At 41.9% G+C, this 51,716-nt stretch carries 43 protein-coding genes, 2 pseudogenes and 1 CRISPR repeat array; of the genes and pseudogenes, 25 read left to right on the top strand and 20 right to left on the bottom strand.

Annotation, left to right across the window (positions count from 1 at the left end; translation table 11 throughout):
- Nucleotides 1-54 precede the first annotated feature (54 nt).
- Nucleotides 55-614: a CRISPR direct-repeat array (repeat unit 30 nt; unit sequence GTTTCAATTCTACCTTAGTTCAATTAAAAG).
- A gap of 219 nt (nt 615-833) precedes the next feature.
- From cas2 to cas6, 9 genes are all read right to left on the bottom strand, one after another.
- Nucleotides 834-1,094: a CRISPR-associated endonuclease Cas2 gene (gene cas2 / locus DD657_RS04855; protein ID WP_287048761.1), complete on the bottom strand. Its 261-nt coding sequence runs from the start codon at nt 1,092-1,094 to the stop codon at nt 834-836.
- Between the two features lies 1 nt (nt 1,095).
- Entirely contained in the window at nt 1,096-2,100 is a 1,005-nt protein-coding gene (cas1b, locus tag DD657_RS04860) for a type I-B CRISPR-associated endonuclease Cas1b (protein ID WP_287048762.1), read from the bottom strand.
- A 57-nt stretch (nt 2,101-2,157) separates the two neighbouring features.
- Nucleotides 2,158-2,667, bottom strand: coding sequence for a CRISPR-associated protein Cas4 (gene cas4 / locus DD657_RS04865; RefSeq protein ID WP_287048763.1), 510 nt, complete (start codon nt 2,665-2,667; stop codon nt 2,158-2,160).
- A gap of 4 nt (nt 2,668-2,671) precedes the next feature.
- The gene (gene cas3, locus DD657_RS04870) at nt 2,672-4,957 is read right to left on the bottom strand and encodes a CRISPR-associated helicase Cas3' (RefSeq protein ID WP_287048764.1); all 2,286 of its coding nucleotides are present in this window, start codon (nt 4,955-4,957) and stop codon (nt 2,672-2,674) included.
- Nucleotides 4,947-5,624 carry a type I-B CRISPR-associated protein Cas5b gene (gene cas5b / locus DD657_RS04875; RefSeq protein WP_287048765.1) on the bottom strand — a complete coding sequence of 226 codons (678 nt, stop codon included), beginning with the start codon at nt 5,622-5,624 and terminating at the stop codon, nt 4,947-4,949. Before cas5b ends, cas3 begins: the two co-directional genes overlap by 11 nt.
- Nucleotides 5,621-6,679, bottom strand: a complete 1,059-nt coding sequence (gene cas7i, locus DD657_RS04880; protein WP_287048766.1) for a type I-B CRISPR-associated protein Cas7/Cst2/DevR — start codon at nt 6,677-6,679, stop codon at nt 5,621-5,623. Before cas7i ends, cas5b begins: the two co-directional genes overlap by 4 nt.
- 10 nt (nt 6,680-6,689) lie before the next feature.
- Nucleotides 6,690-8,105 carry a hypothetical protein gene (locus DD657_RS04885; RefSeq protein WP_287048768.1) on the bottom strand — a complete coding sequence of 472 codons (1,416 nt, stop codon included), beginning with the start codon at nt 8,103-8,105 and terminating at the stop codon, nt 6,690-6,692.
- The gene (locus tag DD657_RS04890; RefSeq protein ID WP_287048770.1) at nt 8,102-8,317 is read right to left on the bottom strand and encodes a hypothetical protein; all 216 of its coding nucleotides are present in this window, start codon (nt 8,315-8,317) and stop codon (nt 8,102-8,104) included. Before DD657_RS04890 ends, DD657_RS04885 begins: the two co-directional genes overlap by 4 nt.
- A 366-nt stretch (nt 8,318-8,683) precedes the next feature.
- Nucleotides 8,684-9,487: a CRISPR-associated endoribonuclease Cas6 gene (gene cas6 / locus DD657_RS04895; protein ID WP_287048772.1), complete on the bottom strand. Its 804-nt coding sequence runs from the start codon at nt 9,485-9,487 to the stop codon at nt 8,684-8,686.
- Nucleotides 9,488-10,138: 651 nt separating this feature from the next.
- On the opposite strand from cas6, the gene eptA reads away from it, so the two are divergent.
- Nucleotides 10,139-11,677, top strand: coding sequence for a phosphoethanolamine--lipid A transferase EptA (gene eptA / locus DD657_RS04900; protein WP_287048774.1), 1,539 nt, complete (start codon nt 10,139-10,141; stop codon nt 11,675-11,677).
- 93 nt (nt 11,678-11,770) lie between these two features.
- Nucleotides 11,771-12,433: a phosphatase PAP2 family protein gene (locus DD657_RS04905; RefSeq protein ID WP_287048777.1), complete on the top strand. Its 663-nt coding sequence runs from the start codon at nt 11,771-11,773 to the stop codon at nt 12,431-12,433.
- Nucleotides 12,434-12,904: 471 nt separating this feature from the next.
- Here the strand turns inward: DD657_RS04905 and DD657_RS04910 are convergent, their stop codons facing one another.
- From DD657_RS04910 to DD657_RS04955, 10 genes are all read right to left on the bottom strand, one after another.
- Nucleotides 12,905-13,504 carry a DUF1287 domain-containing protein gene (locus tag DD657_RS04910; protein WP_287048779.1) on the bottom strand — a complete coding sequence of 200 codons (600 nt, stop codon included), beginning with the start codon at nt 13,502-13,504 and terminating at the stop codon, nt 12,905-12,907.
- A gap of 47 nt (nt 13,505-13,551) precedes the next feature.
- Nucleotides 13,552-13,974 carry a hypothetical protein gene (locus tag DD657_RS04915; RefSeq protein WP_287048782.1) on the bottom strand — a complete coding sequence of 141 codons (423 nt, stop codon included), beginning with the start codon at nt 13,972-13,974 and terminating at the stop codon, nt 13,552-13,554.
- A gap of 266 nt (nt 13,975-14,240) precedes the next feature.
- Nucleotides 14,241-15,824: an AsmA family protein gene (locus DD657_RS04920; protein ID WP_287048784.1), complete on the bottom strand. Its 1,584-nt coding sequence runs from the start codon at nt 15,822-15,824 to the stop codon at nt 14,241-14,243.
- A gap of 82 nt (nt 15,825-15,906) precedes the next feature.
- On the bottom strand, nt 15,907-16,905 hold the full coding sequence (locus DD657_RS04925) for a DUF362 domain-containing protein (RefSeq protein ID WP_021988537.1): 999 nt from the start codon (nt 16,903-16,905) through the stop codon (nt 15,907-15,909).
- 16 nt (nt 16,906-16,921) lie between these two features.
- Entirely contained in the window at nt 16,922-17,461 is a 540-nt protein-coding gene (locus DD657_RS04930) for a flavodoxin family protein (protein ID WP_287048786.1), read from the bottom strand.
- 332 nt (nt 17,462-17,793) lie between these two features.
- Nucleotides 17,794-18,306 (bottom strand): ECF transporter S component, encoded by a 513-nt coding sequence (locus tag DD657_RS04935; RefSeq protein ID WP_118773303.1) that lies wholly within the window; start codon nt 18,304-18,306, stop codon nt 17,794-17,796.
- A gap of 9 nt (nt 18,307-18,315) precedes the next feature.
- Nucleotides 18,316-18,771: a DUF1893 domain-containing protein gene (locus DD657_RS04940; RefSeq protein ID WP_502696215.1), complete on the bottom strand. Its 456-nt coding sequence runs from the start codon at nt 18,769-18,771 to the stop codon at nt 18,316-18,318.
- A gap of 12 nt (nt 18,772-18,783) precedes the next feature.
- Nucleotides 18,784-20,187 (bottom strand): aldo/keto reductase, encoded by a 1,404-nt coding sequence (locus DD657_RS04945; RefSeq protein ID WP_287048790.1) that lies wholly within the window; start codon nt 20,185-20,187, stop codon nt 18,784-18,786.
- Between the two features lie 11 nt (nt 20,188-20,198).
- Entirely contained in the window at nt 20,199-21,701 is a 1,503-nt protein-coding gene (locus DD657_RS04950; protein ID WP_287048791.1) for a 4Fe-4S binding protein, read from the bottom strand.
- 9 nt (nt 21,702-21,710) lie between these two features.
- Nucleotides 21,711-22,394, bottom strand: coding sequence for a flavodoxin (locus tag DD657_RS04955; RefSeq protein ID WP_021988531.1), 684 nt, complete (start codon nt 22,392-22,394; stop codon nt 21,711-21,713).
- Nucleotides 22,395-22,875: 481 nt separating this feature from the next.
- Between DD657_RS04955 and DD657_RS04960 the strand changes: the two genes are divergently transcribed.
- From DD657_RS04960 to DD657_RS04985, 6 genes are all read left to right on the top strand, one after another.
- Nucleotides 22,876-23,442, top strand: a complete 567-nt coding sequence (locus DD657_RS04960; protein WP_068689136.1) for a sugar O-acetyltransferase — start codon at nt 22,876-22,878, stop codon at nt 23,440-23,442.
- 313 nt (nt 23,443-23,755) lie between these two features.
- Nucleotides 23,756-25,540, top strand: coding sequence for a TonB-dependent receptor (locus DD657_RS04965; protein ID WP_502696216.1), 1,785 nt, complete (start codon nt 23,756-23,758; stop codon nt 25,538-25,540).
- A 115-nt stretch (nt 25,541-25,655) separates the two neighbouring features.
- Nucleotides 25,656-26,420, top strand: coding sequence for a DUF5131 family protein (locus DD657_RS04970; RefSeq protein WP_021988528.1), 765 nt, complete (start codon nt 25,656-25,658; stop codon nt 26,418-26,420).
- Between the two features lie 89 nt (nt 26,421-26,509).
- Nucleotides 26,510-26,959, top strand: coding sequence for a GNAT family N-acetyltransferase (locus DD657_RS04975; RefSeq protein ID WP_287048793.1), 450 nt, complete (start codon nt 26,510-26,512; stop codon nt 26,957-26,959).
- A gap of 2 nt (nt 26,960-26,961) precedes the next feature.
- Nucleotides 26,962-27,534, top strand: coding sequence for a DNA-3-methyladenine glycosylase I (locus DD657_RS04980; RefSeq protein ID WP_068692078.1), 573 nt, complete (start codon nt 26,962-26,964; stop codon nt 27,532-27,534).
- 257 nt (nt 27,535-27,791) lie between these two features.
- A complete protein-coding gene (locus DD657_RS04985) occupies nt 27,792-28,568 on the top strand; it encodes a class I SAM-dependent methyltransferase (protein WP_068689129.1) in 777 nt (258 codons plus the stop codon).
- Nucleotides 28,569-28,651: 83 nt separating this feature from the next.
- Here the strand turns inward: DD657_RS04985 and DD657_RS04990 are convergent, their stop codons facing one another.
- Nucleotides 28,652-29,434, bottom strand: a complete 783-nt coding sequence (locus tag DD657_RS04990) for a hypothetical protein (RefSeq protein ID WP_287048794.1) — start codon at nt 29,432-29,434, stop codon at nt 28,652-28,654.
- 981 nt (nt 29,435-30,415) lie between these two features.
- Between DD657_RS04990 and DD657_RS04995 the strand changes: the two genes are divergently transcribed.
- The 17 genes and pseudogenes from DD657_RS04995 to DD657_RS05080 form a co-directional block, all read left to right on the top strand.
- Nucleotides 30,416-30,742 (top strand): ArsR/SmtB family transcription factor, encoded by a 327-nt coding sequence (locus tag DD657_RS04995; protein WP_021988523.1) that lies wholly within the window; start codon nt 30,416-30,418, stop codon nt 30,740-30,742.
- A 148-nt stretch (nt 30,743-30,890) separates the two neighbouring features.
- Complete coding sequence (locus DD657_RS05000; RefSeq protein WP_021988522.1) at nt 30,891-31,325, top strand: nitrophenyl compound nitroreductase subunit ArsF family protein; 435 nt, start codon at nt 30,891-30,893, stop codon at nt 31,323-31,325.
- A gap of 4 nt (nt 31,326-31,329) precedes the next feature.
- Nucleotides 31,330-32,037: an aromatic aminobenezylarsenical efflux permease ArsG family transporter gene (locus DD657_RS05005; RefSeq protein WP_118773299.1), complete on the top strand. Its 708-nt coding sequence runs from the start codon at nt 31,330-31,332 to the stop codon at nt 32,035-32,037.
- Nucleotides 32,038-32,048: 11 nt separating this feature from the next.
- A complete protein-coding gene (locus DD657_RS05010) occupies nt 32,049-32,282 on the top strand; it encodes a thioredoxin family protein (protein ID WP_021988520.1) in 234 nt (77 codons plus the stop codon).
- A 10-nt stretch (nt 32,283-32,292) separates the two neighbouring features.
- The gene (locus DD657_RS05015; RefSeq protein ID WP_287048798.1) at nt 32,293-33,633 is read left to right on the top strand and encodes a permease; all 1,341 of its coding nucleotides are present in this window, start codon (nt 32,293-32,295) and stop codon (nt 33,631-33,633) included.
- A 1,180-nt stretch (nt 33,634-34,813) separates the two neighbouring features.
- A complete protein-coding gene (locus tag DD657_RS05025) occupies nt 34,814-35,557 on the top strand; it encodes a hypothetical protein (protein WP_287048800.1) in 744 nt (247 codons plus the stop codon).
- A 185-nt stretch (nt 35,558-35,742) separates the two neighbouring features.
- Nucleotides 35,743-36,870, top strand: coding sequence for a site-specific integrase (locus tag DD657_RS05030; RefSeq protein WP_287048802.1), 1,128 nt, complete (start codon nt 35,743-35,745; stop codon nt 36,868-36,870).
- A gap of 40 nt (nt 36,871-36,910) precedes the next feature.
- On the top strand, nt 36,911-38,317 hold the full coding sequence (locus DD657_RS05035) for an ATP-binding protein (protein ID WP_287048804.1): 1,407 nt from the start codon (nt 36,911-36,913) through the stop codon (nt 38,315-38,317).
- A 396-nt stretch (nt 38,318-38,713) separates the two neighbouring features.
- On the top strand, nt 38,714-38,866 hold the full coding sequence (locus DD657_RS05040) for a hypothetical protein (protein ID WP_287048806.1): 153 nt from the start codon (nt 38,714-38,716) through the stop codon (nt 38,864-38,866).
- An 89-nt stretch (nt 38,867-38,955) separates the two neighbouring features.
- Nucleotides 38,956-40,196: pseudogene (locus tag DD657_RS05045) on the top strand (primase-helicase family protein).
- A gap of 479 nt (nt 40,197-40,675) precedes the next feature.
- Nucleotides 40,676-41,695, top strand: a pseudogene (mobV, locus tag DD657_RS05050) (MobV family relaxase); the annotation flags it as partial.
- A 30-nt stretch (nt 41,696-41,725) separates the two neighbouring features.
- Complete coding sequence (locus DD657_RS05055) at nt 41,726-42,067, top strand: hypothetical protein (RefSeq protein WP_287048808.1); 342 nt, start codon at nt 41,726-41,728, stop codon at nt 42,065-42,067.
- Between the two features lie 146 nt (nt 42,068-42,213).
- Entirely contained in the window at nt 42,214-42,429 is a 216-nt protein-coding gene (locus DD657_RS05060) for a helix-turn-helix transcriptional regulator (protein ID WP_287048810.1), read from the top strand.
- A gap of 14 nt (nt 42,430-42,443) precedes the next feature.
- Nucleotides 42,444-43,466, top strand: coding sequence for a helix-turn-helix transcriptional regulator (locus DD657_RS05065; RefSeq protein WP_287048812.1), 1,023 nt, complete (start codon nt 42,444-42,446; stop codon nt 43,464-43,466).
- Between the two features lie 36 nt (nt 43,467-43,502).
- Nucleotides 43,503-46,484: an N-6 DNA methylase gene (locus DD657_RS05070; protein WP_287048814.1), complete on the top strand. Its 2,982-nt coding sequence runs from the start codon at nt 43,503-43,505 to the stop codon at nt 46,482-46,484.
- A gap of 17 nt (nt 46,485-46,501) precedes the next feature.
- A complete protein-coding gene (locus tag DD657_RS05075) occupies nt 46,502-47,617 on the top strand; it encodes a hypothetical protein (RefSeq protein ID WP_287048815.1) in 1,116 nt (371 codons plus the stop codon).
- Between the two features lie 32 nt (nt 47,618-47,649).
- A partial coding sequence (locus DD657_RS05080; protein ID WP_287048817.1) for a cold shock domain-containing protein occupies nt 47,650-51,716 on the top strand: 4,067 nt, incomplete at its 3' end.

The following is a 51,716-nucleotide window of genomic DNA, read 5'->3' on the forward strand; positions in this document are numbered from 1 at the left end:
CCTTAGTTCAATTAAAAGTACTCGCCACAAAGATAGAACCGGATTGGCGAGGAGGTTTCAATTCTACCTTAGTTCAATTAAAAGTCTACGCTACTACTTTAAACAGGACATTTACTATCGGTTTCAATTCTACCTTAGTTCAATTAAAAGAAAAGAGAACCATGTTCAGCCCTCATCACTAAAAGAGTTTCAATTCTACCTTAGTTCAATTAAAAGACACCCCTACCGCTCAAATGCAGCGTTATAAAGACGCGTTTCAATTCTACCTTAGTTCAATTAAAAGCATCCTCTGGGCGAACTGGGAAACATTCATTACTGGGTTTCAATTCTACCTTAGTTCAATTAAAAGCGAATTTGCTAATAAAGTTGATCTTTATTTAATTCTGTTTCAATTCTACCTTAGTTCAATTAAAAGGAGTAATGTCAAATTCTTAACCGCTTACACTTTTAATGTTTCAATTCTACCTTAGTTCAATTAAAAGTTATTCAGAGTTTAAATTTATTCCTGATTCTATTCAGTTTCAATTCTACCTTAGTTCAATTAAAAGCCTATTTTGTGTGAAGAGGTCAACCCCGGCGATAAAGTTTCAATTCTACCTTAGTTCAATTAAAAGCCGTTAAATACAGCCTGGAATATACATGAAAATCAACATCTTATCAACTAAGCAACCGTTAATTTTTACAGTTATTTGCAGTCGACCTCCAATTCTTAGATTTTCCCCGACTTTCGACGACTATTTATAACTTGCTTATTTTCAATATGTCAAAGGACTTTTTTCCCAAGCATCTAATAAATCGGTTTCGAATAGCCAATATCTCTAAATAGGTTGACGCTACAAAAAATTCGAGACACTGGCTTTTTCATCCCCAACAATTTCCTTTTCCAACCATTTTTCATCCCTGCTTTTAAATAAAATCAGACTATCTTTTTCTTGCATTATTTCTTTAGCTTCAACGACCAAATACTTTAATTGAACTTCAGAAATCTCCCCTTCGAATACACTATTCTGAATCCAGGAAAGATAACGTCGACACAACTTCAACATTTTTGCCGTCCTTTTCTGATCCACATCGTATACCAAAATCACATACATTTCACCACCACATTTTTAAAGGTCTATATTCTTCCATTCCTAATAAATGCTTTGTCAGTTTATAACATTCCAACTTAATCAGATGTTTATAACTCACACTTCTTCCCAGTTTTCTATGCTTGATCGTCTCTTTTGTCCTTTCCTCCCATTCCTGTGCCACTTTTTTCATGGAAGAAGGCTTTAACAAACAACGGTTCAGATTTTGATCGAAATCGGATTCGCGTAACTGTTTCCGGTTAAACATTGAAAACAACAACCGATCCGCTAATATCGGTTTAAAAATCTCGGCAATATCCAAAGCTAATGAATAACGCCGCTCTCCCGGCTCATGCAAAAAACTGATGGTCGGATTCAATTGCGTATGATATATCGCATCCAAACATACCGAATAACACATACTATTGGCAAAAGAAATCATCGCATTTACCTCATTCGAAGGTGGTAATTTTGTCCGGTTTCCCATCGTAAAGCCATCGATAATTGTATCGAATGCCTCATAATACGTTTGCCGGATATTTCCTTCTATCCCCATTAAAACCGGAATATCAGTCGCTGTGGAGATCAATGGTATGTATGCCTCAATACGTTCAATCTGCTGGGTGACATCTTTTCCACGATTTGTATAATACCTCAAATTTTTCAACATATTGAATGCAGCTCCATTAATAAAACACTTAGCTATAACCATCCGTTTGTCATTACGGCTATAATGCTTCATCTGAGCAATCTGCATTTTCCCGGATAGCAGATAATCCTTCGGCATAAACGAACCGGTATAATGTTCGTAATAATCGAAAAAATGCACAGCAACCTGATTTTTCCCCAGAAAATTATACATCATACTATTGGCATCCAGACTTCCGAAAACAAACAGATTATCCACTGTCTCAATCGGAATATAACGCGGTTGTCCTTCACGCCCCTCCTCATCCACGGGCGTAAACTTCAACGTATTGTCCTTCCGGCTCAATCGCCCCGGATTAAACAGATAGTAAGTCCTTTTCATTGTTTTAAAGTTTCAGTTTCATCTGCTTATTTCATAATTCTCAAAGCTTTCATAATCTTACTCTTCTTCCCCCGAATAACAAAACTCATAATATGAACACTTCCCACATTTTCTCTTCGATACAACAGAAGGACATGTCTCAGAACCGATAATCTTTCGGATTTCATCTTCCATCTTCCGAAGGCTTTCCCGGTCATCTTCTTCCAATTCTACCCGTAAAGTTTCCCGCAACAACGGATATTCCAAAATTCCTACCACATCTTCAATTCCTTCCTTCTCAAAAAGATATAAATAATATTTCACCTGCCAGATATGCGCTTCTTCCTTAGACGAAGATTTTTTTATTTCGTGAACAACCTTCTCCCGTGGATCATAAAAATCAATCACAGACCCTCCGATCTTGACCTCCTCATACCTTGCAGCCCGATTGGGATACGAAGTCTCATGCACCAACCTTCCTTCAGCCACCAAATCCGATGTCTGTTCCATATTTATCCCATTCCCGAACAACCATAATTTCCGCTTACAAATGTGATAATAATTAATATGTGTCGCTGTTACATACATACCGTTATAAAATACAACTATCTACATTTTCTGTTTCATCTTCATTGATAAGAAGTCCCAACTCATGCGAGTATTTTCTATTTATCACATAGACATCTTTTTCATATACTTTTCCGGTTTTTCCGGACTCAAAAGCAAACTTTTCTTTAATAAGCTGCCCTTGTTTTAATAAAGCAACAAAACGTTTTTCACTCACATTTACCAATAAACTTTCAGCTTTAATAAACTGGTTCATATCCAAGAAATCCTGAAAAAGTCCCTTCAAACTGACTGGCAAAACCTGAATTCCATTAAACTGTCTGGTAAATTCCTCCTCCCTTTGTTCACTATACTCCAATGGCGACAAACAATGGACCACATCATATTCAAGGAAATTCATCACATTATTATACTCTTCCCGATTTTTTTCATTCCAATCCGGATATACATAATCAATAGCCTGTTGTAAAAAATATTCCTTGATTATCCCATCGTTTTCGCATTCTATTTCACAAAGTACAGCTAAAGTTCTTTCGATGACCTGAGCATCCTGATATATAAAATGATCGGTATCATTTCTTTCCTCAAAAATACAACAATCACATATCCCTTTTGCCCGTTTCCGGTTCACCCGTCCAAATCGTTGTATCAACGCATCCAAAGGAGCCGGTTCGGTATATATACAATCGTAATCAATATCCAAGCTGACCTCAATAGCCTGAGTTCCGACCAATAAATCTATCTCCTCACACCTCAGACGCTTTTCCTGACCATAACGGTCTGCCCCATTAAAGGCTCCATGCAACAGCACCTTCTTCTCTGCCTCCAATTTTTTAAAAACCTGTTGAGCCATTGCAACTGTATTGCAAACAACTAAAACGTGTTGCCTCTGATCCAACCGATTTTGAATATCATTCAACGAATCGATCAGCTTACCGGATTGCAATCGCACTCTATGACGGTCAAATTTTTCATACAATTCGCGGGTAGCATGAATCTCTGTACAAGTCCCTAATACCACCTCCAGCTCCCGCCGCATAAAACCCGGTAGAGTAGCTGTCATAATATGGACATTCGCCTTCATATACCCAATCATAAATTTGAGTAACACCACGACCTGAGCAAATACTTTGGGATCATAAGCATGGATTTCGTCAAATATCAAATAACATCCACACCATTCAAACATCCCCTTCTCAAAGCCACGTAATCCAAAAAGATGTTTTAACAATTGAAAAGGTGTCACCACTTTCAAAGGAGTTACCAACGATTTGAAATCTTCCAGCAATTGTCTTTTCTCCGTTTCATCCAAAATCTCATCATCTTCCGAGAGTCGATATTCCAGGTATTGAGCCAATTTACCATGTTGCATCCCTACCTTTCTTTCATCTTTTGAAAAATTCCCGTCTAATCGTTCATACATAGCATTGATAGAAGCCGTAAAAGGTAAAACGTAGAAAACTCTCCCCTGACCATTCTCGTGCAATTGCTTTTTCAGCCATAAAAGAGCAGTTTCGGTCTTTCCGGAACCAGTCGGAGCACTCAATATAACATGTCCTATCGCTTCCGAAGCCTCCTGTTGATGAATATATAAAGCATGAGAATACAAAAAATCAAAATCCCGCAGTTCCAGTTTACCCAATGCTTTTATACCGGCAGAAGCCAGATGATCACATTGTTTTAATGCACCAACCAATAATAACTGATTCAAAAATATTGAACTTTCAGCAACAGCACGAAATTTTTTAAAATTACGAATCTGTTCTATAATTTCATATTCAAATTTATCCTTCTCTTCAAAATCAATACCATAAAAAGACAATAAAACATTTACATATTCCTGATCAATTTTTCCAAATTCGTTTATAAACTCCTTTTTTTCTTCATCATCTTCAAAATCATCCCACAATTCATTCCGACGTGAAGATTTATAATTCTTCCTTACATAATCAGCCAATTCATCTAAGGATTTATGGTGACCGGCAACAGCAAAAGCAATCAATCTTTTCTCAACATCTGCAATCTTCATTTGCTCAATAAAACAAACTGAAAACAATTCATGCCTTTGCATATGCCATGCATTTTTCATTTTCCGTAACAAGGCCTGAAAATCAGGGTGAGCTTTCCCCAAATCATGTATAACGACAGCCGTATACACCGACTTCCAGAAACAGTCAGCACCTGCCAACGGTAAATTATGAAAACACAACTTCAATTCACTGAATATATGCAGGCAATCCTCTATATGATGATGTAAAGTCATTTCAGGTTCCGACTTGGCCAGAACCTGAAAATCATTTTTATAACTCATTTTCAAAGTTTAAACGATGCAGATAAATATCCAATGTATTATTCTCAATTACATCCCGATAGGCAACCACATTCGTTACACCTGTCGTCGAGAAACAAGAAACGACTGTATAAGGTTCAATACCCAGATTCCGCCGTGGAATCTCATCCGTAAAATATTGAGGTAAGGCCTGGATCACACCGGGCAAAAAATTTCCCCGGAAAGGAATTACCTGCCCTTTAATGTATTGAGACTCCTTAACCTCTTCCAATTCTACCTCTTCAATTTTGTCCACAGTTGCCAGATCACCACTACGTCCCAACAATAATGGAAAATAAGGTTTTCTAAAATAATCGGCCAAATCTTTATTGTTCAAATAAAGGTATAAACAGCAATCATACAGGAATTCTCTCCGGATTACATTCGATTTTACCTCATTTTTGGGGGTACCTTTATCCGTCCTCTCAATCTGATAAATGGTTTCCAGATCCACCTCCTTAGCTCCGAATTCAAAATAATATCCCAATTCGATCTTTTTAAAATCAAGATATTTTCCGGCACAAGCATTGATTAATCCCAACACAGTACTCACAGGAGGTACTTCCAGTGTCGGCTGATATCCGGAAAGAATATTGGGATACCGGAAACCCGATGTCCATGAACTGATTTTTATCCGATAAAATTTCATTCGCCCAATTGATTTTTCATCTGTTCACAATAAGCATCTATTGCCTCATTTACAGTTCCCATGACAACCAAATCCTTAAACTGATCTGCCAGATTTTTCAGAGCTTCATCTTCCTCATTCCAGAAGCCTGAACGTTTTCCGATAAAAATTTTACCGACAAAAGTTTCCCGGTAGTCTTCAATTACTTCTGCAATTCCCGCTACATTCAGCTTTGCTATCTTATCATATCCCCCGGTTGACGAAGCAACATGAGAAAACGGATGGTTACCTGCATTGGTTGTCGCCAGAATAATGAATTTTGGAGTTACATCACCCAGGTTATCCGTCTGCATAGCTCCACCGGCAATATATTTCAATGCTTTGACCGTGTCAACAGCTCTTTGAATACGGACAGCTTGATCCAGCCGGATTAATTTCTGATTACAAATAAACGGATCGTCAATTTCCGTGGCTCCTTTTTCCATAGCCTTTTTCTTTAAAGCTGCAGAAAGATTCATATATCCGGTACGATTGTAATTCGAAAAAGTACCGATCATATTCAAATCCAGGCTGAACATTCCTTTCATAACCGCACTATACTCCTGCTTACTATACGGGACAGCATCTCCTTCCTGCCGGGCCATACTCGACCAGTTTTCTGCAACCGTAACAGCAGCTACAGACACGATAGCCGAATTTTTCAAGGGTGAGATCCGGGTAACGGTTATATTCTCTTTTTTCTCCTTTCCTTTACTATCTATAACAATTTCAGTTGCAGCACGCATATATCCGAAAACATCATCATCCGGATAAGTAATAGGATCGGCATTGGTATATGCAATTTTTGAATCCCGGATAACAGGCGACAGTTTCCAGTCACAATTTTTTTGCAGTGCTTCACGCCACCAATATCTCCAGGCCTGACCGGAAACATAAGCATAAGTCCGGCCATTTTTAGTTATCGTCTTTGTAGCAACTCCATTCTCATTCAAAGTAGAATTACTTTTCCCGGCATTATTTAATGCCACAACGTCTACATCCAAAAGAACAAATCCCTGTGTTTTCAAATTTTTCATAGCTATATGTTTATTCATTAATATCTGTTTCATCCTCATCTTCTATTTCAGTTTCTTTCGCATTCAGGAAAATTCCTTTTTCATGCAATCTCTGATAAATCGCAATCAGAAATACATCCCTGACATCCCGCCAAAACACTTCTTCCGGGAAAAGATATTCACAATAATCTTCAACAGTAAGTATTGCCTCTCTTTTCAATTCCAGATTCTTAGATAGTACCTTATTAATCAACAAACGGCTCAATGCCGATGAAGACTTTGCATTCTTAATCTGCTGAATACATTTCCCGATTCTGTCTTTTCCTTCTGTTTCGATTATAAAATCGGCCAATTCCAATATTTTTTTCTGAGCTTCCTGTTTCATATTTTTAATTTTGCTTAAATATTTTGCAACAATTTTCCAGCTAAAAGAATGATTCTCAGACCATGAGCGCATATAGGGCAATATGGTCTCTCCGGCCAGTAACCTGCTATATATTAAATTCGACCAATTCTGATACTCCCCACGTTCAATCATTTCAACCTGTCCTTTTTTCTCAAAATCAATCTGTCGTGTGTTCTCATTGTATTTTGCACCCTTATATTCCGTGCTTCGGTAATAACTCCCCACAAACTGTTCCCAATCAAATTTCCAATCCCCTCGTTGAGTATAAGCATAAAAAGCAAACAACTGTGAAGGAACAGTATAAATCTTCACTTCCGGACTGGCTCCGAAATTGGTAAAATGATATAGAATTAAAGAATATTTATCCAGTTCATTTTCATCCTGACTTTTGATCGATGCTTTATCGATAAAACGGAAAAGAGCTGTTGAGGGTGCCCGGCATTTAGTTTTCAGTATTCCATCCGATAAATTCATAGCCACTGCATGCAAATTTTCTTTACAATTCTCAGCAGCAAACAATTCTGTCAATCGGTTATCATTGCTATGTATCAATGCAATCCTTCCCTGCAAAAGAATACAAGCCAGAGGAACAAAATGAAAACGGATCAGCATCTCCTTTGAAACCAGAATCCCAGCCTCAAACGCATGATGAAAGTTCACAAACGTTCCCGAACCCGATAAAACAGAGTTATCACGCCCGGCAACAAACAATTGTGTTTTCTGTCCGCTTATCCGGCAATAACCTTTTCCTACCGAAGTCCTTTCATCGACCAATTCCCGGAAAAACTTCATGGTCTCTTCCAGTTTCCGATCTCCCTTAAAAGCCGGTTGAGTAATTTTAGAATTTAGAAAAAAAGTATTGATCTTTGCATCCCATTGATTCACATATATTTTAGACACCTCCTCGATTATGCCCAAAATATCTTTTTCCGGAAACCTTTTCGCAAATTCTTTTAAAGCAAACCCACCGGCATCCGCAAAAGGATCACCCGTCGGTTCTGTCAACCATTTGTAATCGATTGTTTTAATTTGTTGGTTCATATAATTTTGTATTCTTGTAATATCTTTTCAAAGAACTTTATCATTCTTTCACTATCACCTACCAAACTATCATCAGACAAAATAAACTCTTCAATATACTCATTACTTTGACCTTCCTTTTTCAAATCATCTACTTTCAATCTAATGTAATTCATTGTATCAACCTCATCTAGCTGAATACCTTCATCCGAAATATAATTAAAATCTTCCATAGCTTTGTATGTTTTTTATTTTGATGCAAACATACAAAAATCTATCCATCATTCAATGCCGAGTAAAAAAATACAATATCACTCTCTCAAAATATCATTTTGATTTGAACCATAAAAAATTTACCTTTGTATCAATAATTAATTGTCCTAGTATAGTATTGAAATTCATTTAATTCAGAGTATTATCGAACTAATTAGAATTGCTCCCATTCTGGGAGCTTTTTCATTTTATCCAATATTAAAAATCTATTACCATTTATTTCCTCTCCCCAACACCCTCCCTTATCATCAAAATTCCGCTGAGTATCACACATTTTTTCCCTACTTTCCTTCAATTTCGTTGCGAACATCACGGGCAACTACAATTTAAACATCAGCTTTAGGAGAAGAAATTGACTGAATCAAACGAATGATCTCTGTACAACCAAATCCCTGGCTGTTCAAACGCCCGAAGCCACCGTAATACCCCAGACGCAATAATTCAGGCTCTCCTTGCAACTCAAAATTGAAAAGATACCCTTTCATTTTCGTTTCCTGGGGAGTTCCTGCCCTCAAAGCAATAGTCTTTGCTTTTGGGGCCGACAGTACCCTCAAACGGGTTACCGGCCATTGCGGATCAGGTTCCTGCTGATGAAATGCTCTGTACTTTTCCAGTAAATTCAGATGAAGTAATTCTGCAAACCGGGGATCTCCCGGAGTAAGATGGACTGTCCGGGACGTATCCGGAAACTGCTCTTCCACAAAAACCGGGGAAATAGCTTTAAAAGTCATCTTCGGTGTGAATTCCGGTTCAGCTAAACGTTCCACCGTCATGACTTCAAATGCTACCCGTGATTTACGGTCTCCGATCTCCATCCGCCTGTTCCTGAATACTCCCATTACAAAAGCTTCAATCGCTTCAATCGGATAGAAAGAAACAATCAACTGCACCGTATCTGTCAGAATCCCCAACCGATCCCCCTCGATTTTAAAACGGGGAATGTATAAATTGGAAAAAGTGAATAATTTGAAAGATTTCTTCTCCTTACAATACCCTTTATCGTGCAGCCAGGTTGTAAAATCAGTATTCCCCTCATTCAAAACTTTATACAAAGCACTCGATAACTCGTACATATAATTACAAGGTAAACAATTACCATCCAATAACTTCAATATCAATTTCAGGCGCATAACAAAAAATTAATTGTTAAAATTAAAAAATCCAATCACAACATCCTAATATTTCGTTGTAAATATTAGAATTCAAAAAAACAAAACAATTGTAAACCGAAATAGCACCCGGTGACGGGGCTAAAGTGCTAATAATTGTGACTTAATCAGACAATTATTTTGAGGCAATGCCCCCTTTATCAGGGTGCAGACTTGACATGAACAAGTCCATGTAGTATAGTGGATTTAACAATATAAAGACAAGAAATAATTTACGGTAAACTTGTATATAAATGCCTTAATTATTCGTCACGGAAAACCCAATTAACTAATTTTAACCTATAGCCATTAAGTTTTTAAACGCAAATTTCTTAGTTTTACGCACAAATTAATTGTCTGTTGGCTACTGGTTAAAAAACACTATTTTAAAATTCGAATTGTAATATACCTCTACGCGTGCCGGAGTAATCTCGGCTTTTATTCTTACAGTGCTTGGCGCTGCACTTTTTCGGCACCAAAAATGCAAAGAGGTATGAATCCGATAATTGCCGCATAGATTTCAAATATTGTTTTGATTGCCATTCCGTTTTTCTTGTACAAAAAGCGTCCAATTGAAAGGCGACAACTTACTCTAATTTATTTATCACTAATTCACATAAAATCTATTGCTGCATGAAGTTATTGTTTCCCCAATTGACAAAAAGTATAAAAATTACTCATTTCGCCTTGTTGATGAGTCTGTTCAACCTTTTGTTTTTCCACTATTCGTTTCTTGCTTTTGTTTTCAATAACCTCAATTATAAAAGTTTCAACGGCATATTACTGGTTATCAGTCTCTTTGTTTTATTATTACTGTTTAATGCTTTTACTTTTTATCTATTTCTTTTCCTGTCGCGTTTTGTAGGGAAGTTTCTGATGGTTGTAACCTTTATAATAAGCTCAATTGCCACCTATTTTGTAAATACTTACAACATTATCATAGACAAGGGAATGATAGGCAACGTTATCAATACAAATTATGATGAAGCAAGCAGTTTTTTCTCGGTAAAATTACTGCTATACATCTTATTGTTCGGCATATTTCCCTCGATCTACATCATCAAGGCTAAAATAATAACCGTAAAGCTAAAAAAGTTTTTGGTAACGACTTCACTGACACTGCTGTTTTTCGCCGCATTGATATTTGTCAACGCCACGAACTGGCTATGGATTGACAAACACGACACCACTCTGGGCGGGCTTGTAATGCCATGGTCTTACACGGTAAATATCGCACGCTTTTATATCCATAAGCACCAAAGCAACAGAAAAGAAATTCTGTTGCCCGACGCCATCCTAAAAGACAATAAAAAATCGGTATTGGTTCTGGTAATAGGCGAATCGGCAAGAAGTAAAAACTTTTCGCTCTATGGTTACGAAAAGAATACCAACCCCTTGTTGTCCGAAACGCCCAACCTGTTTTATTTCCCGGCGGTATCTTGTGCCACCTACACCACTGCCGGCATGAAATGTATTTTAACACACAAAAAGTCCAATGATTTATACGAGATACTGCCCAACTATTTGTTTCGCAACAATGTGTCGGTTGTGTGGCGAACAACCAACTGGGGAGAACCGCCGGTTCATATAAAGACCTATCAAAACAGAGCGGCCCTGATACCTGGCTATAAAGGAGAAAACGGCAATTACGACGAAATCCTTTTAAGCGGACTGAAAGAACAGATATCGGAAAGCGAACACAATAAAGTGTTAATCATTCTGCACACAAGCACAAGCCACGGTCCGACATACAGCAAAAAATATCCTCCTCGTTTCGAAATTTTCACCCCCGTATGCAACAGCGTTGAACTGGCAGACTGTTCGCAAGAGGAGTTGATAAACGCTTACGATAATACCATTGTTTATACCGACTATTTGTTGCACAGCCTGATTGAACTACTGAAAGAACTGAAAGAGTATGACAGCTCGATGATATTTGTTTCGGACCACGGCGAGTCGCTGGGCGAAAAAAATCTCTATATGCATGGCCTACCTATGAGTATTGCTCCGCGGGAGCAGTACGAAATTCCCTTTATCGTTTGGGTATCCGACAGTTTGAGACAACTCAAACCGAATGAATCGTTGACACAAAATCACGTATTTCACAGCGTGCTGAATTTCCTGGGAGTGGAAAGTCCGATTTATAAAGAAGAATTGAATATTTATAACTGACGCATTGCACGTTATCCGGTTATGCCGTTTTACACACTCTCCGTTTGCGTTGTTCGTGCTTTGCACGTAAATACTGAATAACAATTAAGAAAAATGAATAAAAAAACTTTCATCTGCTTTCTTGTTCCATACGCCGTTTTTGCAATAATCTGGTTTTTACTGATTGTAATTTACGAAAAGGGCGAACTACACTTGATGCTCAATGTCTATCGCTCGTCTTTTCTGGATTTTTTTTTCACCTATTTTACCCACCTGGGTGCCAGCATCCCCTTCGTTATTGTTATGGTTTATCTTTTCCTCCGAATAAACCAATCGTTTTACCTGCTGATCACTCTGCTTGTGAACGCTTTGCTTACCAAAGGACTGAAATGGTTCTTCGGTGTGCCGCGCCCCAAAATATTTTTCGAAGAGAACTTCCCTGACGTGGCTTTGCAGTTTGTGGAGGGAATGAAGATACATACCGCCAACAGTTTTCCGTCAGGGCACACCTCCGCCGTTTTTGCCACCATGACCTGTATCACCCTTTTGTCACAAAACCGATACATATCGTTCTTTTGTCTTATGCTGGCGATTGTGGCAGCTTACTCGCACATTTACCTATCGCAACATTTTGCCGAAGACATTATGTTGGGTTCAATCGTGGGAATGACAACCGCCCTGACAATGTATCCGCTCTACCTGACATCGAAAAACATAGCATGGACGAATAAATCACTTATATCCATCCTTAAAATAAAAAACAAACAAAGTCCGTAGTAGCACCCGGGGACGGGGATAAAGTGCTATGTTCCCCGTATGAGATCAACCGGAGATTCGCCGGGGATTCGCCTTATTAACTCCGGTACAACTCCGGTATAACTCCGGTACAACTCCGGCGGGGACCGTTCATATACCGCAGTTATACCGTTCCTGTACCGTCGTATATGTAGCCATAGGTATACGCAGAGCAAACGTCGTTTATATCCCCGATCCCCCAAGGATGTTCTATTATTCTCCTGGTTTTGGATAATTTTAAATTACCGCAAGATCAGATTTTCGGAAGTAATTAGCGGATCTCGGCATTCTCCCGGAATCGGCAAAAACCGAATTTTTCACATTCAATCTTCTGGAATCGGCCGAACTTATCATCCCCTTGGCTTTGAATACATTGACCAAAGACGATAAAGCCGACTTTAAACACAAAACAATCTGCCCAATTTAAGAGCACACTTCTGTAGCGCACTTCCTTCATTCGACTTCTTCGAAATACCTGTAATGACCTATTATTTTCCAGTCAAACAGACAATCTTCCAATACCTGACCGGCGCCGATGTTGTGCATCATCAAAAGCCGGTTGTTAGAATCAGGAGCCTGCTCCTTTGAAGCGACATTCGAAACGATCCCGATGTGTAATATTCCACGTCCCAAATCCCAGCAAACGATATCTCCCTGTTTATAATCCTCCGGACGATCTGTAATCTCAAGCACTTCACCGTATCTCGAAAAGAATGTCATTAAATTAGGCACTCGCCGATGGTCTATATTCGGATCGGGTCGGGTAAGTCCCCAGTTTTTAGGATACCTGCCAAAGTTAGCTTTCATATCTTCATGGACATTTTTCTGTAAATCAATTCCTAATTTCCGGTAAGCTCTGATTACGACATCTGTACATACACCTTTATCTACCGGCACATCCCCGTTAGGGTAGGAAATCCTAAAATAAGAAGGGTCGTATTGAATCGCAGGATTTTCTATCTGACAAGCAGCTTCTGCCAAGGCCGGATACTGACCGAATACGGTCTCCAATGTCCAAAAACCGACCAATAGGAATAAAAATAGGCTTTTCATTTCATTACATCGTTTAATATCCGGACAGAAACAGACTACCTATTGTTTTATCCGTCGATAAGTATTTCTTTTGCCTCAAAGTCTGACATAGTTAATGTGAAGGTATGGTTTCCGTTATGTTCCGATTCAAAAGCAATTTCCCAAACAACAGGCTGGGTTTCACATCGCGGTAAACTCAAATAGACTGCATCGAATTCCTTTTGAAAATCAAGTATTCTGAACCCTTCTTTCCAACTCCCGAATTCCTTTTCAATCAAAGGAGCAACCGTTTGGCATATTTTGGAATAATTGTCCTCTATACACCTAAAAAACCCGATTTGCTCTTTGGTTACTCCTGCCTTATCTCCGTCAATACCGATTTCTATTATTTTGCCGGTCGGTTTAAAATGACGACTACATTCGAAATAATTTTTATGAGGTTCTCTCTTAAACTCAAAAAAAGTCATTGTTCCGAAAAACTCATTTTCCATTTTATTCGATTTACCGAATATAAAATTTAATAACCCCATTGTATTTACTGTTTCGGTTGAATTTATACAAATATATATTTTTTTGCCATACAGAAATCTATTTTCAGGTTATTTGACAGAGTATCATTACGGAAACCGAAATACGAAAGACACTATCAACCACTACTACTATCGAAGAAATCCATTACTGATGTTTAAAAAGAGTATGAAAATAAAAAGGAAGAGCTTCCGAATCTTTCTTACCCCAATCCTATTTTCCGGCAAAATTAGAGTCCGACAGATTTTTTTAGTCCCTCGAGCATTATTTTCCAAAGGTAATTGAACTGGGAACGATAGGGATCTCTTTCGGCCCAGCCCTCTCCTTTCCGTATTCCCCGGTGATCCGGGTTATTTTCCTTTACAATCATTCCATTAGCCAAAGTTGTAAGAAACGAACTGGTCTGAAGCTTTCCGTCCTTTTCTTTCATTATACGAATCCGGAGCCTCTCATACAAAAACACCATATCTACCCGGGCTTTTTGCGAATTCCCTTTTATTTCAAATGTCATTTTCTCCAAATGTCCGGATGTGACCTTAATTTTTGCCAAAGGTTCCAGTATCGGATTTAAAACAGCTAAATTCAGAGGTCCCATCTCTCCGGCAATTTCAAAAGCCGGTTTTACAGAATCGGCCGGTAAACGGAAAACAGCCTGTATTTTCCCTTGATCCATCAGTCTACCTTCGGCCATTAAGGTATAAAAAGACTGTCCGGATGGAGGTCTGTTTGTCAGATCGTAAAATATTCCCCGCAAATCACCGAAAGCAATTCTTCCCGGTGAAAGTCCGTGTTTAGCCAACTCCAGGTATTCGACATCGACACGGTTCAGGGCAACCCTCCGGACAGCAAAAGGAAGAGAGAATTCCTGTACCGATTCGTAAAACAAACGTTTTACCCGAGCTTTCTGCTCAATCTGCCGATTTTTAAAACTACTGACAGAAGCCTTTTCCAAAGAAATACTATCGATAAATATAAACCGTTCAGACATCAGTTTTTGTAAACTGAACCCTTCCCCCCGCAATCCGGAGGCCTTGATTCGGGTCCAATCCGCATGTCCCGGGGCCTTTTCTGCAAATTCGTACATGCCATACCGGGGCATCAACCGGATATTTCCGACAGCAAAGCGGCCCTTTGCTCCTTGCAGTTTTAATGAATCGATTTCCAATACCTGTGAATTCTCTCCAAACGAATAGTGAAAGGAGGACAAAGCCATTTGTAAATCCCGGCAGGAAAAAGGTAAACCGGTGTTCCGGGAAAGCGTATTCATCTCCCAATCGTTTACTTCCCCGTTAAAATCCTGCAAACGGAATTCGGCGGAATCACGTTCTTCGATTTCACAGCAGTGGATATGACCGAGCCGGACAGCTATTTTTTGTATTTGTAACTGCAAGCGCGGTATATTCCGATCCATAGCCGAGATATCCCGGCTTTTCTTCAATATATCGGCCGACAGCCGCGAAACGTCCAATTCAACCCCCTTTGCCCGTAAGTAAATTACGGAATCTTTTTTTTTAAAACGAATGCCACGTATCCCCACTTTCTTAAGGTACCCCTCAGCAGTTACCAGAGGCAGCCCCTTTTGAAGGCCGGATCCTGTATCTGAACTGATTTTCACCTCTTTCAGCCATAACGAGCGACTGATCAACCGCAAAGAAACCGAACCAACTTCAGCCTTTACAGTCCCCCGGGTTACTTCATATATCTTTTTTTCAACGAGGTTCCTGATTTTACTTTCCAGTATCCATTGTACTCCGAAATATACAATGACAAGTGCAAAAATGACATAAACAACTATCCTGATTTTCTTTTTCATTCCTTCCGCCTGTTTCTATCCATAGAAACGGAAAAAAGGAAAAGAGGTTACTGTACCGCAACAATGATAAAATCAATGATTTTCACTTCAACTCCACCAATTCATACTTTTGGCTACCCAATCCGATCCGTTCGGCATAATCCAGCGTATGCATACCATGACGGGAATCTATGCGTTCAATCAGATGTATCTTTCCATGATCTTCCGATGCCCGAACCAAATCGGTGCATGCCTTATCGAGTGCCACCGGGTCAAGTGAGGCCAAAATACCAATATCCCCCATCTGCGGATCGGCCGGATTGGAATCACAATCGCAGTCTACCGACAAATTATTGGCCACACTAATGTATAGGATATTGTCGCCGCAATGCTGAATGACAGCTTGTGCCGCCTCGGCCATAGACTCCAAAAAATCATCCTGGGCGGGATTTCCCCAATCGGTTGTACTTGTCCCAGCCGAATGAATCAGGCGTTTCCCGTCAGAAGAAGCGATTCCGATTGAAATATTCTTGATCGCGCCTCCGAAACCGCCCATAGCATGTCCCTTAAAATGGGAAAGCACCACCGTAAAATCATAATTCAGATAATGAGAACCGACAATATCTTCCTTCAGATGTTTTCCGTTTTTAACCGGAAGCCTGACTTCTCCGTCAGCATCCATAATATCCACCGGAGCTATGGCTGTAAAACCATGATCTTCGGCTGCCTTAAAGTGAGATTCGGTATCCGAACGTCCGCCCCCGTAAGCGGTATTGCATTCCACAATCGTACCGTTGACCTTTTTTACCAGGTCTTTAATTAAAGCCGGTTGCAGAAAATTATGGCCTCCCGGCTCTCCCGTACTGAGTTTTACGGCTACTTTACCTTTTACCGGACGTCCCAGTGCTTCATAAATCCGGACCAGATTTCCGGCAGTGATGTCTTTACACAAGTATACTTTGGGAAATCCGGAAGTAACGCTATCCTCTCCTGTCTGTTCCGGGTCATTATTTATTACTTTTACCTGAGCAGGATGACAGGCATACATACCGAACGGCAACATAAAAACAAGTATTAATATATTCAACAAATTCCGTTTCATGATCTCATAAATTAAATCAGACCTGTTTTCCCATTTCATACGCTTCGTACATAGCGGGCTTATCTTTTATTTCCCCGACATGCCACACCCCCGTACCCAATACTACCCCTCTGACGAGAGGTTTTTTCAGACAATCGAGAAATCCCTGAAAGGTGTCGACGGTACGTTCCAGCAAGCGGGTATCTTCTTCTGCTGCAGTAACGATAAAATAAAATTCCTTGTTGCTCATCTCCGTATAAAGTCCGCAGCAACGGTCTATCAGCGTTTTCATCTGAGCGCTCATGGTATAAAAATAAACCGGGGTGGCCATGACAATCACGTCGGCTGTCAACATTTTCCCAATAATCCCGGCTGCATCGTCTTTCTGCGGACAAGGCTTTTTATGCAAACTACAAACACTGCATCCCATACAATAATGAACGGTTTTATCACCCAGAAAAATCTTTTCCGCTTCATTTCCCGCTTCAACAGTTCCCCGCATAAATTCATCGCAAAGGGTGTCGGAATTTCCGCCACGGCGCGGACTAGACGATAAAATCAATACTCTTTTTGCCATAATCGTTTATTTTATAAGTTTAAATTATTCTCTACAGATCAGTAACGGCTACTCTTTAAAATTATCAAGCAGCTTTCAGAATCATTTTACACAACAAAATTACGTTGTCCCGAGAAAAGTTTTAGTAGATGAATTACAGGTATTATAACCCCGATTACAGATTTTCGAAAAAGACCGGATAATATACCGAAAGTTATCAGAAATATATCCGGAAATGTAATTTCCGGATATATCAATTTCGGTTAATTCAGGCAGTAAGCCCGTAAATGCATTGTTGGAGGAGACCGGTATTTCCTGTATACCGGTAATCTCCCATCAACAACGATACCTTATCATTTACGAATAAAAAATTTAACAACGGCCCAACCGCCGAACACCTGCAACAACATGCCCGGTAATCCGATGCGGAAATCCTGTACGGCCAGGAAAAAATCACCTTTTATCCCCCATTCGCCCAATGTACCTATCGTCTGATAGATACCCACGACTGCGGCAAACAAAAGTAATGAAACTCTTTTGAAACGCATGGCAGCCAAGCCAGCAAGCAATGCCAGTAACACCGACTTGAACAAAATAACCGGTAATACCGCCACAGCAGGCATTCCGAAGAGAACGGAATTGAGCAGAGGGGAAACGACCGCTGTCAGCAATCCGACCCTCCAGCCGTATTTGTATGCTCCGATCAACGTAAAAAAATAAATAGGCAACCACTGTGCTCCTCCCTGCGGTACGAGGTGGCACAATTGCGGCAGTACGATATTCCCCGCCATAAACAAGGCGGCTGTCAGGTATGTTTTCGCATCCGTATACTCCAGCGAATAGAGTTTTACTGTTGTTGTCTGCATAATTTCCGATTATTGATTTTTAAATTGTATATTTATAAATTCTTCAATTTTTATCCGGCATTCCTCCGGTGTTTCCAGATTTTTACAACGAATTTCCAAAGGACACCAACCTGTCTGCATACGGTTGACGATATAGGATACTTCGTGTATGCAACCAACCCACAGGCCGGTTTTCCGGCAAAGCTCAAGAGCCGGAAAGCTGGCCACCCCTGCAAACAGCTCTTTCACCCCGCCCAGTATCATCAATGCCGCAGCCGCCTTACCGACAACCTTATCCGCAACAAAAGCCCCTTTCAAAAATTCCGGTTCCTCTTTCAACAGCCGGTACAAATCTTTCACGCCCCGTTCACGGAACACCCGAATGTCCTTGCCGTTACGAATCACACACGAACACTTTTCAGCAAACAGATATCCAATCAGGCTCTGCCGTTCTTCTTTCGTCATAAACCCCATCTCCTGTCCCATTGTATTCTACTTTCAGAATTCACGTCCTTGTTTCAAGTCTTCCACAAACCTGTCGATACGTTGCATTTCCTCGGGTATACGGATGTTCTGCGGACAATGATGTACACATTGGTTACATCCGATACAATGATCGGCCTGCCGCAAACGCGGTACCGAACGGTCGTATCCTACGAGGAAAGCCCGGCGTGCCTTCCGGTAACCGGCATCCTGAGACGAAGAAGGCATATTACCTTCGTTGATACATTTGTTGAAATGCAGTAATATTCCCGGAATATCCAGTCCATAAGGACAGGGCATACAGTATTTGCAATCATTACAGGGAATCGTCGGGTAGCGCAGCAGAGCCTGAGCTGTTTCTTCCAAAAATTCCATGTCTGCTTCAGTCAGCGGGTCCAAGGGCGCAAAAGTACGCAGATTATCCTGCAGATGTTCCATATAAGTCATACCGCTCAACACAGTCAACACCCCGGGAAACGATCCGGCAAACCGGAATGCCCATGAAGCCACACTTTCGTCGGGACGCCGCTGCTTAAGCTTGGCAGCTATGTGATCGTGTACATTTGAAAGCCGCCCGCCCAGCAAAGGTTCCATGATAACCGCCGGAATATTCAGTTTGGCAAGTTCACCGTAAAGATATTCGGCATCGGTGTTACGCGTATTGACTTCCTTCGCATGTTTCCAGTCGACGTAATTAAGCTGTATTTGCACGAAGTCCCACTTGTATTTTTCGTGCTGCGACAGCAAATAGTCGAATACCCGTATATCACCGTGGTAGGAAAAACCGAGATTACGGATACGTCCCGCCTCACGTTCGGTCATCAGAAAGTCGAGTATTCCGTTATCGATATAACGCGCCTCCAATTCAGCCATGCCATTTCCCATCCCTACGCCGTGCAGCAACATATAGTCGATATAATCGACCTGCAATTCCCTGAATGAATTGTGATACATTTTCAGGGACTCCTCCCGGGTCCAGGTCGATGGAGCAAAATTCGACAACTTGGTAGCAATGAAAAATTTATCGCGCGGATACCGTTTGAGCGCTATCCCGGTTGCCCGTTCCGACCGTCCTTTGCAATAAGCCGGCGACGTATCGAAATAATTCACACCGTGTCCGATGGCAAAATCCACCAAACGGTTCACCGTTTCCTGATCAATAGGCTCATCTCCCCCGGGAAGAGTAGGCCAGCGCATACAGCCGTACCCCAATAACGATACTTTTTCTCCCGTCTTCGGATTGGTGCGGAAAGTCATCCTATCGACCGGAATATCACCCAAAGCCGAACGATCACCCGAAACCGAATTCTTTCCAGAGTTACAGCCGGTCAACGCAACGGTCGAAACAGCCGCCCCTATGCCAAGACGTTTGAGAAACTCCCGGCGGTCTATTTGATTTTTCTTATTTTTCTCTTCCATTACCTGTAATTTTAAATCACTCTGTGACATTCATGACCTTCGACATAAATAGCACTGAACGGACGTGCCGGACAAAGATTCTCACAGGCACCGCACCCGATACAACGCTCGACATTCACAACCGGTATTTTAGGCGAATCCGGCACATCCGGATCGGATGCGACCATCGTAATGGCCCCGACAGGACAATGACGTGCACAATTTCCACAATCCACACCATCAGTCAGGGACACGCAATTTTCTTTTATCCACACGGCATGTCCAACCTGAATAGCCGATTTATCGGCAGTCGTAATTTTCAGAATAGCTCCTGCGGGACAAACTTCACCACACTTCACACATTCGGGCCGGCAATAGCCCCGCTCATACGAAGCCTCTGGCTGCATCAGCGTTCCCGGTTTACCCGACGGACGCAATACCTGATTGGGACATACCGAAACGCAAAGCTGACAACCCGTGCAATGAGCTGCCATATTACGAAGCCCCTGTGCACCGGGCGGTACAACCGGTGTCGTCCGGTTCGGAATCTTCTTTGCAGTAATAACAGCCAATCCGCCATCCACCTTTTTTTCCTGTGCCCGGACAAGCGATGTCGTGCTGAACAATGCGGCAATAGCAAGAAAACCGCGACGCGAAATTCCATCCGCCTCTATCTCCGCAGTTGTCTGTTTTCTTTTTTTCATGCTGTGGCACAAAGCATAAGAAATCGCACCTCTATGACACTTACCGATGCAATCCATACAAACGACACAACGGCTGTAATCAATCACATGCGTTTTGGTATCAATACACGCCGCTTTACAATTCCGGGCACAAAGAGTACAGCCGTTACACTTCGACTGATCGATTACGGGCCGGAAAAGTGAGAAACGGGCCAAAAAACCCAAGACAGTACCTACGGGACAGATCGTATTACAATACGTACGACCGTTACGCCATGCCAAAACCGCCAGGACAACGAAAGAAACGATAGCGACAACAAGCGTTGCCGTGTTCTTTATCCATACGTCAACCGAATAAAAAGCATAGCTATTGACCCGTTCGGCCATATAAGCCAAACCATTATTTCCCCATTGCCAGAACGGAGCAAACAAATCAGACGCTATTCGTCCGTAAGCACTATAAGGGGCCAGCAAAGCCACCAGTGAGCCGATACCGGCAATCAAGGCAACGACAAAAATTCCCAATACCCCATACCGTAACCACGATAAAGCAGGAGAATAGGTATAACGGTTTTTTTTACGTCTTTTTCCCAACCGACCCCAGATATCCTGCATTACCCCCAACGGACAGATCACTGAACAATATACCCGGCCAAACAGCAAGGTCAGTATCACCAGCGCAGCCACTACACCGATATTTACGGCCAGCACGGCAGGTAAAAACTGTACTTTCGCCAACCAGCCGAACCAAACATGTATCGTTCCTGTAAAATCCAGAAAAAGTAACGTAATCAGTAGAAAACAGACAATAGCAAGCGCTATTCTTATTTTTCGTAATACATTCGATTTCATCGTTATATTTTAATGTTTCAATAAATTCTGCTTTTCCAGCCAATTCCGCACGGTCTGCCGGGCCTCGGGCACATCCCGTCCGGCAACTGACAACCCGCGCACCACACGGGCGTTTTTCTCCATTCCGGTGATTGTCTCCACGGAACGCGAAAAGCGGCTGCCGCCGTGAGTACAGAACGGAATCACTGTCTTTCCGCTAAAATCATACTCTTCGAAAAAGGTATAAATCGCCATCGGCATATCATACCACCAGTTGGGATACCCCACAAAAATGACATCATAATCTTTTAAATTTTCAATATGCGTGACCAACCGGGGATGTTCTCCGGCTTCGGCTTCCCGTTTAGCCTCGTCGATCAATTCCTTGTGCGAACCCGGATAATTTCTTTCGGTTTTGATGGCAAACAGGTCTCCGCCCGTAGCCTCAGCTATCATTCCGGCGATATACTCCGTGTTGCCATACACCTTACCGTGGGCGACAACCCGGCTTGCCCCCGACGAAGCATCAACACCATCCGTTTCAGGCCAGGTAAAATAAGCGACAAGCACCTTACTGTCCGTCGAAGAAGCGGAAGTCTCTGCTGCTTTTAAAGCAGAAGCTTCCACCGTTTCTGCTTTCCCTCCCTTCGGGACACACAACGAGGTTACTGCAGCCAGTCCCGCTATACCGATAATTAAACAAACTTTTTTCATATCTTTGATTTTATTGTTTATTTTCAACAAAAATACCTGTATTCTATCAATATCATGGTATACAAATTACAGATTATTATACCCATATTACAGGTATAAATCCGTATGTAATACGTCTATCGCCCCTCCAATATCTCCCGGTAACGATTCGCCGATCTGTGCAACCGCACCAATCAAAGTTATCAGAACCATAATACCATACAAACCAACCGGAAAACATCCCGGTTAGCGACGAATGCACAAAATCTGTAATTCGGGTAAAATCATCCGTAATCCGTCTACAAAGGAAACGAATCGATCTCTTTATTTTTGCAATACGAAAATCAGAAACCGTTCGGCCGGTTAAAAATTAAAAACAAGAATTACAAAGAATATAATATACAGGGTTTGACTGAAACCAATCCGTTTAATGCTCATGCCATACAAAACAATAATAGTATAAAACAAAACACTTTCGTTTCCTCAATTAAAATAATACATTATGAAAAAGAATATCTTTGAACGCTCACTTGCAGGAGAACCCATCTCTCTGAACGACCCCGAAAATGATAAAATGCAGGAAGCCCTGGAACATGCCCGAATCGTAACGAGCGAACTCAACACCTCTTACCACGAACCGGAGGAAGCTCTGAACCTCATCCGTTTGCTGGGTGCCGAAATCGATAAAACCGCTATGATCCGTCTGCCGTTCTATACCGATTTCGGTAAGTTTATCAGAATAGGTAAACACGTATTCATAAATCAGGCCTGTATTTTCATGGACCGGGGCGGCATTACGATTGAAGAAAATACTAAAATCGGACCGCGTGTAAATCTGATTACGGAAAATCACGGTTTGAAATCTTCCGAAAGGCATATCCTCACCTCCCGTCCTATCTTTATTGGCCGAAACGTATGGATCGGTGCTGCTGCAACCGTTTTACCGGGAGTAACCATCGGAGAAAATTCCGTCGTTGCAGCGGGGGCCGTCGTCAGCCGGGACGTTCCTCCCAATACGGTTGTCGCCGGTGTACCTGCCGAAATAGTAAAAGAGATTCCCGGAGAATAAACGGGAACACTTCAGAAAACTCTGTCCGGCAATTGCCGGTACAAAAGGCTTTTCGAGTCCTTCCAAACGGAATACGGCAGCTTATAATAACAAATGATGTTTTTCCCAAAAAAGACAAATTACACTTATCTTTACACGGCGTATAGGTTTACTGAACAGCTAAAATAAAATTCACCCCATGATTCGAAATTTTACAAGCAAAATAAGGATAAAGAAAAAACGGACTGTTGTTTTAATGTTCTGCACACTTATCGGAACGGCAGTGGATGTAAAAGCCGAAAGCGATACTTCCCGTATTGTCCGTAATTTTACCATGGAAGAAGTAGTCGTAACGGGCACCCGTAATGAGACGGATATCCGTCATCTGCCGATGACGGTTTCTGTCGTAAACCGTTCCCAGATAGAAAAACGTTACGAGCCCTCGTTACTTCCGATACTTACGGAGCAAATCCCGGGACTTTTCACGACCAGCCGGGGCATAATGGGTTACGGAGTATCTACGGGAGCCGCCGGAGGCATAAGCCTGCGCGGCATCGGTGGCAGCCCGACTACCGGATTATTGGTATTGATCGACGGACATCCCCAATACATGGGATTGATGGGACATCCCATTGCCGATGCCTACCAATCGATGCTGGCCGAACGGGTTGAAGTACTGCGCGGTCCGGCCTCCGTACTTTATGGCTCAAATGCGATGGGCGGGGTTATCAATATCGTCACCCGGAAACAACAGCAGGACGGAATAAAAACCGGTGTCAATATAAGTGCCGGTTCGTACGGAACATTACAAAGCGAACTGTCCAACCGCATCAGAAAAGGCCGTTTCAGCAGTGTCGTGACAGGTTCTTACAACCGGACCGACGGACACCGGCCGGATATGGGTTTCGAACAATACGGCGGATACGCCAAAGCGGGATACGACTTTACCTCCCACTGGAAATTGTGGGGCGATGTAAATATTACTCATTTCAACGCTTCCAATCCGGGGACTACCGATGCTCCGTATATTGACAACGACTCGCGCATCACCCGTGGTATGACTTCGTTCGCTTTAGAAAATCATTATGCAAAAACTTCCGGAACATTGAGCTTTTTTTATAACTGGGGACGTCATAAAATAAATGACGGTTATCATCCTGGAGAAGAGCCGCAAAAATCGCATTTCAACTCCAAAGATCAAATGTACGGCATTTCCTGGTATCAGAGCGCGACATTGTTCAGCGGCAATCGCCTGACAACGGGTTTCGATTACCAGCATTTCGGAGGAGAATCATGGAATAAGGTTTTAGCTTCGGGAGAACGTGAACCCGGTGTCGACAAGCAAATGGACGAATTCGCCGGATATGTCGATTTTCGCCAGGATATCGGAAAGCGATTATCGCTGAACGCCGGCGTGCGTATAGATCACCATTCACACGTAGGTACAGAAATTATTCCGCAAGGCGGTCTGGCCGTTCATCTCCCCCGGAACGCAGAACTGAAAGCCATGGCAAGTAAAGGGTTCCGGAACCCGACCATCCGGGAAATGTATATGTTTCCGCCACAAAATCCGGATTTGCGTCCCGAGCGTTTGATGAATTACGAACTCTCGTTCTCGCAGAAACTATTGAAAAATACTTTTTATTACGGTATAAATCTGTATTATATCGACGGAGATAATATGATTACGGTAGACCGTACTTCAGGCAAACCGTTGAATGTAAATACCGGGGAGACCGAAAACTGGGGAGTTGAGATCAATTTTTCCTACCGCCTCCATCCGCAATGGAACCTGTCTGCCAATTACAGTTGGCTGAATATGGAAAATCCGGTGATAGCAGCCCCGGAACACAAGTTATTTGCCAGAGCCGATTTCACCAAAGGCCGCTGGAGCGCATCGACAGGCCTGCAATATGTGAAAAACCTGTATACTGCGGTAACACCAAAGGAAATCACGGAAGATTTCGTACTTTGGAACATCAGGGCAAATTACCGACTGACCCGCCATGCCCATTTGTTCGTCAAAGGTGAAAACCTGCTGGCCCAACATTACGAAGTCAACGCCGGCTTTCCCATGCCCAAAGCAACATTCATGGGTGGCATAAATATTAATTTTTAATCACCGGATAAAGTAAAAAGATTATCCGTACATTTGACGACCGGATCATTTACGAATAGCCCCAAAACGGAACTGTTTACGAAATTACCGGATCAATTGCAAAATAAGAATCCTGATGCCAACGAATGCCATTGCCTCAAAATCTGTCATGTGGAACCTGTGGCACGGTTGCCACAAGGTAAGTCCCGGTTGCCAGCATTGTTACGTTTATCGCGGCGATGCCAAACGAGACGTAAACAGTTCGGTGGTAACACAAACGAAAAATTTCGATCTGCCCATACGAAAAAAACGCAACGGAGAGTACAAAATCCCTCCCGGGACACTCGTATATACCTGTTTTACCTCCGATTTTTTCGTCGAAGATGCCGATGTGTGGCGTTCCCAAGCCTGGGAAATGATACGACTGCGCAATGATCTCAATTTCTTGATGATCACCAAACGGATAGACCGCTTTTCCCGTTGTCTGCCTGCAGACTGGGGAGACGGATACGACAATGTCACCATTTGCTGTACAATCGAAAACCAAGCCTGTGCCGATTACCGTCTGCCAATCTACCAGACCGCCCCCATCAGGCATAAAATCATCATCTGCGAACCGCTTCTGGAACGGATCGACCTGCACCCTTACCGCATCGGCGAATGGATCGAACAGGTCGTTGCAGGCGGCGAATCCGGCTATAACTCCCGTCCCTGTGATTTCGACTGGGTAATGGAACTCCGGAACATCTGCATAAAAAACAACATCGCTTTCTGGTTCAAACAAACCGGGGCAAAATTCATCAAAGACGGCCAACTCTACCACATCAAGCGCCAATTTCAACACTCCCAAGCCCGCAAAGCCGGTATCAACTTCGAACACCACCCCCAAACCTTACAGTAAAAAGCACCCGGGGGACGGGGCAAATGTGCTACTTGAAGACAGAGTAATTTTTATTAATTTTGCAACATAGTTTATTAATATACAGCAACATGAGCTTTTGCATTAATCAAATAACTAACAATAAGAAACAATACATCGACCTGCTGTTGCTTGCCGACGAACAGGAATCTATGATAGATCGTTATCTGGAACGGGGCGATATGTTTGCACTTGAGGATAATGGTATTAAAGCGGTTTGTGTGGTTACGGATGAGAAGGATGGTGTTTGTGAACTCAAGAATATTGCAGTTACCTCCGAATTCCAAAGGCAGGGATACGGCAAGAAGTTGATAAATCACCTTCTTGTCCACTATGCGGGAAAATATACCCAAATGTTGGTCGGAACAGGTGATGTGCCGAGCACAATCGGATTCTACAACAGTTGTGGGTTTGAGTACTCCCATCGGATCGAAAATTTTTTCACCGACAATTACGACCATCCGATACTTGAGGATGGTGTGTTACTTAAAGATATGATTTATCTGAAACGAAGGATATGATTATGCAAGATATTGTAAACGGACGCTGCGGTTGGTGCGGAACCGACGAGCTTTATGTGAAATACCACGACGAAGAATGGGGACGATTAGTTACTGATGATAAAACGCTTTTTGAATTTCTTGTACTGGAAAGTGCCCAAGCCGGACTGAGTTGGATCACTATTCTCAGAAAAAGAGAAGGCTACCGCAAAGCATTTTGCGACTTTGATGCCGAGAAGGTGGCACAAATGACCGACGAAGATGTGGAACGGTTGATGCAATTCGACGGCATTGTAAAAAACCGCCTGAAAATCAAGGCAACCATTACCAACGCAAGGCTGTTCCTCGCAGTGCAGAAAGAATTCGGCAATTTTTATGATTACACGCTCTCTTTCTTTCCCGACAGGAAACCGATAGTCAATACTTTTAGCTCATTGAACAAGATCCCGGTATCTTCTCCCGAATCGGACGCGATGAGCAAGGATATGAAAAAGCGTGGATTCAAATTCTTCGGCTCGACGATTTGTTATGCACATTTGCAGGCCGCAGGGTTTATTAACGATCACCTGACCGATTGTATTTGCCGAAAAAAATAATCTTGCAATACAACTTGTTGTTTGTTAGTGAATTATTTTGCAAACTGAGAAATGTACGCTACCTTTGTAGCGATGACAAAAACATTCTATTGGGATATTGTTTAATAAGCAGTCTGTGTTTTGACACGGATTGTTCTTTTGTTTGCATTCGGATACTCTTCCGATAGCAGTTTTCTATTATAATAATTCAAGTTTAATTTGTGCACAGTAAGCAGGTATTGTTATGCTTTTGCCTGTGCGCAAAACACATTAAAACAATGAGTAACGAAAATAAAACAATCAGCCAATTCGAATTGAATCTAATCTGCGAATATTTTTCCAATCTCGAACGACAAGGGCCAGGTAGTCCCGAAGCAACACTTAAAGCATTGAGTTTTATCGACAATCTGACCGAAAATTCCCGCATTGCCGATATTGGTTGCGGAACGGGAGGTCAGACAATGGTGCTGGCTCAAAATATTCCGGGCCATATTACAGGACTCGATCTGTTTCCCGATTTTATCACCCTTTTCAACCGCAATGCCGGAAGGCTCAGTCTGCAAGAACGGGTAAAAGGCATTGTCGGGTCGATGGAAGAAGCTCTTCCCTTCAAGAAAGAATCATTGGACCTCATCTGGTCGGAAGGAGCTATCTGTAATATCGGTTTCGAGCAGGGGTTGCGTCAGTGGTATGAATACCTCAAACAAGGAGGCTACATTGCCGTTACCGAACCATCGTGGTTTACCGGCGAACGTCCTTCTGAGATTAACAATTTCTGGATGGCGGCAGAACCCGGCATAGATACGATTCCCCGAAAGGTTTCTCAAATGCAGAGAGCCGGATACGTTCCGGTGGCAACCTTTATTCTACCCGAAAACTGCTGGACGGAACACTATTTTGCTCCGCAAGCCGCAGTGCGCGAGAAGATTTTAAAAAAGTACGCAGGTAATCAGGCGGTTGCAGACTTCATTGCTTTCAGCCGACAGGAAGAAGAGCTATACCGCAAATATAAAGCCTTTTACGGATATGTTTTCTATATCGGCAAGAAGATTTAGAGTTACCGGATAACCAATTTCGCTCCCTGTTTTTTACAAAGAGACGGGGAGCGTTTGTTATTGATTATTCGTTCATAATCAGATTATTCCGTATATTTTATGGTTCGTTTCGTCAAAATTTTGAAGCGGCCGTCTACTTGAGTTTTGCTTTCTGTCCAGTTACCACGGTCATCATAACCGGAATAAGAATTAGTATATACCGTGGTATCACCATCCTCAATATGTATCTCTTCTATTACATGGTCATAAGAGTCATATTTATACATACGAAGCACACTGAAGGTATTTGAACTGTCTTTCGTCACGCTCTTGAATTCATCACTCACACTCAATAATTTCCATTTTGTAATGTTGTTATTCTTGTCGGCCCATGCCTCTTTTTTTTCGTATCCCCACTTTCCCTTCCCGGAATAACAACGATATTTTCCCGAAGTTCTGACTTGTTCTTCCCAAATCTCGCTGCCATTATCTATTTTGTATTTCACGGTGTTGTTGTTCCGGGAAACAAATTCATAAACAAGAGCGGCATAAGTTCCATCTGACTGGCGTATCCGGGAACTACTCCACAAAAGCGTATCGCCACTATATAGATACTCTTCTATCTGGAAAGGAACAGAATCCATTCCCAAATACTCATATTGGCTCGTGATATTTCCCCAATCATCAAAACCGATGATTGTGATATGACCAATTTTGTCCGGGGTTCTCAGGGTGTCATAAGAGTACTTGAAACGATATACCGTATCCCGCAAACTCGTGACCTTTCCTTTCAGACCCATATACTTCCGGGGTGTATAGTTTTCACTACACGCTGTTAACATTAAAAGCAATATCCATCCGGAAAGGATAACTATTGTCGTTCTCATATTTTTTCTGTTCCAGGTAATTTTTAATTTCGGGATTCGCTTGGCGGCAATGGGAAAGCGCAGATGTAAAACCTGCTTATTTTAATCTCATCCCTATTGTTTACATATTTCAAATTGGTACCATTGCGTTACTTTGTATTAGAGTGTATCTCCGAATGATTCGTAAACCTACTTTCAAAAAACCTGAAATGAAACCATCCTTTCAATAGCCAATCGGTGATAGCGAAATCTTGCCGATTTTCCGGTTTACACATTTGAATCAGTGCAATTATGATAATATTAAATCATCGAATATTGCCAAATATTACTTTCAGCAAAGATAATCAACATTGTCAGCAAAAACTTATCATACAGGATGCAATTTATATTATGAATTGTTTTAAATCAATATTCTTAATTTAAACAAATTTATCTCACTTCTTTTCAACTGTTTCAATATAATTAATCAATCTCTAAAGTCGGTTGATTTTCTTCTGCAAGAGTACAAGGATTTCGAGTGACCCGAAATATTTTAAGTACGCTGAAAACAAGGAATGTAAAAAGAGAAAAATTACGGTAATTTTCTTTTTTTCTCTGATAAACATCTTTTATATGGAGAAAATAAATAAGGCAACGCTTTGAAGAAATTTACTCTTTTTGTGGAATCCAAAGAAAGAAATTTTTCCAAATTCACAGGGCTTAGCATTGACGTTTCAGCCCCGGGATATACCTTTGTGTTAAAACCACTTGTTACTATTCCTTTTCTGGTGTTCTTATGATTATAAGCAGTGATAGCTTCTTTTTATTCGCGGTCTTCCCGGCTCACTATCTGATCTAAGGAGTAAATTAAAATACATACGTAGCGGAATTTTAAATTCGGGCAGGCTGACCGATACAGACACAACGAAAGAAGGGAAATAAAATTCTAAAAAGAAATTCAACATATTATTTTGCTATATAAAATATTGTTCGTTATTTTGCGAACAACAAATAAGAATAGACATGGAAAACAAAGAATATACAACGAAGCAAGAACAAATAGCCCGCTTTGCAAAAGCGATGGGACATCCGGCACGAATTGCAATACTTAACTTTTTGGCCAAACAAGATTGTTGTTTTTTCGGCGATATACACGAAGTATTGCCTATTTCCAAAGCAACGGTATCGCAACATTTGAAAGAGTTGAAAGACGCAGGCCTGATACAAGGAGAGATAGAAACACCGAAAGTGAAATATTGCATCAATCGTGAAAATTGGAAAATTGCCTCTATACTTTTTGCCGAGTTTTTCGGGCAATGTGTATGCAAGAAAGAAAGTTGTTGCGAATAGCGGCAATTTTTTTAGTTCGAATGTTCGTAGTTTGGCGAAATACAAACATCTAAAATACAATGAAAAAGGCAATCTATTTATCAATGAGCAGAGCATTATTTTGATGAATTGATAACCCAAATAACAAAAACCCATTAAATCAAGTGAAATGAAAAATGTAATTTTATTGATGGCCATGTACCTCGGACTGTTTGCATGTGGCAATGGTAATGCAAAAGGAAATAAAGCAACAGAAGAGCAATCTAAAAAAGACCGTGTGGAAGTATTGTATTTTCACGGCAAACAACGGTGTGCCACTTGCATGGCGATAGAAAAGCATGCCAAAGAAGCGATCGAAATGACATTTGCCGATGAATTGAAAAACGGAACGGTAGTTTTCAAATCAATCGACATTTCAAAAGCAGAAAATGAAAAGATTGCCGAAAAATACGAGGTTACCTGGTCGTCTCTGTTCGTCAGCAAATGGAAAGACGGCAAAGAGAGTTACGAGAATCTGACCGAGTACGCTTTTGCCAATGCCCGAACTACTCCCGACGCATTTAAAAGCAAAGTAATCGAGCAAGTCAGAGCCTTACTGAAATAGAGCTATGGAGTGGTTACAGACATTATTGGATAGCAGCACAACACCTGTATTGACGGCTTTTCTGCTGGGACTGCTCACGGCGGTTTCTCCGTGTCCGCTGGCAACGAATATCGCCGCAATCGGATTTATCGGTAAAGACATTGAAAATCGCCGCCGGATTTTCCTGAACGGTTTGCTGTACACGCTCGGTCGTGTGCTCGCTTACACGGTGTTGGGTATCGTATTGATACTGATACTCAAAGAGGGTTCCAGCTTATTCGGTATTCAAAAGTTCATCGGGAAATACGGAGAGCTTATTCTCGGACCGGCATTGTTGATTATCGGTTTATTCATGCTGGCCGGCAGCAAACTCAAACTGCCCTCTTTCGGTTTCAAAGGCAACGGCGAGGGCCTGGCACGCAAAGGAAACTGGGGTGCGCTCCTGCTCGGAGTGTTGTTCGCAATGGCATTCTGCCCCACAAGCGGAGTTTTCTACTTCGGAATGCTGATCCCGATGTCGGCCACGGCGACCGCAGGGTATCTTCTCCCCGTGCTTTTCGCCGTGGCTACCGCACTGCCTGTTTTGGCCGTCGCTTGGATTCTGGCATTCAGCGTACAACATATCAGCAATTTTTACGGTAAGATGCAGATCATTCAAAAATGGCTGAATTGGATCGTAGGAGGTCTGTTCGTAATTATCGGTATGTATTATTGTGTAATGATGTATTTATAAAAAATAGAAATATGGAAATCAGAGTTTTGGGAACAGGTTGCGCCAAATGCAAGACAACCTATCAGGCAATCGAAAAAGTAATCAACGAGAATAATCTCGATGTGAAACTTATGAAAGTAGAGGATATTGTGGAGATCCTCAATTCCGGCGTGATGGCTACTCCGGCTGTCATGGTGGACGGTGTGATTAAAATCAAAGGGTACGTCCCCTCCGAAAGCGAAATAAAACAGCTACTCGGCATTTAACAATGTGGCTATGGATACGAAAAAAGAACTGAAAATCCTCTTGTGGGTTGTCATCGTCTTTGCAGCCGTGTTCTTCATGCCGCTCGGTAGTGAGCGGTTTATGACAGCCGTGGATGCCACACTCGACCTTACAAAATGGTATGCGCAGGAACATGTCGTATTGTGTCTGCTGCCTGCTTTCTTCATTGCTGGTGTAATTGCCGTATTCGTCAGTCAGGGTTCGGTACTCAAATATTTCGGTGCGAATGCGAAAAAGTGGCTCTCCTACACGGTGGCTGCCGTTTCGGGAGGTATTCTTGCCGTATGTTCGTGTACGATTCTGCCTCTCTTTACAAGCATCTATAAACGGGGGGCAGGCTTGGGGCCAGCTATTGCATTCCTCTATTCCGGTCCGGCAATCAGTATTCTGTCTATTATTCTGACCGCCCGGATTCTAGGTATGGAGATGGGTATTGCCCGTATAATCGGTGCCGTGCTTTTTTCCGTCGTTATCGGATTGCTGATGTCTTTTTTTTTCCGTAAGGAAGAAAAAGCCAAAAAAGAAGAGCAGATGAACATCGTTCCACCCCCCGAAAAACGACCGATATGGCAAACCTCCTTCCACTTTTTTACATTGGTGCTTATTCTCGTATTTACAAATTGGGGTGCACCTGCCGCATCCGATACAGGACTATGGTATACTATCTTTGCTTATAAGTGGTATATCACCGGAGCGTTATCGCTTCTGTTGTGCTGGTCGCTAATCAGGATATTGAAATTGTGTACCCTGTGGGTGTTGCTCGGAGCTATGGTGACGGCCGTTTCCATAATTCCCGCCAGCCTGTTCATCGACAATGCTAAATTGGTTCCGCTCGTGCCGATGATAGTGGCTATCACCGCACTCTCCATAATCCTGCTTTTCGACAAACGGGACGAAGAAAATCGAGAATGGGTTTTCTCTTCCTGGGGTTTTGCCAAACAGATATTACCGTTGTTGGCTATCGGCGTGGTTACGGCGGGTTTCCTTTTAGGTTCTACGCATGACAATACGGCTATCGCAGGTATTATCCCGAATAGCTGGATCGAATGGGCGGTCGGCGGAAATTCGCTGCTATCCAACTTTTTCGCAAGTTTTACGGGGGCATTCATGTACTTCGCCACCCTGACTGAAGTACCTATCATTCAGGGATTACTAGCTTCCGGCATGGGTAAAGGCCCTGCTTTGGCTTTGTTGTTAGCCGGACCATCGCTCTCTCTGCCGAATATGCTGGTTATTCGTGGTGTGTTAGGAACAAAGAAAACCGTCGTTTATGTGGCACTCGTCATCTTAATGGCAACGATTTCGGGGTTTGTATTTGGAAATATCTTTTAGGATACAATGAAAAGGACATTCTCCTTAACCATAGGTCTGTTGCTTGGTATTCAAGTTTGTTCCGCCTTTTGAGCGGAACAAACTTTCCAGATTACAGGGAAATCCATATTAACAGCATTTACAAATTATAAAACTGGACTTGGTAATATAAACGATGTTTCCGGATTTAACCTGGAGCACACTTTTATAGGATGTGTCAGAATTTCGCCTAACTTTCAAAACTGGAAAGGTCTTGGACAAAAGCGAAATAATTATTTATTGATTAGCGTAGAAGTAAAAATATAAAAATGAAAATACGGGTTCTTTGTACAGGCAACAGTTGTCGCAGTCAAATGGCTCACGGCTTTTTGTAATCATTCGATATGACTTAGTATCGCCAGGTATCCAAGGAGGTAAAAAAGACTCAAAATTTGTGATGCTGGTTGGAACGCTCTTAGGAACGCTCTATGTTATGTATAAAACAGTGAACCTTAAAACTCTAATTCAATACAGGAACGCCAAAGTTATTTTCGGGGTTACAGGGTTGGTTACGAGTAGTGGAACGGACAATTTGCATTTAGTCTGCAATTATAGAACTTTATTTTCTATGTTCGCAGAACTAATGCAGATTTTTCATATTATCAAACCAGTGGAGAATTTTGTCAATACAGTTTCGAAAATAAAAAAACGTCAGTTTATTGACGAATTTAATATAAAAATCGTCAGTTAATCTTTCGTTTTTACCCCCCCCCGAGGCTGTCTAGTAAGTCTCCTTTTAATCAGTTTACCCCTGTTACAATTATCTGTAACAGAGGCAAATTTCTTTTTTTTAACTCGTTAGACAGCCACCTTTTATTAAATCCTGAAAACCAGTTTCATCTGTTGTGATTTCGAAAATTATTTCCGTAATTTGTTCGTGTGCAAATTCCATAATAATTCATTTTTGAAAGTTGCTTTACAAAAATAACAAAATTGGGATTTACACACCTTTTGGAATACTATCATAAAAAATAGAGCTTTTCCTCTCTAATTAGTATATTAGCTATAATACCAATTTATTTGCGGAAAATTTTCTATCTTTGAAAATGCTAGTTGCTGATATGTACGTAATCATACTTAGAGTATTTTTCTATATACTGTTCATTTTCGTATAAAATGCACAGTATGTTTGTTGAAAAATATTTAATTTTATTTCAATTATATGAACGATTTTCTTATTACTCACGGGTGGAAAATTTTAACAGTTTGTATCTCCGCGATTCCTACAATTATCTTGTTTACTATAAAAGGGAGGATTTCTCACTGGTTTAATAGAGACTTAGAATCTCATCGTGCAGAACTAGATAGGAAAAGTAGACAAATACAATCAAGTCTTGATACGCAATTAGAGACTATGAGAATAGAGTTCGGATTGATCCAATCAGAAAGGCTACAAATACTTAAAGAAGCATGTGGTAGATTAACAGAAATACTAAATCAAATAAATACTATAGCCTCTTATTATAAATATGACTGCAAAGAAAATGTAGATTATGATAAAAAATGTCTTTCTGATGGAAATGAATGTAGGAATGATTGTATTATAAACTATTGGGATAAAATTATCTCATTCGACAAATATACTCGACAAACTAATGACTTCCTTGAAAACAATCAGATGTTCTTTCCTATGGAAGTTACGATAAAACACATGGAAATCATTGCTCTAGTATATAATTTAAGAAAAGAAGCCTATGATATAAATCATAACCTTAATAATACTTCCAAGGAAAAAGCATTAGGTTCTTTTCGGCTTTTTTATCAATTTGACAAAAGTGAAATAACCGAATTACGAAATGATCTAATAAATGAATATAGACTTTTGATAGGGGTTTCTCCGCTAAAATCTTATTCAGTAAATGATTATCGATTATTGCAAACCTATGAGAAAAACAAAAAGAATTAAATTTCTAAAGAATAAGTTTAAATTCTATATAATTTATATTTGATAATTATGAATAAATATTTTTAAATAAACAATCAGTGGGTTAAATCATGGGATATGCTTGAAGCTAAAAATATAAAGTTTTAAATATCACCTTGGTAACACTCTTAGGAGAATCCCAGGCGGATCACGGAAAGATACGCCAGATGGCAGTCAAACTATGTCAAACCTTTCTAAACTACTGTTTTAGAAAGGTTTTTTCTTTTCCGGCAAGTCTGATCGGAGCCACGAAAAAGCCACCTAAAGAGGTAAAGGTGAAGAAGCTGTCATTCGACGATATTATAGACGAGTTTCTCAAGCAGAAGCAGTTGTCGGAACCACGGGAGCGGCATTACCGTGTCCTTCAGCGTGCGTTGCATCGCTTCGAGTTGTATCAACGTCTGACCGGTAAGAAATCTTACAAGTTCTCATTTGATACCTGCAAAACAGAGGATGTCTATGCTTTCGAGGCTTTTCTTCGAGCTGAGCCGGAATTATATGACCAGTATCCGAATATCTACAAGTCTTTCCCTTCCATCACCCACAAGACGCACAAGGTCAAACGCCCCAAACCGAGAGGCGATAACTACATGGTGACTTTTACGAAGCGTTTCAAAGCTTTGTTCCATTGGTGCCATGCCCAAGGAATCACCATGAATAATCCTTTTGCAAAATATGTGAGTGCCGTCTATGAGAAATACGGCACTCCTATCTACATTAAGGATGAGGAAGTATTGCAGCTTGCCGATTTCGATTTCTCCTACAATAAGCATCTTGACACACAGAGGGATATATTCATTTTTCAATGTTGCATCGGTTGCCGCGTAGGTGATATGATGAAGATGACACCTGCCAATGTAATCAATGGTGGCGTGGAATACATCGCTTCTAAAACCGCTGAGGAACGCCCGGAAACAATTCGAGTTCCGTTATCGGACAGGGCGTTCATCATTGACAAACATCGTGAGGAGGTTAAGGATGGCCGGTTGCTTCCGTTTATATCCCAACAGAAGTATAATGAGGCAATCAAAGAAATCTTTGAAGCGGCAGGAATAACACGCCTCGTCACACGCCTCAATCCGACAACCGGCATCGAAGAACAGGTGCCTATCAATACCATTGCAACCAGCCACATGGCTCGGCGAACCTTTGTAGGCAACCTCTACAAGAAGGTGAAAGACCAGAATCTTGTAGGCGCGTTGAGCGGACACTCCGTAGGCAGCAAGGCTTTCGCAAGATACCGTGAGATAGACGAGGAAATGAAGCGTGAGCTTGTCAATGTCATGGGGTATTGAAATAGATACAGTTATAGCATATATTTGCTAAATTTGCATTATGAACAACGAGAATCATAACACTGAATATAAGCGGATTTGGAAAGACGAGTACCTTAAGTGGGTATGCGGCTTCGCTAATGCGCAGGGTGGAAAGATATATATTGGCATTGATGATGATATGTCTGACGTTGGCGTTACGCATCTGCATCAGCTGCTGGAGGATATTCCCAACAAAATTGTGACGATGTTAGGTATCGTTCCTTCCATCAGCCATATAGAGCGTGACGGGAAAGATATAATCGAGATTGACATTGAGCAGTCCAACATTCCTATCTCTTATAAAGGAGCTTTCTATATGCGGAGCGGCGCGACCAATCAAGAGCTGCGAGGACTGGCTTTACAACAATTTCTAATGAAAAAATTCGGCAGAAGCTGGGAAGATATGCCCTGTTATGGCGCGACGATTGACGATATAGACCCGGAGGCAATCCGGTATTTCTTGAAGAAAGGTATCAAGGAGAAGCGGATGTCTCTCGATGCAGAGAATTCCACGCCGGAGGAGGTTATTTCAAATTTAGGACTTATGGAGGAAGGTGTACCTTGCAATGGTGCCATTCTGCTTTTTGGCAAACACCCTCAACGGCGTTTCGTTACATCAAGTTTCAAAATAGGGCGTTTCGGCTCTACCAATTTTGATCTGTTAAGTCAGGAGATTGTTGATGGCAACCTCATACAGATGCCGGAAAGAGTGATGCGGGTTCTGGACGAAAAGTTTCTGATACGCCCCATTCACTATGAGGGCTTGCAGCGCATAGAGCCGCTTGAACTTCCGGAAGAGGCATTGCGCGAGATAATATGCAACTCTATAGTTCACCGCGACCATCAGGGCACATGGACGCAGATGAGCGTTTACAGCGATCATATTCGGCTTTGGAACGAAGGAAAGTTGCCTGATGATTTATCTGTTGAGAAGCTCATGGGCAAGCATACTTCTCAGCCTCGTAATCCCAAAATGGCAGAGGCATTCTATCGAGCCGGATTCATCGAGGCATGGGGTCGTGGTATTGAGAAGATAGTAAACGGATTCTCGGCTGACGGCCTTACTCTACCGACATTCTCTATTGAGCAGGGCGGTGTTACCGTCTATATACCCCGCGAGAAATTCGTGGCAATTAATTTAGGTGGCACAACCGACATCGAGCAGTTCAAAGGTTCAGAGAACACCGGTACGAACCGAACAGAAACCGAACAGAAACCGAACAGAAACCGAACAGAAACCGAACAGAAAGAGCGGATTGTCGAATTAATGAAAGCAACCCCGATGATAACGAGAGCAGAACTATCAAACGTGTTAGGCCTGCATGAAAGTAGTGTCCAGCGACGCCTCGATGCTCTTGCGAAGGAGGGCAGAATCCGGCGCATCGGTCCGGACAAAGGCGGTTCATGGGAAGTAATCGATCAATAGTTCGCAGTAGAATCATAGTTAAAGATTTTAACAATATACCATTGATAATCCGACAATTCGATGTTTCGAGTTGTCGAATTTTTATTTGACAAGTGTGTATGTCTGATTGCCGAATTATGGCAAATATTTTCAGGCTGTTATATTTAGTTTCCGATGTCTGATATTCCGTACAGAGAGTTGAACCCATTATCTGGCAACTTGCTCCATATATAAATATAATCTCCTTTCTTATAGTTACTTAAAAGCATTACATGGCTATTGGCAAACCGTTTTTGGCATTGTAACTTTGCGAAAAAATCAAACAATTACGCAATCATTTTGCGCAGAGAAAAACCATAACCATCTAACAATTTAATGTTTTATAACAAACAAGATTCAAGTAAAAAACAAACTACTATGGTCATCATGAATATTGATGATCTCAAAGAGGCCTTCACAGCCTGGAACCAGGAACAGATTAAGGCTAATGCACCTAAGGAAGAAACCTACATCACCGCCAAGGAAACCGCCAAAATGCTCGGCGTGACTTTATCAACCTTATGGAGATAGGATAATGACAGGTATCTGGAGAAAATCAAGATAGGTAATAAAGTAAGATACCGCCTGTCGGATGTTGAACGTATGATAAAGGACGCGATATGAATACCGAAAACGAAAATTTCCAGATTCCATCCGAGAATGATGAACCATGCCCTTACGTCCGAATCGGCACGGAGTATTACCGGGAGGTCTTGCGACCGCAGGCTAATGGTACCACTTGTAAGTGTCTGGTATATTTGGAAGGCTTCGACCATCAAGGCTGACCACGGGAATGATTATCTGGACGATGTGCCGAAGTATGACTGTTTCTGTACTGTTCCGAGCCATACCGATTACCGCAAGATAATCGGCAACGCCTACAATCTCTATGAGCCGATCACCCATCAACCGACGCCGTGTGACTGGAGCGCGATTGACGGCTTGCTTCGCCACATCTTCGAGGAGCATTATGAGTATGGCCTTGACTATATCCAGTTGCTGTATCAGATGCCGCTTCAAAAGCTTCCGATACTGATATTGGCATCCGAGCAACGGAATACCGGCAAGACCACCTTCCTCAATCTTCTCAAGGCAATCTTTCAGGATAACGCCACCTTCAACACCAACGAGGACTTCCGCAGCAAGTTCAACTCCGACTGGGCAGGCAAGCTGCTTATCATGGTCGATGAGGTTCTACTCTCCCGGCGCGAAGATTCCGAGCGACTGAAGAATCTGAACACGGCAACATCCTATAAGATGGAGTCCAAAGGCAAGGACCGAAACGAGATTGCCTTCTTCGGCAAGTTTGTGCTATGTTCCAACAACGAGCATTTTCCCATTGTAATCGACCGCGAGGAAGTGCGCTACTGGGTGCGCAAGGTCAACACTCTGGAAACAGATGACCCTTTCTATATGAGGAAACTTGTAGCACAGATTCCGGCGTTTCTCCACTTCCTTATGCAGAGAGAATTGTCGGTGCAATGCGAAAACAGAATATGGTTCAGTCCGGAAAAGACTGCGTACAGCAGCTCTCAACCGCATCGTGATTTCCAACCGCTCGAAGATAGAGTTTGAGGTTGCCGAACTGCTGATGGACATCATGGACAGCACCGGCGACGCATCGGTATCTTTCGTGGTTAACGACTTGGCCACCTTACTTAGCTATCGCAATGTCCGTGCTGATACAAGCGAGATACGGCGTCTCTTGTAGATCTACTGGCATCTGAAGCCGGCATCGAACTCCCTTACCTACCGCTCCTATAGTGTCGGCATGTTCCCGGCAAAGTACACTGCCAAGAATGCCGTCGGCAGATACTACACAGTTACCAAAGATTTCATTCTGAATTTATCCTTATTTTGATGAATTGATGAATGAATTAATGAGAGGGAAGAAAATCAGCAAGTTATAGTGCCGCAGGCTTTCATCATCTGCGCGAGAACCGATTATGACCAAAACTTATTCTTTCCCTTTCATTCAACATTGACTTATGATGAATCAAATATCGTTGTATTTCTGCGAGTTAGGCTCGGATTCATCATCTCATCAAAAATCAATCAGCTTTACATTTAGACAGTTGCCTCTTGTAAATGGAGAATGCCATGTTCTGAGGTATCTGGAAAGCTGGGGCAAGATTGCTTGCAATATTACCTGCAAGGTATAGCCTAATATACCTTCATGCGAAGGCGGAGGGCTCCGATGCGGAGACAGACTGTGCAAGCACCCCTGCTATCAATCAATCTCAACCAAACCATAACCAAAAACACCAGTATCAATATGACTTCACCAAAACAGATGATGGACTTTAAGCCGTCAAATCGGTTGCTGCCAATGTCAGCAACGAGCAACAGCGCAACTGGAGCGATGAGCTGTTCGATCGAAAGGCCAAGAATCCAGACCACAACTACGACCGTTCCAGAACCGCACTGAACTTTCAGGTCGTGGCCGGTGGTAAGATAACCGCCGTTGACAAATCGCGGCGTATCGACAAAGAGGTAGATGAGATAATCAAAGCACGGCTCAATCCGAATGCACGTGTTACCGCCATTTCTAACCGGGCTGTCTTAGTCGTATTCGGTGGCAACCGTGAACGGATGCGTGAGATGGCTTTCGGCAGTCAGGAAGTCAACGAGTATAAGGAGACCAATGGGCATCTGATTCGGCAACCGGAAATCGAGCAATGGGCAAAGGATGTATATGGTTTTGTGTGCCGTGAATTCGGAGAAGAAAACGTAGCCTCGTTCATCGTCCATCTTGACGAAACGGGACCTCACGCGCATTGTGTTTTCGTGCCGTTGACTGCCGACGGACGCCTCTGTTCAAAGGAAGTAATCGGAGGCAAGAACAAGGTCGAGGCACGGCAGCACATGAGGGACCTGCATATCCGGTTTGCCGAAGTGAACCGCAGGTACGGTCTTGACCGAGGCGATGACATCCATGAGACCGGCGCACGGCATCGCTCGACCGCTGAATACAACCGCGACCTGGACCGAGAGAATGCCATGCTCGAAACTCTTATAGACGACAACCGCGAACAGTTGCGTCAGCTTGACGACCAGATTCGGAAAGCTGAAAAGCGAGTGAAAGGTCTAACGACCATGATTGCAAATCTTGAAAGGCAGGAGCTGGAACTGAATGACGAGATAGCTCAGTTGGAGGCGGACATCGAAAATGGTGCCGGGGATGTTTCCGAATTGCGTTGCCGCATTGCTTCCCTTGAAGCCCAACTTGAATCTACCGGACAGAAACTCGCCGACAAGCGTCTCAAATTCAAGAACGCCGACCGACAACTTGCCGAGCTTCAGGATGAGCTGCATACCGTCAAGGAAAAGCGCGACACTGCGCAAAAGAATTACCACTAGTTCACGGAAAAGAATCAGGAACAGGTGCGCATGAGACTTACCGATGCTATCTTTGCCAGAATGGTTGTTGATGTGCGTTCCATACTCGCGGCGTTGCCCTCGGAACAGAAAGCCGATTTAGACGGAGAATTCCTGACGGCAATCGCCGAGCAGCCAAACGAGATTCTGAAGTGTGCGATGTATCTGTTCCTCGGCTATCTCGACGGAGCAACCCAATTCGCCCAGTCATGCGGAGGCGGTGGCAGCGACAACTCGCTACCCTGGGGCCGCAAGGAAGATGAAAATGACCGCCGCTTCGCTTACCGTTGCATGATGCAGGCTCATCGAATGATGAAACCCTCTCACCCCAAACGAGGTTTAGGAGGCCGGTGATAATTTGTTCATATTGATGAAGCGGGACGGAAATCACACTCCATATTCACATGATATCCAATGCAAAGTCAATCATAATTTCCGTAATTCGCTATGCTAATTCGGAAAAAATCAGTAAATTTGCGTCTGATTCAATTTCAACTATAATGAAAAGAGATTACAACAGAATAAAAGTAGTATTAGCAGAAAAGAAGAAAACGAACAAATGGCTGGCTGAGCAATTAAGCAAAGATCCTGCAACGGTCTCTAAATGGTGTACTAACTCTGCTCAGCCCGGTGTTGAAACTTTATTTTCTATTGCTAAATGTCTTGAAGTAAAGGTCAAAGACTTACTAAATGATCCTGTTATGGTCTCGGACTAACGATAATAATTATTTTGGCAACGAATAAGAACGCCCGGCTCCGTTACGAAGCTCTTGACAAGTGTCTGAGTAACTTTTCCCGCAAGTACTATATAGAGGACTTGCAGAAGGCTTGTTGCGATTATCTTACGAAGGAACTTAGCATAGATACGACGGTCAGCAAACGTCAGGTGTATTCTGACTTGAAAGAGATGGAAATCTCGCCGTCCATGCATGCTCCTATTAAGGCATATCAGGATGGACAGCGAAAATATTACCGATATTCTCAGGAGGGATTCTCTATCGTTGATTTGACGGACGACGAGTTGACGGGGCTTGAGGCGACGGTAAACATGCTGGCTTCATTCCGTGGGATGCCTCAGTTTGATTGGATGACTGATATCATCCGCAAACTTAAGAAGAAATATAAGGTTTCGGAATCTCAACGAAATATTCTATCGTTTGATTCCAATGTTGATTTACGAGGTATTGAACGGTTTAAGGAACTGTTCAATTACATTGTGAATGAACAGCCTATCCGCATCACATACGAACCTTTCGGGAAGGAGCCATTTGACGCAGAAATTCATCCATATTTTCTTAAGCAGTATAACAACCGATGGTTTTTACTTGGATTCAATCCAGAGTATAAGGATATTTCTGTGTTCGCACTCGATAGGATCAAGAAATTTGAATCCATAAACGTCAAGTTCATAGCCGATACTATAATCGAGGATCCATTTGATTACTTCTTCGATGTGATTGGGACAACCATCCCTAACGATGGAGAAGTCGAGAGCGTTGTACTTAAATTTACGCCAAAGCGTTACCAGTATGTTGCTGCAAAGCCTATTCATCATACACAAAAAACCGACGACAAAAAACATACCGTCACGATAGAAGTGATTCCCAACAGAGAACTTGAGGCCATTATACTTGGTTTTGGCAAAGACGTGGAAGTGCTTGAACCGGAGCATCTGCGCAATGAAATAATCGAGATTATGAAAGAGAATTGTAATAATTATGGACTTTTGAAGAATGACTGCAAAAGTCCATAATAACTTTGCAGCATCGAAACCAAAACGAATACGAAAATGCTTAACACCAACAACTCCACAGCTCAGTCCTTCAAGTTCTCCAACCTGTTTATCGCTTCCAAAGCAAAGGAAGTAGTTAAACCTTCAGACTCTACTACTGGCAGAATTTTTAAATTTGAAAATTTTGCCAAAGACTGGGACTCAGTGTATATTCGTCCTGAGCAACTTGGAGAAGGTGCGATTACAGTCGGCATGCGGTGTGTAACCGAACCAACACTTGTTACTACTACCGAGGGACATTGTATGGCATTTATAATGGCCTCAAAAGATACACCCGTATTTATTCCTTATAGCTTTGCAAAAGAGGACGAAGGCTATGTTTTAGCATATAGAATCTCGCCACTTGTAACCGTTGAATATATTTTCTATCTGTGCAAGTTTGGCCAATGGGAATGGACCATCAAAAATTCTGCTGATGATGATTTCGTTCGTATCATCGGTCAGGTTGATGCAGGAATTGATCCGGATGGAAATCTTTATGAAATTGTGTTTACGCCTGAAATGGCATATGGCCGGGGAGAGGTTGAGATACCATCGTTGAAGATACAAGACCAAATGGTTGAAGCTGCCAAACGACAAGAATCTGATTTCCAAGAACATTCTGTCCCTGAATTCGACACCAAGGAACTCATCTCTAAATACATGAATGCGAGCCAAATCGCTAATCCTTTCACAAACAGTGGTATTGGACTCCTTGTTGAATGCTATAAGCTTTGGCTTAAGGATTTCCCTGAAGACATAGACCCCAAAGTCCTTGAAATACTTAGAGATTACAAATTCAATGAGGGTATTCTCAATGAATTTGAGCTCGGCCATCTCAAAAGTCAAATCCGAACAGTTTTTGACCTTGTTGTGAAGCCCTATGAATTTGTTCATAAAGGAGGTGAAGGTTTTATGCAGCCAAAAGAGGTTACAGATTTTATCCTTAAGATTGCAGACTTTCCTAAAGACGTCACAGTCTATAATCCTTTTGCCGGAGCCGCTTCTTATGTTGTCGGACTACCTAACAAGGTAGTGGGTGAAGAAATAAACCCCATAACCTGGGCTCTTGCTCAGATACGAATGTCAGAGGAACTTTTCGATACATCGGAAATTACGCTTGGTGACTCCTTTGTTTCTTTGGCAGACGGAAAGAAATATAAGGCTATCCTTAGCTCTCCTGCTTATCTTTATGAGAAGGAGCATAGCATTTTTGAAATCATCCGACATCTTTATGACAAGCTAGAAGATGGAGGTAAAATGGTTTGTCTCGTGCCGGCAGGGTTCCTGTTCTCCGGTTCGCCTAAAGAACGTGCTATTCGCGAACGACTAATAGCCGATAGGGCTATAAGCGCAGTTGTCAAGTTACCGAACAATATTTTCGGATATACCAACATAAATCAAGATGTTATCATAGTCACAAAGGCGAAACCCAATGAGTCTATCCTCTTTGCTGACGCTTCCGGTTATACGCGATTTGCGAAGAGCGTATATAAGGCGACAACGTTTGATTATTCCCAGTTCATTTCAGATTTGGAAGACGAGGTTGATGACTATTATGACCGTGGATGTGTTATATACAATTCGACAATCGGAGCTCCTATTTTGTATACTGAGATTATCGGCAGCGATCTTTCACCTGAACGATATCTCATACCTAAACCTGATAACAGCATCCAATTGTCTTCTCTTGCAAGTGTTGTAACGGGTGAAAGGGACCACGACAAATCTGCGGAATATTATATCTCCAGTTCCTCCTTGCCCGAAATGATGCACCGCAAACCATTTGTGCCAGGTAGGATAAAAGGTAAGGAATCTGATGCAAAAGAGCAAGTAATTCTTGAAGGTGATTATGTAATAATTGCTCTTCGGAAAGGTGAAATCCGTACCGTTTATTTGGAAAATTTCCGCGGCGTAGTAGCAATCCCCTCAAAATCAATTATAATTCTGAAGCCTGCCGATGGCGTCAGCGCCAAATATTTGGCCGCTCTACTGTCAACTGAAATGGCCAAAAAACAGATTGTTGTTGCAAACCATGATATAATACCGCAATTCGGAAAATTTAATATTTCCGAAATCATGGTCGCTAATCTGGAAACGCCCAAAGAGCGGGAGAAACTTATAGCCGAAGTATTATCTTCCGAAATGGGTGAGCTTGAACGCGAACTCGAAGAAGACCACAAAGCTTATGTTCGTGAAGTGCGTAGCACTCGCCACGCCATGATTCAGACGTTATCTGCCCTATCATCCAACTGGGAGCAACTTAAGTTATTCTCGGAATTAAATGGAGGGTACATAAAAATGGCTGACGTTGTGGGACGAATCAATCCCATTACTGTAGAGAACCTTATGAAGAGTATCGGTCATGCTGTAAGGACACTTCAGAATCAGGTTGAGTCGCTTCGATATGAGCGGGCTGACTGGGGCGCTGAAGAAGATATCGACCCTGTGGAATTTATCTCCTCGTACATTGAAACACATTCCTCTCCTGACATAAAGATGGAATTGGTCGAAAGGAACAATTCCGCAGACTTCTCATACTTTGACGAGAAAACAGGCGATTACCAGACGGTACACTCAGATGCTGTTTCAGTATTCAAGGCCCCCAGAAGACTGGTAGAGCGTATTTTCAACAACATTGTATCAAATGCAAAATCCCATGGTTTCTCATCGCGGGACAAGGAGAATATAATCCGTTTCCAGTGGGAGGAAGAAGGATACAATCTTGTAATCAAGATTGCAAACAATGGTGCTCCTCTCAAAGAAGGAGTTACCGGTGAAGACGTCCTGATGAATGGATTCTCCACTTCTCTCAACGAACAGAATGATCAGGGGGCACTTCATTCAGGCCATGGAGGCTTTGAAATAAAGTCCTTGATGGAGGAAAAAGTTGGAAATGAAAGACTGGGAACAGTTGAGATTTTCTCACTCCCGGATGACGAGTTCCCTGTTATCTACAAACTCACATTCGAGAATACCAATACCGTTAAGATTCTTTAATACTAAAAATCACAAGTATGCTTAAAGACAAATTTATACAAGTCTTGTGGGTCGAAAACGACCCTAAGATAACATCGTCATATCCCCGCGAAGCTGACATGATAGCCGGGATAGTGTTGAAACCCTTCCCGACTTGGGAAGACGCCGAGAAAGCACTGTTCTCTGATTATGATAGCTGGGATGCCATTGTCCTCGATGCAAAGTGCGTCTACAAAAAAGGCCAAGCAGATAAAGCAGACAGATTTCTTTCAAATGTATTCATGCGAATGGCCAAGATTGCTTCTGAAAAGCATCGTACCCTTCCTTGGTATGTACTTTCCGGGCAAGGTGAAGATGATATCAGAGACCTTATCCCTGAATCCAATGAATGGGATGCTGATTGGGAGAAAATCAGCAATCGACGTTTCTATTCCAAGAACGGAATCGTCAAGATTGGTGGCGAAGATAAGCAGGAACGGCAGGTGCTTTTCAATCGCATCAGAACACAGGTAACTTATTACAGCCAAGAAATCCAGATTGAATACAACCTTTATCCTGAAGTATTCGGTGTTCTTGACAGACTTGGCCTTGCTGGAGAAGTGGGCTATCATCTGATGCACCTTCTGTTGCCAATGCATTTCGGAGGAGTTGACAATGCAGACTACAATATGCGCTACGTTGACCTTCGCAAGTCTTTGGAATATATTTTCAGACACATGGTCGGCATGAGAATTTTGCCACCCACTATCGAATCAAAGGGAAAGAAAGACGGTGTGAATCTTTCTTGGAGCAGCCTGTTCCTCGGCGCAGCACAACCGGAAGATCCCGAGAAAGCAAACAGCGACGAAGGTAAGTTCTGGAAGAAAGTACACCGGAATACAGAAAATCCACTGCTGCCCAAGCCGCTTGCAGACTGGCTTAAATCTGCCATTCTTCAAGCTGGAGGAGCCGTCCATACCACAGCAAATCGAGAAGACTTCGGTAGAAATCTTGACAAGTATCTTGTCACTGTAAGCCACGCGCCTTATATGCTGCGCGCACTGACTATGGGACTTTGCGATTTTATCTTGTGGTATGATAGTTTCCTAAAGGATAATCCTGATAAAGAAATGAACGCTTTAAATTTCTGGGAACTGAAGAATTCAAAATATTAAGTTCTTGTGTAAGATGTGAAAAAAGTACACATATGGGAAACAATCAAAGCAGCGGCAGCGGAAACCGCTACATCGGCGTAGTGAAATTCTTCGACAATAAGAAGGGGTTCGGCTTTATCGCGTCGAACAACTGCGGTATGCCAAGGCTGATGTACTCTCAGGACTTCTACATGGATCGCAGTTCCTTTTGTGGGGAGTTTGTTCCGACGGATGGCGATATTGTCGTATTCGATTACATTACCCAAAGAAAGGGAGATCCCAAAGCAATCAAGTTAAGGAAATTCGATCCCAATATAGAGGATGATATTAAACTTGGTTTGACCTACTATGGTGAACATGAAATCGTTACCAATGTAGAAAAGTTCAATCTCTTCAACGCAATGCACATAGAGGTAGCACGTATCATACCGAAGGTGATTGAACAATTGGAGAAGACTGCATCCCAAGAGGATTCGGTTGAAATATTCAAGAAATTCGTAGGCCGTTATAGAGCCAAGTCATCAGCTGGGACCCGTTATATCTTTGATAGAGCAACTGAACAACCGGAGAAAGGCCAGTGGTGTCAGCTTGCTTCAAGACTGAGCGAAGTGGCGACTGTTCTTATATTAAATTCTTTCCCTTCCTTTATACGTTTTGTCAATCAAGACGTTATCGTGCCTCTTTGGTTAAATACCCTGAGTTTAAAATTTAAGATTGTCAACGATTTTTATATCGCTGATGACCTGCTTGAGATTTCCAAGAATTTATCCGATTCCATTAAAGGCCGGATTTTAGACGCTATTCATAGCGCCGCAGATTCCGAGATTCAGGACTATCTTGATAGTTTAAGCAAAGGGACCGCATGCGATGCCTGCCATTTTAACAATATCAAGAAACTGATAAAGTATGCATCCCATGACTTTGATTCAGAGATAGATGCATGTAAGGTTCAAATTGCGGACAATCATTTCAAGGGTACTCTTGATACTTTCTCGAAGAACGCTAATAACTCCTTTGTATCTTTAGTAAATGAATACAAGTGCCTGAAAAATAAAGAAATTTTCAAGCCATTGGTTTCTGATGCTATAATTCTCTTTGTTGAGAATCTTTTCCAGAATGGTCAATATCAAGATGCGTTGGGGAAGCTGGTTAAAATATATGAGGTGTTGCCTGATTCGGTCATATCCATTGTCGACAACTGGAAATCATCTTTCTCCAACAATCTAACATCGGCTCTTTCCGAATGTATAGCTGATGTCGGTTCGATTATAAGAAATTTCAAGCAATTGCTGGATAGCTACTTTTCCCTATGTAAAATGTCTCCATCCATTGAAAACAAGATTGGAGAGTTAGTAACTACCGGAGCCGAGAATGCCATTTCTTACATACTTGAATTTTATAGCGAAAAGGATGTCATTCCTAAACAGTATTTTAGTTCAGTAGATGTCATTCAGGAAAATGTAGCACTCTTCACAAATTATACCTCTAAGGATTTCAGCGCTGAAATTGAATGTTGCTACGCAAAAGTGGCTGTCAACAAGTTTCTAAAAGATATTGAAAGGTTTAAAGCAACTCCGGGGTATGTATTTGACAGTCTTATAAAGAGCTATAGTTCGCTTAAAGATAAAGATACCTATACCGATGCTTTGACCAGTACATTGACTGCTTATTTTGAATCCTATATTCAAGGTGAGGATAATAAGACGACATCAGGGCTGAAATGTATTCTTTTTCGGATTAAGAGTCTTGAAGAATTATGTCCTAACTATTATGACCAGCTAAAGTCAGACTTTTGCAATAAGCTAAAGAATGCCATCTTGGAGCTTTTTTCAGGAGAACTTTCATCTCAATCTACATTTAACAGTGATTTCGATGATTTGTACGCTTCTTTCGAAACGGTCTATGATGAAGATGCCAGTTTTAAGGCTGAGTGTCGAAACGCTATTTTGAACAATCAATATATTGATGTCGTCATCCAATCAATTGATTCATCTTATCAATGGATTAGTCGTAATGAGGCCATCAATCAGGTCACAACCATCATAAATCGGTGGGATGTGCATCATATTGAGGATTACGTTTGTGGGTTTACCAACACCTTGAACGATATTGATAGAGTCATTTCAGTAAGTATTGTCAAGCGTTATTTGTCATTAATAACCGGCAAACGACTGAACGAACCTTTTGATGGTAGCTCTATTGAAGAATATCAACAACAGTATTATGTCGAGCCAACAGAACACAATATTGAGAAATTAGGTGTCATACAGCAATTTGTAATTTCACAAGATTCTCGTACTCTCTGGGAAAGTTATCTTTCTACTCTTGCTCCAGAGGATTTATTGTCTCTGTTTCAAGCAAAGGTTATTTCTTCGCTCCCGGTTGGCATTGTCTTAGACATACTTACATCACTGACCCTTAAAGACACCTTCGTAACTCCAAGCAGATGGTATTCAGCGCCTTCGTTCCAGAGAGCCTTATATAAGGAAATTTTCTCCAATAAGGAAATGAATATTGCGAGGATTGTATCACAATACTTGCAGAAAGTCAAAGTCACGAAGGATAACACACCGCTTATTGCGTGGATTGTAGAGCTTATGGCGGCCAATAGAGAAGAGAACCCCGATTGGCGCAATAAGAAAGCTTGGGAAGAAAACCTTACAACTCAGATTTTCAATCTTAAAGCCCAGACACCAAATAATAGCCGTCTCCATGTTCTTCTATGTGCGGTTTATTTCAAAACCAGCTGGACCCGAGCAGCTCTTGCGGAAGTTTTTCCGTGGCTTCCACCATACCTTCAAATAAGGGTTGTAAAGAGAATCTTCAAATTAATGGCAGAAGGCAAGATGCATCATACAGCTGCAAGCCTTTATAGCTTCATGACTTCATCTGGGAAAACACTCTCCCTTCCTGTTGAGATACTATTCTCATATCTGCGACTCAGAGAATCTGACCCGACGGAAACATTTACCAACAATCATATGCTTTCCCTCATTGACGGTCGAGAGGATCACCCGGAGTGGATAGGCATCAGGGAATTTGTAGAGCAATGCCATGGACGGATATGGGTCGACCATGACTTGGAAAATAACAGGAATACATGGCGATCATCGTTTTATAACGGTATTGCCGAAATGTCACAAGACAATTCGAGCATAAGACTTTTAATCGCCAATAAAATGATTGATGAAGGTCGAACATTACAAGAATATAACAACAAATATTTCAAAACCTTACAGGACGTTATATCAGTAAATTTTAACGCGAACGAATATTCAGTTTCAACCGATAGAAATGGTATACTTTATGAATTCAAGCGCGAGAATCAGCTTGAACTAATGTATATCATACGCCACTTTAACATTAAAAATCCGTGGTTCAGAAACGACGGTTTAAACTTTAATATTAAGGAATCTGACGAGGACTATTTCTGTGATTGTCGGTTGGCAAACAACTTAAGCCATAAGGAAGGGTTGCCTTTCTACTGGTGCGCAAATAAGCCCTGCTTCCGACCAATGGTTAGATTTCATACGTCAGAAGAATGGGAGCGTTATACCATTCTGGATTTCATGCGGGTATTAAACATCCCCACCGACCATACAAACAGAACTGGCAAAACCACAAAGCATGGATATTTCATAATGTTATCCGCTTATCTTAAGAGCTTTGCAAAATTCTACAAGCATCTTAAGTGTCATGAATGCGAAAAACTACTTCATCCCGTCAACGTTACAAATTATGCTAATCGAGCGATAAACGAGTTTACATGTACTAACGAAAATTGCTCACAACGAGGAATGACGGTATATTTGAACAATTGTTTCAATAAACCAAAATGTACAGCAGTAATTGATAGTCGTGAATCAAAGAAGTGTCCAAATGGTCAATATATTTGTCCGGAATGTGGCGGCTGCTGTTCAACCGAAAACTATCGTCAAAAGATTTCGAACCTACATTTTGTCGGCGGATATGTGTCTCCATCCTTGAAACGATTTGTTAATAACAATATGGGGCATTGGGAGAAAAATGAATTTTATTGCTATGCATGCGGCAATAAAATGGAGTTTGTTGAAGGGAAATGGGTATGTCCTTCTTGTAAAGATAGTGTTTCAAAAAGTGT

Source organism: Culturomica sp., assembly GCF_003524185.1.
Classification (GTDB): Bacteria; Bacteroidota; Bacteroidia; order Bacteroidales; family Marinifilaceae; genus Culturomica; species Culturomica massiliensis.

Coding starts and splice junctions, on each gene's coding strand:
- cas2 (WP_287048761.1), bottom strand. CDS start 1,094: ATGTATGTGATTTTGGTATACGATGTGGATCAGAAAAGGACGGCAAAA.
- cas1b (WP_287048762.1), bottom strand. CDS start 2,100: ATGAAAAGGACTTACTATCTGTTTAATCCGGGGCGATTGAGCCGGAAG.
- cas4 (WP_287048763.1), bottom strand. CDS start 2,667: ATGTATGTAACAGCGACACATATTAATTATTATCACATTTGTAAGCGG.
- cas3 (WP_287048764.1), bottom strand. CDS start 4,957: ATGAGTTATAAAAATGATTTTCAGGTTCTGGCCAAGTCGGAACCTGAA.
- cas5b (WP_287048765.1), bottom strand. CDS start 5,624: ATGAAATTTTATCGGATAAAAATCAGTTCATGGACATCGGGTTTCCGG.
- cas7i (WP_287048766.1), bottom strand. CDS start 6,679: ATGAAAAATTTGAAAACACAGGGATTTGTTCTTTTGGATGTAGACGTT.
- DD657_RS04885 (WP_287048768.1), bottom strand. CDS start 8,105: ATGAACCAACAAATTAAAACAATCGATTACAAATGGTTGACAGAACCG.
- DD657_RS04890 (WP_287048770.1), bottom strand. CDS start 8,317: ATGGAAGATTTTAATTATATTTCGGATGAAGGTATTCAGCTAGATGAG.
- cas6 (WP_287048772.1), bottom strand. CDS start 9,487: ATGCGCCTGAAATTGATATTGAAGTTATTGGATGGTAATTGTTTACCT.
- eptA (WP_287048774.1), top strand. CDS start 10,139: ATGAAGTTATTGTTTCCCCAATTGACAAAAAGTATAAAAATTACTCAT.
- DD657_RS04905 (WP_287048777.1), top strand. CDS start 11,771: ATGAATAAAAAAACTTTCATCTGCTTTCTTGTTCCATACGCCGTTTTT.
- DD657_RS04910 (WP_287048779.1), bottom strand. CDS start 13,504: ATGAAAAGCCTATTTTTATTCCTATTGGTCGGTTTTTGGACATTGGAG.
- DD657_RS04915 (WP_287048782.1), bottom strand. CDS start 13,974: ATGGAAAATGAGTTTTTCGGAACAATGACTTTTTTTGAGTTTAAGAGA.
- DD657_RS04920 (WP_287048784.1), bottom strand. CDS start 15,824: ATGAAAAAGAAAATCAGGATAGTTGTTTATGTCATTTTTGCACTTGTC.
- DD657_RS04925 (WP_021988537.1), bottom strand. CDS start 16,905: ATGAAACGGAATTTGTTGAATATATTAATACTTGTTTTTATGTTGCCG.
- DD657_RS04930 (WP_287048786.1), bottom strand. CDS start 17,461: ATGGCAAAAAGAGTATTGATTTTATCGTCTAGTCCGCGCCGTGGCGGA.
- DD657_RS04935 (WP_118773303.1), bottom strand. CDS start 18,306: ATGCAGACAACAACAGTAAAACTCTATTCGCTGGAGTATACGGATGCG.
- DD657_RS04940 (WP_502696215.1), bottom strand. CDS start 18,771: ATGGGACAGGAGATGGGGTTTATGACGAAAGAAGAACGGCAGAGCCTG.
- DD657_RS04945 (WP_287048790.1), bottom strand. CDS start 20,187: ATGGAAGAGAAAAATAAGAAAAATCAAATAGACCGCCGGGAGTTTCTC.
- DD657_RS04950 (WP_287048791.1), bottom strand. CDS start 21,701: ATGAAATCGAATGTATTACGAAAAATAAGAATAGCGCTTGCTATTGTC.
- DD657_RS04955 (WP_021988531.1), bottom strand. CDS start 22,394: ATGAAAAAAGTTTGTTTAATTATCGGTATAGCGGGACTGGCTGCAGTA.
- DD657_RS04960 (WP_068689136.1), top strand. CDS start 22,876: ATGAAAAAGAATATCTTTGAACGCTCACTTGCAGGAGAACCCATCTCT.
- DD657_RS04965 (WP_502696216.1), top strand. CDS start 23,756: ATGGAAGAAGTAGTCGTAACGGGCACCCGTAATGAGACGGATATCCGT.
- DD657_RS04970 (WP_021988528.1), top strand. CDS start 25,656: ATGCCAACGAATGCCATTGCCTCAAAATCTGTCATGTGGAACCTGTGG.
- DD657_RS04975 (WP_287048793.1), top strand. CDS start 26,510: ATGAGCTTTTGCATTAATCAAATAACTAACAATAAGAAACAATACATC.
- DD657_RS04980 (WP_068692078.1), top strand. CDS start 26,962: ATGCAAGATATTGTAAACGGACGCTGCGGTTGGTGCGGAACCGACGAG.
- DD657_RS04985 (WP_068689129.1), top strand. CDS start 27,792: ATGAGTAACGAAAATAAAACAATCAGCCAATTCGAATTGAATCTAATC.
- DD657_RS04990 (WP_287048794.1), bottom strand. CDS start 29,434: ATGAGAACGACAATAGTTATCCTTTCCGGATGGATATTGCTTTTAATG.
- DD657_RS04995 (WP_021988523.1), top strand. CDS start 30,416: ATGGAAAACAAAGAATATACAACGAAGCAAGAACAAATAGCCCGCTTT.
- DD657_RS05000 (WP_021988522.1), top strand. CDS start 30,891: ATGAAAAATGTAATTTTATTGATGGCCATGTACCTCGGACTGTTTGCA.
- DD657_RS05005 (WP_118773299.1), top strand. CDS start 31,330: ATGGAGTGGTTACAGACATTATTGGATAGCAGCACAACACCTGTATTG.
- DD657_RS05010 (WP_021988520.1), top strand. CDS start 32,049: ATGGAAATCAGAGTTTTGGGAACAGGTTGCGCCAAATGCAAGACAACC.
- DD657_RS05015 (WP_287048798.1), top strand. CDS start 32,293: ATGGATACGAAAAAAGAACTGAAAATCCTCTTGTGGGTTGTCATCGTC.
- DD657_RS05025 (WP_287048800.1), top strand. CDS start 34,814: ATGAACGATTTTCTTATTACTCACGGGTGGAAAATTTTAACAGTTTGT.
- DD657_RS05030 (WP_287048802.1), top strand. CDS start 35,743: ATGGCAGTCAAACTATGTCAAACCTTTCTAAACTACTGTTTTAGAAAG.
- DD657_RS05035 (WP_287048804.1), top strand. CDS start 36,911: ATGAACAACGAGAATCATAACACTGAATATAAGCGGATTTGGAAAGAC.
- DD657_RS05040 (WP_287048806.1), top strand. CDS start 38,714: ATGGTCATCATGAATATTGATGATCTCAAAGAGGCCTTCACAGCCTGG.
- DD657_RS05055 (WP_287048808.1), top strand. CDS start 41,726: ATGAGACTTACCGATGCTATCTTTGCCAGAATGGTTGTTGATGTGCGT.
- DD657_RS05060 (WP_287048810.1), top strand. CDS start 42,214: ATGAAAAGAGATTACAACAGAATAAAAGTAGTATTAGCAGAAAAGAAG.
- DD657_RS05070 (WP_287048814.1), top strand. CDS start 43,503: ATGCTTAACACCAACAACTCCACAGCTCAGTCCTTCAAGTTCTCCAAC.
- DD657_RS05075 (WP_287048815.1), top strand. CDS start 46,502: ATGCTTAAAGACAAATTTATACAAGTCTTGTGGGTCGAAAACGACCCT.